This is a genomic window from Microbacterium sp. bgisy207 (genome assembly GCF_057706855.1).
In genome coordinates, this window is sequence record NZ_JBYIPB010000018.1 from 1 (window position 1) to 44,658 (window position 44,658).

The 44,658-nt window shown below is 67.1% G+C and carries 37 protein-coding genes and 1 pseudogene; 20 read left to right on the forward strand and 18 right to left on the reverse strand.

What is annotated here, in order from left to right; genetic code table 11:
• From AC3ENO_RS13995 to AC3ENO_RS14015, 5 genes are all read left to right on the forward strand, one after another.
• Nucleotides 1–370, forward strand: a 370-nt coding sequence (locus AC3ENO_RS13995; protein ID WP_434971214.1) for a helix-turn-helix domain-containing protein, incomplete at its 5' end; no start/stop codon positions are given.
• A 279-nt stretch (nucleotides 371–649) separates the two neighbouring features.
• Nucleotides 650–9,496 carry an isopeptide-forming domain-containing fimbrial protein gene (locus AC3ENO_RS14000; RefSeq protein WP_434971215.1) on the forward strand — a complete coding sequence of 2,949 codons (8,847 nt, stop codon included), beginning with the start codon at nucleotides 650–652 and terminating at the stop codon, nucleotides 9,494–9,496.
• Nucleotides 9,497–9,540: 44 nt separating this feature from the next.
• Entirely contained in the window at nucleotides 9,541–10,059 is a 519-nt protein-coding gene (locus AC3ENO_RS14005) for a hypothetical protein (protein WP_434971216.1), read from the forward strand.
• A 2-nt stretch (nucleotides 10,060–10,061) separates the two neighbouring features.
• Nucleotides 10,062–11,960 (forward strand): zf-HC2 domain-containing protein, encoded by a 1,899-nt coding sequence (locus tag AC3ENO_RS14010; protein WP_434971217.1) that lies wholly within the window; start codon nucleotides 10,062–10,064, stop codon nucleotides 11,958–11,960.
• Nucleotides 11,961–12,094: 134 nt separating this feature from the next.
• Nucleotides 12,095–13,798, forward strand: coding sequence for a helix-turn-helix transcriptional regulator (locus AC3ENO_RS14015; RefSeq protein ID WP_488185787.1), 1,704 nt, complete (start codon nucleotides 12,095–12,097; stop codon nucleotides 13,796–13,798).
• A 25-nt stretch (nucleotides 13,799–13,823) separates the two neighbouring features.
• Here AC3ENO_RS14015 and AC3ENO_RS14020 read toward each other — a convergent pair whose 3' ends face one another.
• From AC3ENO_RS14020 to AC3ENO_RS14030, 3 genes are all read right to left on the reverse strand, one after another.
• Nucleotides 13,824–14,210 (reverse strand): type II toxin-antitoxin system VapC family toxin, encoded by a 387-nt coding sequence (locus tag AC3ENO_RS14020; protein WP_434971219.1) that lies wholly within the window; start codon nucleotides 14,208–14,210, stop codon nucleotides 13,824–13,826.
• Nucleotides 14,207–14,458: a type II toxin-antitoxin system Phd/YefM family antitoxin gene (locus AC3ENO_RS14025; protein ID WP_434971220.1), complete on the reverse strand. Its 252-nt coding sequence runs from the start codon at nucleotides 14,456–14,458 to the stop codon at nucleotides 14,207–14,209. The genes AC3ENO_RS14020 and AC3ENO_RS14025 overlap by 4 nt, the downstream gene beginning before the upstream one ends.
• Nucleotides 14,459–14,552: 94 nt before the next feature.
• The gene (locus AC3ENO_RS14030) at nucleotides 14,553–15,389 is read right to left on the reverse strand and encodes a CPBP family intramembrane glutamic endopeptidase (protein WP_434971221.1); all 837 of its coding nucleotides are present in this window, start codon (nucleotides 15,387–15,389) and stop codon (nucleotides 14,553–14,555) included.
• Nucleotides 15,390–15,562: 173 nt separating this feature from the next.
• Here AC3ENO_RS14030 and AC3ENO_RS14035 point away from each other — a divergent pair, with 173 nt between their 5' ends.
• Complete coding sequence (locus tag AC3ENO_RS14035; protein WP_434971222.1) at nucleotides 15,563–16,426, forward strand: hypothetical protein; 864 nt, start codon at nucleotides 15,563–15,565, stop codon at nucleotides 16,424–16,426.
• A 148-nt stretch (nucleotides 16,427–16,574) separates the two neighbouring features.
• The gene (locus AC3ENO_RS14040; protein ID WP_434971223.1) at nucleotides 16,575–17,186 is read left to right on the forward strand and encodes an arsenate reductase/protein-tyrosine-phosphatase family protein; all 612 of its coding nucleotides are present in this window, start codon (nucleotides 16,575–16,577) and stop codon (nucleotides 17,184–17,186) included.
• 132 nt (nucleotides 17,187–17,318) lie between these two features.
• Here AC3ENO_RS14040 and AC3ENO_RS14045 read toward each other — a convergent pair whose 3' ends face one another.
• Nucleotides 17,319–18,767, reverse strand: coding sequence for an HNH endonuclease signature motif containing protein (locus AC3ENO_RS14045; protein ID WP_434971224.1), 1,449 nt, complete (start codon nucleotides 18,765–18,767; stop codon nucleotides 17,319–17,321).
• 114 nt (nucleotides 18,768–18,881) lie between these two features.
• Between AC3ENO_RS14045 and AC3ENO_RS14050 the strand changes: the two genes are divergently transcribed.
• Nucleotides 18,882–19,478 carry an arsenate reductase/protein-tyrosine-phosphatase family protein gene (locus AC3ENO_RS14050; protein ID WP_434971225.1) on the forward strand — a complete coding sequence of 199 codons (597 nt, stop codon included), beginning with the start codon at nucleotides 18,882–18,884 and terminating at the stop codon, nucleotides 19,476–19,478.
• Nucleotides 19,479–19,507: 29 nt separating this feature from the next.
• Here the strand turns inward: AC3ENO_RS14050 and AC3ENO_RS14055 are convergent, their stop codons facing one another.
• Nucleotides 19,508–22,846, reverse strand: a complete 3,339-nt coding sequence (locus AC3ENO_RS14055; RefSeq protein WP_434971226.1) for an SNF2-related protein — start codon at nucleotides 22,844–22,846, stop codon at nucleotides 19,508–19,510.
• 90 nt (nucleotides 22,847–22,936) lie between these two features.
• Here AC3ENO_RS14055 and AC3ENO_RS14060 point away from each other — a divergent pair, with 90 nt between their 5' ends.
• Nucleotides 22,937–23,209 (forward strand): type II toxin-antitoxin system Phd/YefM family antitoxin, encoded by a 273-nt coding sequence (locus tag AC3ENO_RS14060; RefSeq protein WP_434971227.1) that lies wholly within the window; start codon nucleotides 22,937–22,939, stop codon nucleotides 23,207–23,209.
• A gap of 1 nt (nucleotide 23,210) precedes the next feature.
• Nucleotides 23,211–23,642 carry a type II toxin-antitoxin system VapC family toxin gene (locus AC3ENO_RS14065; RefSeq protein ID WP_434971228.1) on the forward strand — a complete coding sequence of 144 codons (432 nt, stop codon included), beginning with the start codon at nucleotides 23,211–23,213 and terminating at the stop codon, nucleotides 23,640–23,642.
• 19 nt (nucleotides 23,643–23,661) lie between these two features.
• On the opposite strand, the gene AC3ENO_RS14070 is transcribed toward AC3ENO_RS14065, so the two are convergent.
• The 3 genes from AC3ENO_RS14070 to AC3ENO_RS14080 all read right to left on the reverse strand — a co-directional run bounded on the left by AC3ENO_RS14070 (nucleotide 23,662) and on the right by AC3ENO_RS14080 (nucleotide 25,368).
• The gene (locus AC3ENO_RS14070) at nucleotides 23,662–23,928 is read right to left on the reverse strand and encodes a hypothetical protein (RefSeq protein ID WP_434971229.1); all 267 of its coding nucleotides are present in this window, start codon (nucleotides 23,926–23,928) and stop codon (nucleotides 23,662–23,664) included.
• A 140-nt stretch (nucleotides 23,929–24,068) separates the two neighbouring features.
• Nucleotides 24,069–24,755: a nucleotidyl transferase AbiEii/AbiGii toxin family protein gene (locus tag AC3ENO_RS14075; protein ID WP_434971250.1), complete on the reverse strand. Its 687-nt coding sequence runs from the start codon at nucleotides 24,753–24,755 to the stop codon at nucleotides 24,069–24,071.
• Nucleotide 24,756: 1 nt separating this feature from the next.
• Nucleotides 24,757–25,368, reverse strand: a complete 612-nt coding sequence (locus AC3ENO_RS14080) for a hypothetical protein (protein WP_488185788.1) — start codon at nucleotides 25,366–25,368, stop codon at nucleotides 24,757–24,759.
• A gap of 148 nt (nucleotides 25,369–25,516) precedes the next feature.
• On the opposite strand from AC3ENO_RS14080, the gene AC3ENO_RS14085 reads away from it, so the two are divergent.
• The 7 genes from AC3ENO_RS14085 (at nucleotide 25,517) to AC3ENO_RS14115 (ending at nucleotide 31,597) form a co-directional block, all read left to right on the forward strand.
• On the forward strand, nucleotides 25,517–25,771 hold the full coding sequence (locus tag AC3ENO_RS14085) for a type II toxin-antitoxin system VapB family antitoxin (RefSeq protein ID WP_434971231.1): 255 nt from the start codon (nucleotides 25,517–25,519) through the stop codon (nucleotides 25,769–25,771).
• Entirely contained in the window at nucleotides 25,768–26,166 is a 399-nt protein-coding gene (locus tag AC3ENO_RS14090; RefSeq protein WP_434971232.1) for a type II toxin-antitoxin system VapC family toxin, read from the forward strand. Before AC3ENO_RS14085 ends, AC3ENO_RS14090 begins: the two co-directional genes overlap by 4 nt.
• A gap of 276 nt (nucleotides 26,167–26,442) precedes the next feature.
• Entirely contained in the window at nucleotides 26,443–27,486 is a 1,044-nt protein-coding gene (locus AC3ENO_RS14095; protein ID WP_434971233.1) for a fatty acid desaturase family protein, read from the forward strand.
• Nucleotides 27,487–27,510: 24 nt separating this feature from the next.
• Complete coding sequence (locus tag AC3ENO_RS14100) at nucleotides 27,511–27,714, forward strand: ferredoxin (RefSeq protein ID WP_434971234.1); 204 nt, start codon at nucleotides 27,511–27,513, stop codon at nucleotides 27,712–27,714.
• A 206-nt stretch (nucleotides 27,715–27,920) separates the two neighbouring features.
• Nucleotides 27,921–29,291 (forward strand): tyrosine-protein kinase domain-containing protein, encoded by a 1,371-nt coding sequence (locus AC3ENO_RS14105; protein WP_434971235.1) that lies wholly within the window; start codon nucleotides 27,921–27,923, stop codon nucleotides 29,289–29,291.
• A 138-nt stretch (nucleotides 29,292–29,429) separates the two neighbouring features.
• Nucleotides 29,430–30,638: a polysaccharide pyruvyl transferase family protein gene (locus AC3ENO_RS14110; RefSeq protein ID WP_434971236.1), complete on the forward strand. Its 1,209-nt coding sequence runs from the start codon at nucleotides 29,430–29,432 to the stop codon at nucleotides 30,636–30,638.
• 17 nt (nucleotides 30,639–30,655) lie between these two features.
• A complete protein-coding gene (locus AC3ENO_RS14115; protein WP_434971237.1) occupies nucleotides 30,656–31,597 on the forward strand; it encodes a glycosyltransferase in 942 nt (313 codons plus the stop codon).
• 117 nt (nucleotides 31,598–31,714) lie between these two features.
• On the opposite strand, the gene AC3ENO_RS14120 is transcribed toward AC3ENO_RS14115, so the two are convergent.
• The 10 genes and pseudogenes from AC3ENO_RS14120 to AC3ENO_RS14165 all read right to left on the reverse strand — a co-directional run bounded on the left by AC3ENO_RS14120 (nucleotide 31,715) and on the right by AC3ENO_RS14165 (nucleotide 40,988).
• Nucleotides 31,715–32,893: an MATE family efflux transporter gene (locus AC3ENO_RS14120; RefSeq protein WP_434971238.1), complete on the reverse strand. Its 1,179-nt coding sequence runs from the start codon at nucleotides 32,891–32,893 to the stop codon at nucleotides 31,715–31,717.
• Nucleotides 32,894–32,990: 97 nt separating this feature from the next.
• Nucleotides 32,991–34,157, reverse strand: coding sequence for a hypothetical protein (locus tag AC3ENO_RS14125; protein WP_434971239.1), 1,167 nt, complete (start codon nucleotides 34,155–34,157; stop codon nucleotides 32,991–32,993).
• Between the two features lie 86 nt (nucleotides 34,158–34,243).
• Nucleotides 34,244–35,437 carry a glycosyltransferase WbsX family protein gene (locus tag AC3ENO_RS14130; RefSeq protein ID WP_434971240.1) on the reverse strand — a complete coding sequence of 398 codons (1,194 nt, stop codon included), beginning with the start codon at nucleotides 35,435–35,437 and terminating at the stop codon, nucleotides 34,244–34,246.
• Entirely contained in the window at nucleotides 35,434–36,231 is a 798-nt protein-coding gene (locus AC3ENO_RS14135) for a glycosyltransferase (RefSeq protein WP_434971241.1), read from the reverse strand. The genes AC3ENO_RS14130 and AC3ENO_RS14135 overlap by 4 nt, the downstream gene beginning before the upstream one ends.
• Nucleotides 36,232–36,372: 141 nt before the next feature.
• Nucleotides 36,373–36,585: pseudogene (locus AC3ENO_RS14140) on the reverse strand (IS3 family transposase); the annotation flags it as partial.
• Between the two features lie 50 nt (nucleotides 36,586–36,635).
• On the reverse strand, nucleotides 36,636–36,923 hold the full coding sequence (locus AC3ENO_RS14145; RefSeq protein ID WP_434971242.1) for a DUF6262 family protein: 288 nt from the start codon (nucleotides 36,921–36,923) through the stop codon (nucleotides 36,636–36,638).
• On the reverse strand, nucleotides 36,920–38,875 hold the full coding sequence (locus AC3ENO_RS14150) for a tyrosine-type recombinase/integrase (RefSeq protein WP_434971243.1): 1,956 nt from the start codon (nucleotides 38,873–38,875) through the stop codon (nucleotides 36,920–36,922). Before AC3ENO_RS14150 ends, AC3ENO_RS14145 begins: the two co-directional genes overlap by 4 nt.
• Nucleotides 38,838–39,926 (reverse strand): tyrosine-type recombinase/integrase, encoded by a 1,089-nt coding sequence (locus tag AC3ENO_RS14155; RefSeq protein WP_434971244.1) that lies wholly within the window; start codon nucleotides 39,924–39,926, stop codon nucleotides 38,838–38,840. The genes AC3ENO_RS14150 and AC3ENO_RS14155 overlap by 38 nt, the downstream gene beginning before the upstream one ends.
• Nucleotides 39,889–40,686 carry an IS3 family transposase gene (locus AC3ENO_RS14160; RefSeq protein ID WP_434971245.1) on the reverse strand — a complete coding sequence of 266 codons (798 nt, stop codon included), beginning with the start codon at nucleotides 40,684–40,686 and terminating at the stop codon, nucleotides 39,889–39,891. Before AC3ENO_RS14160 ends, AC3ENO_RS14155 begins: the two co-directional genes overlap by 38 nt.
• Nucleotides 40,683–40,988, reverse strand: coding sequence for a transposase (locus AC3ENO_RS14165; protein ID WP_434971246.1), 306 nt, complete (start codon nucleotides 40,986–40,988; stop codon nucleotides 40,683–40,685). Before AC3ENO_RS14165 ends, AC3ENO_RS14160 begins: the two co-directional genes overlap by 4 nt.
• Nucleotides 40,989–41,167: 179 nt before the next feature.
• On the opposite strand from AC3ENO_RS14165, the gene rfbA reads away from it, so the two are divergent.
• Genes rfbA through rfbD form a run of 3 tightly spaced genes read left to right on the forward strand, consistent with a single transcriptional unit; the run spans nucleotide 41,168 to nucleotide 44,459 of the window.
• Nucleotides 41,168–42,037: a glucose-1-phosphate thymidylyltransferase RfbA gene (gene rfbA / locus AC3ENO_RS14170; RefSeq protein WP_434971247.1), complete on the forward strand. Its 870-nt coding sequence runs from the start codon at nucleotides 41,168–41,170 to the stop codon at nucleotides 42,035–42,037.
• Nucleotides 42,037–43,038, forward strand: a complete 1,002-nt coding sequence (rfbB, locus tag AC3ENO_RS14175) for a dTDP-glucose 4,6-dehydratase (protein WP_434971248.1) — start codon at nucleotides 42,037–42,039, stop codon at nucleotides 43,036–43,038. Before rfbA ends, rfbB begins: the two co-directional genes overlap by 1 nt.
• Nucleotides 43,035–44,459, forward strand: coding sequence for a dTDP-4-dehydrorhamnose reductase (rfbD, locus tag AC3ENO_RS14180; RefSeq protein WP_434971249.1), 1,425 nt, complete (start codon nucleotides 43,035–43,037; stop codon nucleotides 44,457–44,459). Before rfbB ends, rfbD begins: the two co-directional genes overlap by 4 nt.
• The last annotated feature ends 199 nt before the right edge of the window (nucleotides 44,460–44,658 follow it).

The following is a 44,658-nucleotide window of genomic DNA, read 5'->3' on the forward strand; positions in this document are numbered from 1 at the left end:
TAGCCAAGGCAGTACGGATGACGCGACCGAGCTGCTGCGCGGCCTGGTCGCGCGGTCAGGGGGCCTCGACGATGTCGAACGCGTGTACGTTCCGGGGGTTGTGGCTCGATTCGCACACGCGACTGTCGAGGGCTGGCCTGAAGGCTTCGGCAACAGGTTATTGCGCGGCTCGCCCGCGCCGGTCCTGACGCCCCGCGAGCGCGCGGTGCTCGAGCTCCTGGCCACCGACCTCACACGCGCACAGATCGCCGAGGCCCTGTTCGTGTCGGAGAACACGGTGAAGTCGCAGCAGCGGACGCTCTTTCGCAAGCTCGGGGCCACCACCCGCGTCCAGGCGCTGCTCACGGCTCACCGCCTCGGTCTGCTCTAGGCCACAGAGGCCGGCTCCACGTGTGAGACGCGGCGGAATCGTGCGCCGGTCCGTGGCAGCACAGTGAGTGTGAAGCATCACAGCACAGGGGTGAAGAACCGGGTGAATTCGGGCGGCAGAACCGTTTTGCGCTAGCCCACACCTCAATACTCGGGCTGAGGAGTAGCCAGCTCGCGGCCCGAGCGGGACTGGCGGTCTCCGCGCCTGCGCCTGCGCGGGCACTGTGTGCTGCCCTCCCTCGCTCCTGACCGGTGCGACCCGACAGAAGACGGTCATCCGATGAACGCCCCTGCGCCCTCCGTATCCGCTGCTCCCGCGACCCGCCGCGCGTCCCGTGAGCGCAGGCGCCGGGGTTGGATGCGCCGGGTCTCCCTCGCACTCACGCCCGCGGTGATCGCGAGCACCGTGGGTCTTGGCATCTGGGGCGCGACGACGGCGGCGTCCGCTGCTGCCCTGCCCGATCCGACGACCTCGATCGGACTGGTGCAGACCGGCGGCGCGTTCGGCGATGCCGACACCAAGCCGTTCATCCTGGCGGGCGAGGATGCGACGTTCGACGTATCGATCACGAACACCTCGACCACCAACGGCTACAACGCGTCGCTGACCGTCCTGCTGCCGAGCGGGATCGATTTCGTCTCTTCGGGGGGGATGGGTAGCCCCGTCGTGTATCCGAGTGGCGCCTCGCTCCCCAACAGCGCGAAGACGCAGGCCGGCGACCCGCTCGCGACAGTGCCGGCGGGCATGCAGCTGTGGGTGTTCCAGGATGTGGCAGACCTGCCGGGCACGGCGACGTATCCCTCGTCCGTGACCGTCCGACCCGACGCCGACCTTTTCCCGGTGGGAGCAGAGCCCGACATCACCCTGGCCGGCTACATCTCCGCCGACGCGGCCCTCCTCCCCGTCTTCGACGGCTCGACAGGGGTCGGCGGCACCGCAGCCGCGGCGGAGACCTCGGGTGGCACCAGCACGACGGACATGCCGGTTCAGGCACTGCGGCTCACCAAGTCCGAGCCGAGCCCCGAGATCGAGCTGTTGCGCGGAGTGCACGACCACCAGACCGTGTACACCCTCACGGTCGAGAACACGCCGCAGGGCGACACGGATGCCGTCACCATCGTCGACTTCCTCCCCGCGGGGCTCGAGTTCCTCGCGTGCGCGAGCGTCGACAACACCGCCGACTCGCCCCTGCTGTACGACGCGGGCGGGAGCCTCGGCGGATCCCTGGAGTACCCGGCTGCCGGCCCCCTCACGGGAACCTCCCCCGCCGACTGCCTGGCGCCGGTGAGCGTCGAGACCGTGGACTCGGGTATCCCCGCGGGGCTCGATGCGGGCGTGTACACGAAGGTGACCTGGAGTCTGCCCGATCTCACCGGAGGCACGGCGCAGGCGACCGACCTCAGCGCCGCGGGTGTGGCCGGCACGTACGTCATCCGCTACGTCGCCGCGGTGCCGCTGTTCGAGAACACGATGGACTTCGTCACGGCGGCCGGCACGGGCACGCCCGACCCTGCAGGGCTCGGGCAGGCGTCGAACCTCAACAACAACGCCGGCGCCTCGACCCGCCAGGGCCAGGGCGCGGGCTTCGGCGACGGCATCCTGTACGAGAACCTCGCGACCGTCGCCGGCACCTATGCGGGCCCTCTCGCTCCGTCCACGCCGGCGGCGGCGAGCGACACGGATCTCGAGCAGATCCAGGCGATGGACCTGCGGGTGCTCAAGAGCGTCACGACTGCCGCGGGCGGCGACTTCGTCACGGGCGGCCTGGCCACCTACTCGCTCGACATCGCGACCAGCGAATACACGAGCGCCGGCGACCCGAGCGATCCGGATCCGATCGAGCTGGTCGACACGTTCGCCAACGGCCTGTGCCCCGTCCTGCCGGGGCCTGCGACCGCGAGTATCACGGGCGACCCGCTCCCGGCCGACTGCCCCTATCCGTCGACGGATGCCGGCGCGACCCTCACCGGCGCAACGGCGACCGCGATCGACTACGACGCCGCCACCGGCACGTTCGAGGTGAGCTACCTCATCGATCCGGCGGCGCTCAGCGCGAACGACGACCATGACGTGAGCTACACGGCGCTCATGCGCAGCACGTACGACACGGATGATCCCTGGGTCGGGCCCACCACCTCGGGCGACAGTCTGGGCAACACGGTCACCATCACGGGCTGGACAGACGCGATCCCGGCCCTGACCGGCGTGACCAACGGCGCCGGCGTCCCCGCCGACGGCACCGAGGACGTGTGGGACGACTCCGAGGCGACGCTGGATTCGGCGTTCTCGGCCATCTCGAAGCAGGTGCTCCCCCGCGACGCCGTGGTCCCGACGCCGGGAGTGGCCCCGACTGCCGCGACCTCGTGCGATGTCGCCCCGGGCGCTCCGTGGGCGCAGAACCAGACGGATGCCGCGGACCCCGCCTTCCACGCCGGGGATGTCGTCTGCTACGAGCTCACTGTCGAGTTCGCGAACGAGATCGACGTTCGAAACCCCCTGGTCACCGACTTCCTTCCCACGGGCGTCACCTACCTCGACTCCGCGATCTACAGCGGACCGGGCGGCACCACCGGCGGTGTCACGATCGACAGTTTCTCGCAGAGCGGTCAGCGACTGGACTGGCGGGTCGGCGCCGTCGGCGCGGGCGGTGACCGCTACGTTCCGCTGAACTCGACGCTTGTTCTGCACGTGCTGGGTCAGGTGACCTCCAACACACCGTCCGACAGCTCGGCACTCGACAAGCCGCAGAACCTCATGAAGTACCAGCAGGAGAACGTGCTGGGTGACCTGTTCTTCCTGCGCGACGCGTCCGAGATCCAGCTCGGTCAGGGTCCGACCCTCCTCAAGGGCGTCCGGGACGTGGACGGTGACGCTACCCTTCCCGCGCAGAGTCAGAACGACGCGGACGGGACCGTGTTCGATTCGAACCGCGACGGCATCCAGGTCGCTGCGGGCGACGTCGTCACCTACCGCGTGGACCTCTCGGGCGGTGACTTCGACGCCGATCTGACGGTGTGGGATGCCCTGCCGAGCGGGATCGACAAGGGCGACGTGTCGGCGATCAGCAATGGCGGCACCGCGCTGGATCCGGGCGACCCGGGTTACCCCACCGATCTCGAGTCCTCCTCCAGCGGCCGCTCGGTCATCGTGTGGACAGGTGTCGCGGTCGCGGCGGCGCCGGGTACGGCGACCCTCACCTACGACGTCACGATTCCCGCCGACGCGCGCGTGAACGTCGACTATGACAACACGGCGTCGATCACGCAGTACGACGTCGAGTTGAACACCGGCGACACCCAGACGCTCTACCCGACCGATTCCCTCGATGACACGACCCGCCCCGTCGACCAGACCGTACCCGGCGCGAACACGCGGGACGACTCGTCGGTCTACACACCCGACCCCGCTGTGGACAAGGAACTCCTCTCGACCGAGGTCGGCCCGAACACCGGTCTGGGTGAACAGAACCTCGACCCGAACAACGGCTCGAGCCAGGCCGTGCAGGGCGAGCTCATCACCTTCGAGTATTCGGTCTCGGTCCCCGCGCACACGACGGTCACGAATGCGGTGCTGCGCGATCGCGGAACGCTCCTGCGGGGCAGCACGACCGTGCCGTACACGGTGCACGGCACGCCGACCTGGGCAGCCACGGCGCTGACGGGCGCGACCGCGGGTGACTTCTCGCTCTCTGCGACGGGCGAACTGAGCTTCCCCGGCTCCTACTCGAACACCTCGGATGACCCGCAGGTGTTCACGGTGACGCTGACTCTCTTCGTCGGCGACGCGGGCAGTACGAACGCGACACTGACCAACCGCGCGTTGTTCACGAGCGATACCTGGGACGGGCAGCACGACGCCTCCGTCACCTACATCGAGCCGAACCCGCAGATCACCAAGTCGGCGTCGCCGGCATCCGATCTGACGACCAGCGACACGATCACGTACACGCTGAGTGTCGCGAACACCTCGAATCGCCCGATCTCCTACGACAACGTGATCGTCGACACCGTGCCGGCAGGCCTGATCGTCGACATCGGCTCGGCCTCCGTCGCGCCCACCGCGTACGACGTCGGCGTGACCACCGGGGCGGGCGGCACCATCACCTGGAACGTCGCCGAGATCCCCCCGACCGCCTCGATCACGTACGAGGCGAGCATCGATCCCTCCACCGGCGGTGGCGAGAGCTACACGAACACTGCCGCCGAGACCGGCTACACCCTTCCGTCGAGCCTCGGCGGCGACGTCACGAGCCGTCGCGGCACCCGCACCTCGACCGATGACGCGACAGTGAGGGCCGTGACCGCCGAGATCGCCAAGGGCGTGCGGACGACGGGCACGACGGATGCGTTCACGAGCGGCGTCTCCGAGCCGCTCGGCGAGACCGTCGAATACCAGGTGGAGGTCACCCTCGAAGCGAACATCAACTACTACGACCCGGTGATCTCCGATGATCTTCCCGCCGGAGTCGTGCTGCAGGACGCGACGATCACGGGCCCGACCGCGAGTCCGTCGACCGGGGTCAGCGGAACGTGGGACTACACGCTGGATGCCGGCACGAACACCGCCACCTGGACCTACGACGACGGCGCCGGGAACGACATCCTGTCCCAGCCGGTCGACCGGGTGCTGACCCTCACCTACGAGGTGCTGCTCGACGGCGGGGCGGTCGCCGCGAACATCGACGACCTGCCCAACACCGCCGTGTTCGCGTGGAACACGACCAACGACGACCCGTCGACCCGCACCACGATCGACGACGACGCGAACGTCGACGTCCTGGATCCGCTGCTGGGGATCGCCAAGACGGTCTCGGATGCCACCCCGAACCCGGGCGAGAGCTTCGACTACACCGTGACGGTGACCAACACCGGCGAGACTCCCGCCTACAACATGGTCGTGAGCGACGTCATCCCCGCGGGTGTCGTCGTCGACCCCGCCACGATCACCGGCGGCGGAGCGCTCACGGGCGCCGACCCGGTGCTCGGCGGCGGCACGATCACGTGGGATCAGACCGACCTGCCGGGTCCGCTGAGCAACGCCGCGCCCGGCAACACCGTGCAGTTCACGTACTCGGCGACGCTGACCGCGAGCGCGAACCTGCACGACGGTGACACCTTCACCAACACCGCGTCCGTCGACCACTACGAGTCGTTCCCCGACGACGGTCGGGAGTACGACCCGACGGATGTCGAGGACACCGCGACCGTCGACCCGGCGCTGCCGGACGTGGCATTGGCCAAGACCGTCACCGCGGGTGATCTCGCCTACGCGGGCACGCCGTTCAGCTGGACGATCACCGCGACCAACAACGGTGACGGCCCCGCCCAGACGGTGGAGCTGGTCGACACGCTGCCGGTGAACTGGGAGTTCCAGACCATCACGAGCGCGACGGTGGCCGGCTCGACAGTCTCGCCGACGACGACGGTCACCGGCAGCGGCGACCCCGGCGACCCCCAGCAGCTCGCGTGGTCGTTCGGGACCGCGGCACCCACCGCTCCCGTGCTGCAGCCGGGCCAGTCGATCATGATCGTCTTCACGACGATCCCGCGCGCCGCGGCACTCGTCGACGCGGGCGTCACACAGGCCGGTCCGCCGATCGTCCGCCCGCCGCACACGAACGCCGTGGCGGGCACGACGACCGACACCTCCGGAGCGACCGAAGACGCCGACGGCGACTACACCGGCCCGGACGCGACCGCGGATGCCTTCATCCACTCCGCCGACCTGCAACTGCAGAAGGACCCGGGTACGGGCCTGATCGCAGGCGGCGCCGCCGGTACGGCGTGGACGATCACGGTGACCAACACCGGTCCCGACGACGCCGTCGGCCCCTTCACCGTCAGCGACACCTGGGGAGATGCCGGCGCACTGCCGGACGGCTTCAGCGTGACCGGGGTTTCGGGCGACGGGTGGGACTGCGCTCTCGTGTCGACGACCGGCTTCGACTGCGCCCGCACGAACAGCGCCGACACCCTGGCTTCGGGAGCGAGCTTCCCGGTCATCACGGTCACGGCGCAGGCTGCGGCATCCTTCGACCCGGCTGACTCGCCCGTCGACAACACGGCGACCGTGACCGGCGCGACCCACGACCCGGACCCGTCGAACAACACCGACGACGCCGAGGTTCCCGTCACCGCGTCCGCCGACCTCGTGATCGACAAGACCGGCTCGAGCTCCGTGAACGCGGGCGGATCGGTGACCTGGACCCTCACCGTCACGAACGACGGACCGTCCGACTCGGTCTCGACGAGCGCGAACCCGATCACCGTGACCGACACGATCCCCGCCGGGATGCTGAACACGACGCTGGGCACGCTCCCCGCCGGCTGGACCGCGTCGGCTCCGGGCCCGTTCGCCGCCGGTGACACGGTGACCCTCACCCTCGCAGACGGGGAGCGGCTGACGGCCGGTCAGGTCACCACCTTCACGCTGACCGGCACGATCGAGTCGTCGTGGCCCGCGGGCACCGGCATCTCGAACACCGGCACCGTGACCCCCGGCGAGACTCCCGATCCGGACCCCGACAACAGCGACACGGATACCGTGACTCCGGGGATCGATACGACGCTCGGGATCAACAAGACCCGGGTCGTCTTCGACGGCTCCGCGTGGGTGCCCGCCACGGCGGCGAATCCGGTGGTGCCGGGCGCCCCCGTGACCTACCTCGTCGACGTGACCAACACCGGCACGGCCGATGCGCGCGCGGTGACGGTCGACGACGAGGTCGCCGACTACTTCACGTACCAGTCGTTCGAGTCGGTCACGGGCACCTGGACGCGCACCTCCTCGGCCTCGGCACCCGGCGACGACCAGACGTTCGCCCTCACCGGCGACCTGGTCGCGGGCGGGTCCGCGTCCTTCCGGGTGACTCTGGTGCTCGACGCGACGGTCGAGACCGGCGCGACGGTCGAGAACACGGTCATCGCGCACGCCGACAACGCGACCAACGACCCCGACGACACCGACTCGACCTCCGATTCGGAGCGTTCGGCGGATCTGTCGATCGCGAAGACCCACACCGGCACCGTGCACGCGGGCGATCCGATCCAGTACACGGTCACGGTCACCAACAACGGCCCCTCGGCATCCTCGGGTCCGATCGTGATCACCGACACGGTGCCCGCCGGCTTCGGCTACGAGACCGGCAGCGCGACGGTGAGCGTCGCGGGCGGCGCGGCCGTGGCGACCGAGCCGGCCGTGTCGGGCCAGACCCTCACCTGGACGGTCGGGGATGCCTCCTCGAGCCTCGCCAACGCCGCGACGATCGTGATCGTCTTCTCGGCGACGACGGATGCCGACCTCACACCCGGCTCGTACACCAACGAGGCGGATGTGGACGGCCCCGACGACGACAACCCGAGCAACGACCACGCCGACGATCCGACGGCCCTCGACACGCTCACGAACCTCGTGATCACCAAGACGCCGGATGCTGGGCCCTACATCGCCGGCACGGACGTGGGCTACACGCTCACGATCGAGAACCAGGGTCCGTCGGTGGCGCGCGACGTCGTGGTCACCGATGCCGCACCGGTCGGGATGACCGTCACCGCCATGTCGGGCAGCCGCTGGACATGCGATGTCACCGTGACGCCGGCGGCGTGCGAGATCGCCGATCTGCCCGTGGGGACGACCACGATCTCGGTGACGGCGGCACTGTCGGCATCCGTGCTGACCGGCACCGACCTGACGAACACGGCGACGGTGGCGACCTCGACACCGGAGACCTCCACCTCCGACAACACGGATGACGCGACGATCCGGGTCGACACTCTCGCCGATCTCGGCATCGTGAAGACCGCTGTCGATGACGCGGGCGACCCGGTCACCGACGCGATCGCGGGCGAGCACGCCCGGTACCTCCTCGAGGTGCACAACTACGGGCCCTCCAACGCCGTCGCTCCCGTGACGATCGTGGACACACTGCCCGAGGGCATCACGTTCGTCGGGCTCGTCGATGGGACCGACTGGTCGGCCGTTGCCGATCCGGTCGATCCGGTCAGTGGTACCCAGACCGTCACGCTCACCCGCCTGCCCTCGGGCACGGGGCTTGCGGCGGGAACGGATGCCCCGGCGGTGACGCTCATCGTGCAGCTCGACCCGTCGATTCCGGTCGACCCGGTCACCGGCACGACGGTGCTGACCAACAGCGCCACGGTGAGCTCGGGAACTCCCGAGCCCGCACCCGACCCGCACGAGAACACCGACACGGCGGATCTGCAGATCGCCCAGGCGGTGAACCTGTCGATCGTGAAGACCCACGACGCGAACGACGTGCGCATCGGCGATGACCTGCCGTTCGACCTCGCGGTCCGCAACGACGGTCCTTCGACCGCGACCGGTGTGACCGTCGTGGACACGATCCCCGCGGGCCTGGAGTACGTGGATGCCGCCGGCAGTGACCCCGCGTGGACCGTCGTGGCGGACCCCGTGGCCGCCGATGGGACGACGACGGTGACCGCGACGCTCACGGGCGATCTGGCGCCGGCGACCGACGCCCCGACCCTCTCGCTCACGGTGACCGTGACGGCGGCGGCCTACGACGAGGTCGTGAACGTCGGTGTCGTCGCGGCCGACCAGCCCGAAACCGACCCGACCGACAACACCAGCGATGACCCCGTGACGGTGCCGCCGCAGTCGACCCTCGTGGTCACCAAGACGGCACTGGGCGGGCTGCAGGTCGGGTCGAAGGGCACCTACGTGATCGCCGTGACCAACAACGGGCCCACCGAGGACCCCGGTCCGATCGTGGTGACCGACGTGCTGCCGCGCGGGCTGAGCATCGTGTCGGCCTCGGGCACCGGCGCGACGTGCGACGCCTCCGGTCAGACGGTGACCTGCACCCTCACCGATCCGCTCGGCGTGGGACAGACGGCGTCGATGACGCTCGTGGTGAGCGTGGCGAACGGCGCCTACCCCGAGGTGACCAACACGGCCACCGTCACCACCCCGACCGAGCAGCTGCCCGGGTCGACGCTCACGGCGTCGACGACCACCCCGGTGGCGGCCGACCCGCTGGCGGGCACGGGAGGAACGCTGCCGTGGTGGCTGATCATGGCGACACTGATCCTTCTGATCGCCGGTGGCGGATTCTTCGCGGCATCGCGTCGGCGAACGGATGCGTGAGCGAAACCGCGTCATGAAACACACCACCCGGCATCTGTAGGAGCGTGAGCACTCCTGCGAGCCACCACGGCCATGGCCCTCCCGACCGCGAATCGTCGGGAGGGCCGTGGGCGATCAGGTTCACGGCCCGCCGCTGGCGCCTGGCCGTGATCCCGGCCCGCACCGGTGTGCCGCGTCTGATCGAGGCCACCCTGCGCGGACCGTGGCTCGAAGTCGAGGACGCATCCCGGCTGCGGCGCTGGCAGAGGGGTACCGCAGAGATCACGTGCGCGTCGCCTCGCCGGGCACCGTGGACACGGGCGCTTCCCGCCCGGATGCTGCTCGTGTCGCCGTGTGCACGGAGCCTCCCGGGCGAGCCGGACGGAGCCACCGATACCCCGCACGTGCGCACCGTCGTGTTCGACTGCGCCGGGCTGACGACCACGGACTTCGCCCAGCTGAGCCGCCTCGTGCAGCTGTTCACAGAAAGTGCACTGTTGCGCGATGCGGCGTTGCCGCCCAATCTGGAAGACAGTCGTATCTGGGAACGGCTCTCCTCCTTGTCCCCTCGAAAGGCGAGTTGACCGTGTCCCGCAGTGGTCTGACGACGCTCAGCGACGATGATCTCGTCGCACTGTCGCGCCGGAATGGCTCAGCGGCCTATGCCGAGCTGTGGCTGCGTCACAGCGCCGCCGCGCTTGCGGTGGCGCGCGCGTTCACGACGTTGGATGCCGACGATGTCGTCTCCGAAGCCTTCACACGGGTGTTCGCCCGCATCAAGGCGGGCGGCGGCCCGACCATGGGGTTTCGTCCCTACCTGCTGACGGCGGTCAAGAACGTTGCGCGGGAGTGGGGCTCCCGCGCGGCGGAGACCTCGAGCACGGATGTCGCGGAGCTGCCCGCCGAGATCGACACCGCCCGCGCGGTGGAGGCCTCGCTGGAAGCAGGGGTGACGGTATCGGCCTTCCGCTCCCTGCCCACCAGGTGGCAGGAGGCGCTGTGGTACAGCGATGTCGAGGGCCTGAAGCCTCGTCAGTTCGCGCCGCTGCTGGGGCTTGCCGCCAACGCCGCGTCGGCTCTGGTCATCCGTGCCCGCCGCGGCTTTCGTGATGCGTGGGTGAACGGGCAACTGCTCGCCGCCGACAGCGACGAGTGCCGCGGGGTGCTGTCGATGCTCGGCGCGCACACCCGCGGAGCCCTGAGCAGCCGGGACGCCCGGACCGCCGAGGCGCATATCGCGACGTGCGCGAGGTGCGCGCTGGCGTGGGAGGAAGCGCAGCAGGTCTCGAGCCGGCTCGCCCTCGCCCTGCTGCCGGTCGTCGTCGGTGTTCCCGCTGCCGCTGCCTACGGTGCCTGGTTGCAGTCCAGCGCTGCCGCCGGCGTAGCCACGATCGCGGCCGGCACGACCGCAGCCGGTGCGACCGCCACGAGGGTGCGGCCGCGCACCTCCCGCCTGTCCCGCTCGGCGCAGGCGGGAGTCGTGGCGGCGGCAGCGATCGCCGCCCTCGCGCTGGGCGCGGGTGTGTGGGCCGCGGTGGGCACGGGGCTCGGCGCACCGACAGCCGCGCATCCGCCTGCCGCGGACGCCGCTCCCCCGCCGTCGGCCGACGACCAGGCAGGGGGCGTCGACATCCCCGATGCCCCCGCGCCGTCGATGGAGCCTCCCGCGCCCGAGGCCGACGATGCGGGCGCTGACGAGAACGGACCGCCCCGACCTGCCCGCCCGGAACGGACACCGGCGCCCGTGACCTCCGCGCACCCGGGTGCGGTCGTGCCTCCCCTCCCCGCACCGAGCCCCAGCGCCTCGCCGACCGCACACCCCACTCCCAGCCCGACCCCGACGCCCAGTCCCACTCCGACGGCCACCCCGACCCCGACGCCCAGTCCCACGCCGACCGACCCGCCGTTGCCGGCGCCCCAGTTCGTCGTCGACGCGAGCGCGGGAACGCACGTGTATCCCGAGCTGTCGGGAACGGATGCCGAACCCGGTGCGACCGTCGAGGTGCTCGATGAGGCGGATGTCGTCCGCGCAACGGTGATCGCCGACGATGCGGGTGCGTGGACGGTGACGGATCTGTCGGGCGGCGCATGCACGACGGATGCGTCGGCCTATCTCCCCGCGGGTGATCATGTGCTCACCGCCCGGCAGACCATCGATGGCCGCACGTCTCCGCTGTCGACCGGCGTGACAGTATCCGTGACCGAACCGCCCGCCTTCGTCTCGCCGGGTGAGGGCGAGGTCGTGTCGCGCTCGGGATTCCTGCTGTCGATCACGGGGACGCCGACCGCATCCGTCCAGCGCATCAAGCTTCCCGATCCCTCGCCCTGCCGACCGACACCGATGGTGCTGGATGCCTCCGGCTCGTATGCGCAGGAGTTCACGCTGCCCGCCTCCGACACGACGGTGACGATCGGCATCCGCTACATCGACCCGGCGACAGGTCGCCACGGCGTCGCGTCGTTCGTGACGTTCACCGCCGGGTAGCGCGCCACCGCACCGCACCGTTCGGTCGCGCCGAGGTGGGCACGCGCCCGGGAGCCGCACGGGATTCTTCGATTCCGCGTCACGATTTCCTCTCCCCGCCATCTGTGGTGGTGACGGGAAGGATTTCGATGTTCATGCCGAACCGACAGACCCACGGTCCCCACTCGACTGGCGCCGCGCCGTCGGCCGATGCCCTGCGCGGCACAGAGGTGCCCCCCGAAATCCCCTCGACAGAGGTGCCCTACGAGATCCCCTCGACGGAGGTGGTCGCCGCGAGCCTCGCTCCCCCGGCAGCGGGGCAGGCCCCGCCGACCACCGCCCCCGAAGTGCTGACGGCACTGATCGACCAGGTGGATGCCGCGTGGGCACGTGACGACGCCGCGACCGCGATCCGGCTGCTGACGGTCGGGCTGTGGCCGCTGTTTCTCGACCGTCCGAGCGAGCTGCGTCGACTGCTCATCCCCGTGCCCGAGGATGCCGCACCACCGGCCCTCCTGTTGGCCAAACGATTCGCTCTCCCCGTGCTCGATAGCCCAGAACGCATCCGCCTGCTCAGCACCCGTCCCTTGGATGCCGCACCCGCCGCGAGCCTCGATACCCACGCCGACCAGGGATGGCGTATCGCGCAGCGCATGCTCGCTCACCGCCTGCGCGGGGAGTTCGACGAGGCACGCGATGTGGCCCAGCGACTGCGTCAGCACATTGAGACCGAGGCCGCGCGGGAACCTGCGCAGCTTCCCCAGTTCCTCGCCGCCGCGTACTCGCAGATGGGCACGACGGAGCTGCTCGCCGGTGACACGGCAGCGGCGCTGTCCCACTACCGCCGGGCACTGGCAGCGGCCGACGGTGACGAAGATCTCGGCATCCGCCGCGACGCACTGGTCAAGCAGGCGTGCGTTCTCGCGATGGAGGGCAGGCTGCGCGAGGCCGAGACGATGCTGACGCGCGCTGACACCCATCGGCTGCCCAACAACGCGTATGCGGAGCGCATCCGGGCCCGCATCCGTCTCGCTCGTGCTCTCGTCGCCGTCGAGCGGATGGACGAGCGCGCGCCCGACCTGCTCGCGAGCCTCGATCGCGACCTGCTCTTCGAGTACTGGCCGCTCGTGCTGCTCGCGGAGGGCCGCTGGCGTCTCGCGTCCGGGAACCCGGCGGGCGTGCTCGATCTCGTCGACGCCGCCACCGAGAGCCGCCCGCTCCCGGAGGGGTCGCTCGGGCTGTGCGTCGCGACGTTCCTGCGCGAGCAGGCGGGCGAGACGCTCGGGATGCCCCCGGCGCAAGCGGTCCGCGACCCGGACTCTCTCCCGTGGCTGTGCGCACTCGGAGCGGTGCGCGCACTGATCACCCGGGCCGACCCGCTCGTGGCGGTGCACGCGGCGCGCTTCCTCGCGCACCGGCGCGGTGTCGGGCCGTCGGTGCGACTGGAGGCGCTGTTGCTGACCTCTCTGGCGCTCCAGCGGGCGGGACTTCCCGCAGACGACCGGGTCGGTGCCGCAGCGGCGGCTCTGGCACGCGACGAGGGGCTGTGGCGGCCGCTTGCCGTGGTGCCGGCATCCGTGCGCGACGAGCTGCCCCTCACCCTCCCGCCGCATGTCGGTCAGGCTGTGGTCCCGACCCCGCCGCCTGCGGTCGTGCTGACCCCGCGCGAGCGGGAGGTGCTGGCGGCGCTGACGGGTACGGAGTCACTCGCGCAGATCGCGCGGCGCCTGCACGTGTCGGTGAACACGGTGAAGTCGCAGGTGCGTTCGCTCTACCGGCGCATGGGGGTCTCCTCGCGTCACGAGGCGATCGCGGAGGCGACCCGGCTCGGCCTCGTCTCGCTCCCCCCGGCGCTCTAGCCGCACACCGCGGGGAGACGGTCTGCTACGCGGGCGCGACGACCGGGATGCCCACACCCCTCGCCGCGTCCGCGAACCTCTCGTCATACGTGACGACGGTGTCGACGCCGAGGCGGAGTGCGCATGCCAGATGGAGAGCATCGAGCGTGCGCAGCGCCGTGCCGAGCAGCAGACCTGCGTCCCGGTAGACCGTGGGGGTGAGTCCGTAGAGAGTGACATGATCGAGCAGGGCGGAGATGTCCAGCTGGGGGATATCGTGGCGCACCGCAACACGGCGCAATTCGGTCTCGAGCAACAGCCCGGCAACGAGTTCCACCGCGCCCTCGTCGACCCAGGAAGCAAGCGCAGCTGACTCGGGCTCCTCGATCATGAGCTTCGCGGCAGCGGAGGTGTCGAGGTATGCGCGGGTCACCGCTCGGATCTCAGCTGGTCGAGGGTCTCGCGAACGTCACCTCGGATGCCGTGACGCGCGAGCAACCGAATGTCGCGCGAGGCTGTCGCACGGCGGACGACGGGCAGTTCGGCAACGTGCTCGCCGCTGGGCACAATAGCGGCGACGGCCACCCCGTCATTGGTGACGACGTACGTCTCGCCGTCTTGCACGCCGCGCAGCACGCTGGCGCTGTTGTTGCGCATCTCGCGGTGGCTGATCGTCGGCATACGCCGAATCTATCATCTGTAGCACGTGTAGCACAGGCGTCTCGAGGCGATTGTGGACGCGTGAGGGGCACCGCGCGTGAGCGAGGAGAGGCGGCTAGGCGCCGACGGTTCCGATGACGAGCATGCCGACGAACACGGCGTTGAAGACGACGTGCGTGAGCACGGCGCCCCAGATGCGGGAGGTCGCAATGACGAGTCCGCCGCAGACGAGACCGACGAGCGCGATCGAGACGAGGGACCACCACGCGTAGACCTCGAACACGAGGTGCAGGCCGACGAACAGCACGGTCGTCGCGGCGATCGCAGCGAACCCGGCCCAGGAGCGCGAGTCCGTCATCCGTCTCACTGCCGTGAAGATCGCCACCAGCAGCACCGCCCGGAAGAAGAACTCCTCGAGCAGGGGCGAGATCACGATCGGCGCGAGCACACCGTCGAACCAGAAGGATGCCGGGAGCCGGCCATCGACCGTGGCGATCGAGGGCCACGCCGCCGTTCCGGTGCCGGCGATCTCCAAGAAGCCCTGCACGAGACGCAGGAGGACACCCAGAACCAGTCCGTACAGCAGGTCGAACGGGTGGAAGCGCAGCAGCGTCCGGGGCCGCGAGCGCACGAAGGCGAGCATGATCGCGGCAAGCATCCCGCCCCAGAGTGCGGCGAGGGAGAGCCCGGAGCCGAGCGTCCCGCCCAGGAGCCGGTCGGCGAGGGTCGACAGCAGGATGCCGGCGCCCAGCAGCAGCACTGCCCAGCCGACGAGTTCCCAGTCCCAGCGGGCGACGGATGACCCGCCCGACCGCCAGGTGTGACGGGCGCTCTCGCGCCGCCCCGAGCCCCGGGAGGAGCGCCGCTCGGACCCCCGGGATGCGCCCCCGGAAGACCCCCGCGACGAGCTGCGATCCCGCGAACGTATCGTCCCCGCGCTAGACTCCGTCATAGGCGCCAGGGTACCTGTCGGGGGACGTCCTCGCCGGTTCGGCGCCGGAACCACACGCTTCCATCCGCTTTGCCGACGCGAGCGGATCCTGTTTCGCCCGCCGCATCAGCCGACACGCGAGGACCGCCGTGGCCTACCGCTCGAGCACGCCGAGACGCCGCTCACGGGGCAGTGTGCCCACCTGGGTGTCGGTCGCGATCGTCGCGGTGCTGATCATCGCGGTCGGCGGGCTCAGCTGGCTCGCGATCACGCGCACGCAGACCCCTCCCCCGACGGAGGCGCCACGCATCACCCCGACGATGGGTGTGACGACCCCGAGTGCGACGCCCACCCCGACGCCGACGCCGACGGTGGAGGCCGCGGCCGGCGCCGCCGAACGGTTCCTGGCGACATCCGAGGGCGTCTTGTGGCGCGCGACCGCGGGGGCATGCGGGTCGGTCGAGCCGCTGCTGGAGCGTTCGACGGATGCCGGTGCGACGTGGTCGGATGTGACGCCGCGGTATCTGGGCATCGGTCAGGTGCTCTCGCTCTCGCCGTACACGGGCGATCAGGCGCAGATGGTCGCCCTGATGGGCGCGGACTGCACCCTGCAGGGCATGCGCACCTTCACCGACGGGCAGTTCTGGGAACCCAACGATGAAATCCTCGCCTCGTCGACGTATGTGGACCCCGCGAATCCCGTCGCGGTCGTGACCCCCGCGGGAACGCTCGACGCCCCCTGCGCGACCCCGACCGGTGTGCGCGCGGGCGGCGACACGACGGCGGTGATCTGCGGGTCGGCTGCCTCCCAGTCGACGGATGCCACGACATGGTCGCCTCTTGATCAGCCGGGCGTGCTCGCGCTGACCGTCGCCGGCGATGGCCAGATCACGACCGCGCGAGCGGATGCCGCATCCTGTGACGGGCTGGTCGTCGCGGAGCCGGATGCCGCATCCTGCGTCCCGGGCCTGCCGACCGATGCCGCTGTCGCGATCACCCTCGACGGTGACGGCGTGCCGTGGGTGTGGGCAGGCGACGCCTTCACCCCGGCCCGCTGAGCGGGACCACTCGAACGGGTGACGCACCTCGACACCGGCCACGAAACCCACCGTTCACATTTCACCCCCTAGTGTTAGTTCTGTCGACACGCGTGGGGACGGGGACGTCGATACCCGAAGTTAGTTGACCAAAGAGATCTGGGAATCAATGGTCGATGTCCTTGTGGTGTGCACCGCGAATATGATCCGGTCGCCCCTGGCTGAGTTGTACCTGCGCGACAGGCTCGCGCACCTGCCCGTCACCGTCCGCAGCGCCGGCACGCATCCGGGCCCTGGCGATGGCATGACCCGGCGAGCCCGCGACGCCGCGCGAGACCTCGGTCTGTCGATGACGGATGCCGAGGCGCACCGACCGCAGCGGCTCACGCGCGAGCTCGTCGAGCAGGCTGACATCATCCTCGGGGCCTCCCGTGTGCACCGCAGCGCGTGTGTGCGGCTCGATCTGAGCGCGTTGGGGCGGTCGTTCACGATGCGCGAGTTCGCGAGGCTTTCGGCCGCGGTGGATGCCGGGTCTCTCGCGAACGCGCTCGCGCGGGCCGGCGACGATACGGATGCGCGTGTCCGCGCCGCGATCGAGCAGGTGCGCGAGATCCGCGGGACGACGAACCCGCCGGGTGACCCTACGGCAGATGACGTGTTCGACCCCGAACTGTCCCGCCGCCGTGCTCACTACGCCCGCGCGGTCGACGAAATGGTCCCCGCGTTGGATGCGCTTGTGGCCTACGCCGATCTGGTCAGTCAGATGGTCCCGTCCCGCTGAGCAAAGCCACCCACGCAGAGAGCTAGCTCCCTGGCACCGACGCGTGCCCGCGGCCTTCGTGCGGCGCACCCGCGGCCTTCGTGCGGCGTACGCGCGGCCTTCGTGCGGCCTTCATGCCGCGTAGTCCGGCCGTCATGCGGCGTAGTCGTAGCGCGCTCGGCCGCCCAGTCTGGGCGCGCGGCAGGGGTCAACGTGTGCGGGCGGGATGAACCAAACCCGCGCCGTGATGCCGGTGCCGTCGATCCGGATATCCCAGCCGTTGTCATGGATGCGATGGTGGCAGCTGTCGCAGAGCAGGACCCCGTTGTCGAGATCGGTGGGCCCGGCGTCTCTGGCCCACCATCGGATGTGATGGACCTTGGTCATTCCTGGTGGGAGTCCGCATCCAGCGCATCCCCCGTCGCGTTCGGCGAGCGCGAGCTTCTGCGCTCTGGTGAAGAGCCGCTTCTCGCGACCCCAATCGAGGATCTCGCCGCGGGAGCCGAGGACGCAGGGGATGATTCCCCCGCCCGCTGCCATCCGCCGGGCGGTGGCGACGGTGACGGGCTGGTCGATTCCATCGATGAGCGCCGCCCCCGCACCGGTGGTGAGCTGGTCAAGGGTCATGCGCACGATGACGGTGGCCCCGTGGACGGGCGCGTCGTTAGTGTCGCATCCGAGGAAGTGGGACGCGATCAGCGCGAGCGCGTCGGCCTGCATCTGCGGCACCGTACGCCGCGGCGCATCCGGGTCGGTGGGAGCGAGCGCTGACTGGCCGCCAGGCCCTGCGCCTTCGCCCGCTGTACCGACCCCCGCGCCCGCTGCACGGGCCCCGGCGCCACTCCCGCGCTGCGCGTCGGTCTGCGCGCGAAACTCCGCCGACACGAGTGCTTCGATGGCGGTCTTCACCGGGGCGGCGGTTTCGGGGTCGAGGGTCGCGCGCAGGTGGAGCATCCCGGCGCGTTCGAACATGTGCACCGATCGGTCGGCGCGGAGTTCGGACTCCTTGGGCTCGAGCCCGTCAGGGTCGAGGTGCGCCTCAGCGCGCGCGATGACCTTCGCGAGCTGGTCGAGGGTGAGTCCAGCGGCCTGCTGCACGAGGGTCTGCTCGGCGGCATCCAGCGTCTCGCGGTCGCACCGGAACGCGACCCGGTCGAGCATCGCGATGATCGCCGACGCAGCGGGCATTCCGATGCTGCCGGAGGCGAGCCCCGCGGCAACATGCGGATGCCGAGCCGGCGCGTCCTCGCCACTGAAGGTCCGCCGGGGCGTCGTGGCCTCCCCGACCGCAACCAGGCGCGCAGCATCCCCGTTCGTGGTTCCCGTGGTGGCAGCGACGAGCGCGATCGGATTGCGATAGCCGTGCTTCTTCGCGAGCCCGTCGGGTCCAAGCTCGGGGCGCGATTGCCGGGCGATCTCGGATGCGACACGGGAATGCACGGCATCCAGGTGTCGACGCAGACGACCAAGGCTCTCGTTCGCCGCCACCAACTGCGCCTGGTCGAGCGACTCCACCGCCAGGCGCTGCCCGCTCGCAGAGACCGGCCACGCGTCGCCGACGCCGGCGATGGCGTCGAGAAGAGTGACCAGCGGATCGTTCATGTATACGACACTATAACCACCCTCCGACATTGAGATAAGTACAAATATACGACTCATGCACTCGGCCAGGATGCTCGCCTGGGGAGGAAACGACACCCCAGGTATCCTCACCTCATGCCGATCGAGATCCTCACCGTCTGCACCGGCAACATCGTCCGCTCCCCGCTCTCGGAGCTGTACCTGCGTCTGCTGCTGGCCGACCTCCCGGTCGAGGTCGCGAGCGCCGGAACCCAGCCGCGCCCCGGCGAGGCGATGACCGAGCAGGCATGCGAGATCGCGACTGAGCTCGGCATCCCGGCGGCGCAGGTCGACGCCCATGCGGCACAGCGGGTCACCGAGCCGGTGCTCGCCGGTCGTGACCTGGTGCTCGCGATGACCCGCGCACACCGCAAGGCCGTCGTCGAACTCGATCCGTCGCTGCTGCGCAAGACCTTCACCATCCTCGAGTTCACTCGCCTGTCCCGTCACGTGACGGATGCCGAGATCCGCGACGCCGCGACGGATGCCGGTGACGATCCCCAGGCCCGCTTCCGTGCCGCCCTGGCCCGCGTGCTGAGCGTGCGCGGCACCGTGGATGCCCCCGGCGATCCGGCAGAGGACGACGTCCTCGATCCCGCGGGCCGCAGCTGGAGCACCTACGAGACCTCGATGAGCCAACTGCTCCCGGCCGTGGAAGAGGTAGCCCGCGTCATCCGTGCCGCGCTCTCCTGACCACGAGACGGCGATTGGCGGCCCGCGGGTTAGTCGACGAGGCTGCGGATGTCGTCAGCAGAGAGCCCGCCGCCGATGGCGTCGCCGTCGGTGTCGAGCACCCGGTCGAACAGCTGGGCTTTGCTGGTCTTGAGCGCCATGACCTTCTCTTCGATCGTGCCTTTGGAAATGAGCCGGTACACGATGACGGGCCGTGTCTGACCGATGCGGTGTGAGCGGTCGATGGCCTGCGCCTCGACGGCCGGGTTCCACCACGGGTCGAGCAGGATGACGTAGTCGGCCTCGACGAGGTTGAGTCCGACGCCTCCGGCTTTGAGTGAGACGAAGAAGGCTGGCGCGTCGCCGGTGCGGAACTGGTCGATGACCGCCGGACGGTTGGTGGTCGACCCGTCGAGGTAGAGCGAGGCGATGCCGGCATCCGTCGCGGCATCCCGCGCGCGAGTGAGGAAGCGGGTGAACTGGCTGAGCACGAGCGCCCGGTGCCCTTCGGCGGATGCTTCGCGCAGCAGACCCACGAGCGCGTCGAGCTTCGCGGATGGGGCGTCGCCCTCGTCGACGAGGTCGGGGGCGAGCGAAAGTTGACGAAGCAGGGTGAGCGAGCGGAAGATCTGGAACCGGTTCGCCTCGACGTCGTCGACCAGCCCGAGCACTTTCTGGCGTTCGCGAGCGAGCCGCCGATCGTAGAGTCGCCGATGGGTGGGGTGCAGGTCGAGCACGAGTTCCTGTTCCTGCTTGGGCGGGAGTTCGGCGACGACGAGCTCCTTTGTGCGGCGCAGCAGGAAGGGACGGATGCGGCGCTGCAGCGTCCGCAGCCGTTCATTGTCGCGCTCCCGCTCGATGGGGGTGCGGAAGTGTTCGGTGAAGGTGCGACGGCCGCCGAGAAGTCCCGGGCACGCGAGCGAGACGAGCGCCCAGAGTTCGAGGAGGTTGTTTTCGAGCGGTGTCCCGGTGATGACGAGCGTGAAGGGTGCGTCGAGCATCCGCGCGCACTTGTAGCCCTGGGATGACGGGTTCTTGATCTGCTGCGCCTCGTCGAGGATGAGTCCCTGCCAGTCGAGCGCGGCGTAGGCGTCGAATTCGAGTCGGAAGAGGGCGTAGCTCGTGACGACGACATGCGCTCCGGCGACCTCGTCGCCAAGCGCCGCGCCGCGCTTGTTTCCCGTCGCGGTGATCGTGGCGACGCGCAGGTCGGGGGCGAAGCGGGCGCATTCGGCAGCCCAGTTGCCGACGACGCTGGTGGGGGCGACGATGAGAAACGGCGGATGCTGCGCGTCGCCCGTCTCGAGCGCATCGACGCGGGCTTTCTCGATCATCGCGATAGTCTGCAGGGTCTTGCCGAGGCCCATGTCGTCGGCGAGGACCCCGCCGAGCTGGTGCGTACGCAGGAAGTGCAGCCACGACAGTCCGGTGCGCTGATAGTCGCGCAGATCCGCGCGAAGGGTGTGGGGCGGCTCGATGGCGGTGAGCTGGTCGTGGTTGTTGAGGCCACGCACCCGCATCCACCATTCGATCTCTTGCCTGGCGACGACGCCGAGTTCGACGAGCTCTTCCCAGAGGTCTGCCTGGTAGCGGCTGACGCGCGCCGAGGTGATGGGGCGATCCGAGAGCGCGCTCGCTTCGGCGATGATATCGCGCAGCCGCTGCAGTTCGGGGGTGTCGAGGGGAAAGTAGGTGCCGCTGGGCAGCACGAGGATCGGCTCGTTGTCGCTGAGCGCGCGGAACAGTGTCGCAAAGTCGACCTCTTCGCCCTCGATGCTCACCTGCACGCTGAGGTCGAACCAGTCGTTGGTGCCGGGCTGGGCGGTGACCGAGACATCCGGCGCCTGCGCTGCGGCTCGGAAGCTCGGGGCCTCGACGTCTTCGATGACGTGCAGCCCGTCGAGCGTGCGGAGTCCCGGCAGCACTTCGGCGACGAAGAGCACGGCGGCAGCGCCGCGTAGAGTCTGGTCGGGCGGGGCGGCGGAGCGGGAGGCATCCGTGCCCGCGGCCTGCACGACGGTCTCGGCGTGCGCGCCGGCCGCGCGTCGCACGGCCTCGAGGATGCCGGACTCGCGAATCGGATCGGGGCGGATGCTGCCGCCCAGCCTGTCCCAGCGCCAGGTGAGGTGCGCCTGGCCGTCGCCGTGGTCGACGCGAAGTTCGAGCACGGCACGCGGCGGCGCGGGTACGGCGTAGCTGCCGTCGGGCGAGGTGACCGGTGCGATCGCGTGCAGCCGCGGGAGGTAGTCGCTCTCGAACCGATCCCGGCCGTCGGTGTCGATCGAGATGGGCTTCGCGGCGGTCAGCAGCTCGCGCATCGGCTCCGACAGCGGCGGGTCGATCGGATGCAGCACGATGCGTTCGCCCGCAGTTCCGGCCCCGGCGACGCGAGCGATGGCGATCGGTGGCGCACCGACGAACAGCAGCTCGCCGCCCGAGGTGTCGGCATCCGTACCGCCCGCACCCGACTCGCCTCCCGAACCCGACTCACCCTCCGCACCACCAGCACCTGACTCGCCGTCGGCACCGCCCGCACCCACCAGCTCGCCGCGCACCGAGAGGCGCTTGCGGTTCTCGGCGACCGTGATGCGCGGGGTCATGGGCTCACCGTCGAGGCGGACCGGATGCTGCGCCTTGCCCGGCGACACGAGCGCAACGCCGGCGGCCTGCAGATCGGTCAGCAGCGACCACAGGGTCCGTGAGGGAAGCCGGTCGAGGTGCATCCACTCCTGATCGCGGTAGTTGTAGCCCCACGAGTAGGAGTCGGCGTCGAGCATGTCGAGTTCGCGCAGCAGCGCGAGCGCACCGGGATCTGCTCGCAGCCCGTCGAGGTGCCCCCAGCGCGCCTGGCCCTTGATCCAGGCACCCCGCGTGCCGCGCATCCCGGGCCGGGCGACCAGGCTCGGGCTGGGGGGCGTTCTGTTCCAGCGCGTCGTCGGCGGCGTCTGGACCGTGATGAAGACGCAGAGCTCGACGGCGTTCTCGTCGGATGCCGGCAGCAAACCGTCGAGGGCGCGCTGCCACGGCGGCACGGTCTGACGGGGCCCGGATCCCCCGCGCCCGCCCGCCGCAGGCCCGAAGGCCCCCGTGCTCGTGCCGGGGTCGGCATCCGAAAGCGCCAGCAGCACGGCGCAGACATGCGTGCACCCGGGAGCGTGCTCACAGCTGCAGTAGGCGCTCAGCGTTCCGCGAGCCGGCTCGATCTCGAGCGAGACCACCAGCACGTCATCCCCGTGCGACGTAAGATCGCGCACGACCGCGTCGACCGAGGTCTCGGCGCTGCCTGCATCCAGCTCGACGAGCGTGACCCGACCGGCCGCATTCAGACTCCAGGCGCGATCGTAGTTTGCTCCCCCGACCGCGCGAGCAACCTCATGCCAGTAGTCCATGCGTCCATCGTCGCAGACTCCACCGACATCGCTGCATCGCCGCCGTGGGGATGCCCGGCGACCCACCAACCGACCGCCCAACGTTCTACAATGAAGCACGTGGACGAGGTGGGGATTCGAGCACTCAAGCAGAATGCGTCGGCCGTGGTCGCGGCAGCGGCGGCGGGCGAGACGCTGTGGATCACCGATCGCGGTCGTCCGGTAGCTCAGCTTTCACCGATCCCAGAGTCGGGGCTGCAGCGTCTGATCAACGCGGGCAGGGCGCGCGTTCCGAGCCGCTCCCTCAGCGCCCTGCAGCCGCCGGCTCCCGGCGAACCCCTGTCCGCAGACCTGGCGGACACGCGCGACGACGAGCGCTTCTGAGATGGCGTGCTACCTCGACACCTCGGCAGTGGTCAAGCTCGTGGTCGCTGAGACCGAGTCGGCGGCGTTGCTGACATGGCTTCAGGCACCGGATCGCGTGCCCGTGACAAGTGACCTCTGCCGCACCGAACTGCTGCGCGCAGTGCGCGGTGGCGCGCCCGAGCGCATCGTGCGGGCGCGGGAGGTGCTGGACTCGCTCACGGTGCTGCAGCTGAGCACCGCGATCTTCGAGCGCGCGGCAACCCTCCAGCCGGCTGCTCTTCGATCATTGGATGCCGTGCATCTCGCGTCCGCTTTGGAGCTCGGCGATGATCTTCGCGCGGTCGTCACCTATGACTACCGGCAAGCCGACGCCGCCGCCGCTCTCGCGATCTATGTCGCACAGCCCGGTCGCGACACCCCGAGATTGCCGCCGCCACCGACATCCTGTTGATGGGAGCGACGAACGCCGATTACTCGTCGTGCGGAGCGTCACCCGCGGGAGCAAGACGCGGTGCGAGACCCGCCGCGAGTGCGTAGATACGGTCATCCAACCGAGACACCCGGTCGTCAAGCCGCGAGAGGCGGTCGCCGAGGCGAGAAATCTCCGTCGCGAACTCGGCTTTCAACTCGACGCGGGTGCGTCGCGCAGACGCCGCTACGGTTGTCGCGAGGCCCACGATGCCAACTGCGAGCGCGACGATCACGGCAAGTGTGTCCATCCCCACGCCGACCTCCATGTTCTCCAGTGTGCGCCAGAGAAGGGCGCATATCCGCGGATGAGTTCGAGTTCGGCGCGCAGGTCTCTGGATCAGGAACGTCCATCGGTTCCGCAGCCAGGATGCCTGCGGCGATCGCGGCCTTCGCGGGCGTCGGGCGCTCAGTCGAGGGCCGGCCTGCCACGCTGCGGGGCGGACTCCACTTCTCTCGCGATGGCAGCCACCCATTCCCTGCGCCAGCGACGAATGCGTTCGCGTTGTGCCTTGTTCGCACCAGAGCGGGCGCCCAGCAGATCGAAAGCCGCGTCGACGTGGCTCACGAGCTCCAACTTTGGGCTGGCCGACGCACGCGCGAGTATGCGACACGCCAACGACGCGTCGACGCCTGTCTCGAGAAGGCGCAGGATCTCCCTTGCATCCTTGAATCCCTTTTCGGTGTCGGGCCTATCCAGCAGTGCGGCCATCTTCGAGACCGTGTGAGCGTCGATCGTGAGCAGTCGCCATTTGCCTTGGCCGAGGTCTTCCGTGTGGTCAGCGAGAACCTCAACCCGTAGACGGAGCTTTCCGCCGAGCTCGGACTGGTGTGGAATGTACACATCGACGTGGACACCCTCGACTTCACCGCGCCACTTTGTTCCTTGCAGATGGCTGGACTCCGACAGCTCCGACAAGGCGCCTCTGACCTTCTCCCGCACCTCATGTGAGCCGATGATCAGGTCGATGTCACGGCTGATGTCACCGCCGACGCGAGCGAACGTCGCCCACCCTCCGATAAGGATCGACGGCTCGAGTTCGTGGCCCAGGTAGTCGAGGACGAACCTCAGATGTCCCTCGTCATCGAGAGGCACCTCAGCCAACGCGTTCCTCCGCCCGCGCCCAATCGTCAATCGCGAACCATTCACGCCACAGGGCACGACGGAACTCGCTGGCCTGCCATCCCGGCTGGGCGAAGAGATCCGCGTAGGTCTGTGCAGGACTGGTGAACCCGTCGTTCCACCTCGCAAGCGTGTGCTGGTCGACCGTGATCACGAGCGCATCGTCGCCGGGAGGAAGTCCATCGAGATCCGTATTGAAGGGCACGTAGACCATTGCGATTCCGTGATTCGCGATGAGATTGCGACCACCGAGGTGATGAGCCGCTGCACGAGTACCCCCAATCGCATATTCAGGCGTACGCGCGACGAGGTCTTGGGCCGCGGCGAACCCGGTTCCGCGTGTGCCCGCGAGTGTTCGAGCTGCCGCGAGCAGCATGAGAACCCGTTCCGGATCCGACACACTGAAGCCTCCACCGGGGTGTTTCGTCACTGCACCGATCGCAGCCGGACGAGACAGTGCCTTGTAGGTGATCTTTTCCCCGACGCCGGCTTCCCACGCGAGATCACCGGCGTTCTTCCATTGCCTCCGCCCGGCGAGGGCAGCATCAACCAAGGTCCGCCAGACGGCATCCGTTTCGCGCATCACTTTCCTTCCCCGCTGATTCTACTCACTGGTGGAATCAAGAATCTACCTACTAGTGGAATCAAGAATCGACCGAGAAGGAGAAGCGCGGATCGCCTGGCTCGGTATTCCTAACTATCTTCCTTTCTTCCTCACTTGGTAGAATCCGCCTATGGCGCTGAACATTAAGGACCCCGAAGCGGATCGCCTCGTGCGGGCTCTCGCCGCCGCAACAGGGGAGAGCATTACGGTTGCCGCGCGACGGGCGTTCGCAGAGCGCCTCGATCGAGTCAGGGCACAGAGCACGACACCTGACGTGCAGGCCGACCTCGAGGCGATCATCTCCCGAGGGCGCGATCGGACGACGCTGGATGCGCGCTCTGCCGACGAGATCATCGGCTACGACGAGGCAGGGCTTCCACGATGACGATCGCCCTCGACACCTCGGCGTTGATGGCGATCGTCCTCGGCGAAGAGGATGCGTCACATTTCGCCCGCGTAATCGCCGCGAATGCCGGCGATCTGCACGTGAGCGCAGCGACATTCGTGGAGGCGACGATCGTGGCCGAATCGCGTCAGGGGCCGGCGGCTACGCAGGACCTCGAAGCACTCATTTCTCGTGCTCGCGTCACGGTCGCGCCCTTCGACGCCACACAGTCCGCGATCGCCACGGCAGCGTGGCGACGATTCGGCAAGGGTCGCCACGCCGCCTCGCTGAACATGGGCGACTGCTACTCCTATGCTCTCGCGCGGAGCCTGAACGCCGCACTGCTGTTCAAGGGTGAGGATTTCGCGCAGACCGACATCGCCGCCGCGATCTGAGCCACTTGTCCCCCTCCCCAACGAAGAGCGCCGACGCGATCTTCCGCACGGCTCATGCGAGCGCGAATCCGCGAGTTGGCGATCGCGAATCCGCGAGTTGGCGATCGCGAATCCTCGACTAAGCCGCGTTCGGCCGCGCTGATGACCGCCAGCCCGGCGTCGCCCATCCACGTGCCCTAACGAGCACACGCGCTTCGCACAAGACCCTCGGGGCGATGCCGAGCGACCTCGTAGTGTCACGACCAGCGGCCCAGCGAGATCGGATGGGAGACGGCAGTGGGTGGTGATCGCTATGTGGAGGCGTTTCGTCAGCTCTCGATGAAGGCACGCGATGCCGGGCTGATGCGTCGCAGGTACGGCTTCTACTGGACGATGCTGCTCGTGTGCACGACGGCCACCGTCGCAATCCTGGTCGGCGTCGTCCTGCTCGGCGCAACCTGGTTTCAGCTGATCCTGGCCGCGCTGCTCGGGATCGTGATGGCGCAGTTGGGGTTCCTGGGCCACGAGGCCGCGCACCAGCAGATCTTCATCTCCCGGGGCCGGAACGAATGGGTATCCCGCGTGCTGGCCGGACTGTTCACCGGCCTCAGCTACGGCTGGTGGGTCGACAAGCACAGCCGTCATCACGCCAACCCCAATAAGGAGCGGGCGGACCCGGATGCCGAGCCCGGCGTCCTGTCATTCACCCCGGGAGGCACCGACCAGCGCACCGGACTCGCGGCCACGCTCGGCCGTTATCAGGGCTACTACTTCCTGCCGCTTCTCCTTTTCGAGGGCCTCACCCTGCACGCGGACTCGTTCCGGACGATCCTCACCGGCAAGAACGTGAGGTTCCGCTGGACGGAGATCCTTTTCGTCGGCATCCGCGTGTTCGGCTACCTGGCGCTGCTGTTCGTCGTGCTCCCGCCGCTGATGGCCATCTCGTTCGTGCTGGTGCAGGTCGCCGTGTTCGGCCTTCTGCTCGGCGGGGCGTTCTCACCGAATCACATCGGGATGCCGACCGTTCCGCACGACGCCGATATCGACTTCCTGCGACGCCAGGTGTACATGTCGCGCAACGTCCGGGGAGGACCTCACGTGCATGTCCTCATGGGGGGTCTCGAGTACCAGATCGAGCATCACCTCTTCCCTCGGGCGCCGCGCCCGAACCTCCCCGCCCTCCAGAAGCTGGTGCGAGCGCACTGCGCCGAGCACGGGATCCCTTACGCCGAGACGACGCTTGGCGAGGCGTGCCGAACGATCATCGCCTACCTCAACCAGGTCGGGCTCAAGAATCGCGACCCGTACACCTGCCCCCTCGTCCGGCAGTACCGCGGCTGAGCCGCGCCACACCCAGGAGAGCCCATGAAGGTCACGATCAACCCGACCACGTGCATCGCCTCCGGCACCTGTGGGCGTCTGGCGCCGAGGGTGTCCGCGAACCGCGACGAGGACGGCGGATTCGTCAGCGTTCTCAACGAGAATCCCCCGGAGACCGAATGGGCCGCCGCGCGGGAGGCCGAAGAGCTGTGCCCGTCCGCGACGATCCGACTCCAGGACGAGGACTGAGCTCTCGACGGCTGCCCTACGCGGGGTACGGGGACGGCGCAGCACGCCTTGACAGCGCCTCGATCGCCTCCCGAGCAAGTCGAGTCGAAACGCCCCCACCACCCACCCGTTGAGCGAGCCCCTCTCCTCCCCGATACCGACTGGATACCAGCACGAAATACCGGGTGTGTGAGGATAGTCGGCAGGAACCCCAACCGAGAGGCACCATGGAGCTCCGCGACTACCTGCACATCCTGCGCAAGAACTGGCTCATCATTCTTGCGCTGACACTGGTCGGTGTCGGTGCCGCCGCCGCATATTCCCTCACACGCACGCCGCTGTATGAGTCGACGAGCACCGTAGCAGTGTCGACCCAGACGTCCGGGGCGATCCAGGAGCTGCAGCAGGGCTCCTCGTTTACGCAGGCGCGCGTTGCGACGTACGTCGTCGTCGCAGAGTCACCTCTCGTCCTCGACCCCGTCATCAACGAGCTCGGCCTGGACATGACAGCCGAAGAACTGGCCGAGATCACGACGGTCTCTGCGCCGCTCAACACCACGGCTATCAACATCTCCGTGCAGGATGCCGACCCTCAGCTTGCGGCAGACGTCGCTAACGCCACCGCAGCAAGCCTCGGCGACGCTGTCGAAGATATCGAGACAACAGCGGGGCTCACCGCAAGTCCGGTGAAGACCACGGTAATTCGTCCGGCCCTGCCCGCGATGGTTCCAGTAAGCCCGAATGTTCCTCTGAACCTCGCGCTCGGCGGCCTGATCGGTCTGGCGCTTGGTGTGGCGATCGCGATCCTGCGCACGGTGCTCGACACGAAGGTCCGCACCGCGCGCGATATCGCACAGCTCTCGGATCGCCCACTGATCGGTGTGATCCCCTTCGACCCGAAGGCGGCAGAGCGGCCGATCATCCTCGAGGCCGACCCGACGAACCAACGCGCGGAGTCCTTCCGAGCCTTGCGCACAAACCTGCAGTTCATCGAGATGGATGGCGGCACGAGCTTCGTGATGACCTCGAGCATCCCGAGCGAGGGCAAGTCGACAACGGCGGTGAACCTTGCGATCGCCCTGGCGGATGCCGGCAAGCGCGTCGCCCTCATCGACACCGACCTGCGCAAGCCCAAGGTCGCCGACTACCTCGGCATCGAAGGTGCGGTGGGGCTCACGGACGTTCTCATCGGACGGGCAAACATCACCGACGTCATGCTCCCGTGGGGTCGTCGCCCGCTCTACGTGCTCCCCGCCGGCAAGGTGCCGCCGAACCCGTCCGAGCTGCTGGGGTCGTCGCAGATGAAGGCGCTCCTCGACGACTTCGCGAAGACCTTCGACGTGGTGATCTGCGATGCACCGCCGCTGCTTCCCGTGACGGATGCTGCAGTGCTGTCGCGCCTCACCGCCGGCGCAATCGTCGTCACCGCCGCCGGCCGCACGACCACCCACCAGCTCGACGGCGCTCTCGAGGCGCTCGAGACCGTGGGTGCGAAGGTCGCGGGCCTCGTAATGACGATGGCGCCGACGAAAGGACCGGACTCTTACATGTACGGATACGGATACGGATACGGATATGGATACGGAAGGAATCAATGAGTCACAACTTGAGTGATCGCATGTCATCGTGCGCTTGGCCAAACGGCCAAATCACGCGGTTCCGAGCTCAGAAAGCTACAGGATGACTCCTGCCCCAGGATTACCACCAACCGTCACACCGCAGGATCTGGAGGCCTCATGACATCCGGCCCATCGATTGTGATCGTCAACCAGCACACGAACAATTTCGGTGATGACGCAGCTGGCCGAGCCCTGATCGAGGGACTAGCCGCACTCAACCCGAGCAAGATAGACGTGTTCTATATTTGGCACGCGAATAGCAAGACGCTTCCGAAGTACTTGGCGATCCAAGCCAACCACGCGCCTGACGTGACTTCGGGGATCAGCGATACCCGCCGCCACCTCGCGTGGCAGGTCTTCCGTCGTTTCGCTCGACTCGCCCCCTCACGCGAGGTTGACCTACTGCTCGAGAAGACGCGCTCCGCTGAGGCGGTGCTTGTCTCTCCCGCGGGGTCGAACCTCGGTATCTACAAAGACTGGATGTACCTGTTCGTACTACTGATCCTGGTGCTAGATGGTACCCGGCCGATATTCGTCCAGAATACGGTCGGGCCCAGCAACTCCCGCCTGTTCAATGCTCTCGCAAGGTATGTCCTGAAGCGATCGCTCGTCTTCGTCCGAGAGCAGAGGTCCCAAGAATATCTCGCGTCGAAAGGCATCACGTCCGTGCTCGGGGTGGACACTGCGTTCCTCCTCCCCGAAGCGCACAACTTCACGACCAACGAGGAAAAGTACGTAGCCGTAGTTCCAACGCAACTGAGCAACTGGCACAGAGACTTCCAGGCCGACAAGCGCGCCAGCTATCTCGACGAGATCATAACCGGGATCGCTCGGTTCTCCAATGAGCAAGGTATCCCAGTGAAGATACTCCCGCATCTTTATGGCCGTCATTCGGAGGAGCCCTTCTTGCTTAGGTTCCATTCGGGTTTGACGGAGGCAGGCTGCAACTCCGAGATCGCCTCTATTGAGTCGCTAGGTGACTACCGGGGAGTCATTGCTCGTTCTCTGGCCGTAGTGTCCATGCGTTATCACGGCCTCGTGCTGGCCGGCCTCGAGAAGGTCCCCTGTATCAGTCTCGCCTACGAAAACAAGATGAGCGAAGCGGCAAGTTACCTAGGCCTACTTCCTCTCGCCCTCTCCGTGAACGTGGCGTCATCCGATGGGATCACCAGAGCCTTGGAAGACGCCGTGACGAACCGCGATCATTGGAGGAAAATTCTCGATGGGCGGGTGCCCACTTTGCGACGGATTGCCTCGCTCCCGCTGCTTCCAATCTTCGCCGACGTGCTGCGCGAATCTCACGAGTCCGAGGAAGTGCCGAGTTGACGCAAGGCGTGATCTGCATGGCTGTGTACCGGCCAGACCCCTCGCTGCTTAGACGTCAACTTCAATCCCTCCAGTCACAGACCCTCCAGGACTGGACTTGCATCGTTGGGATCGACGGTCGCGATCCAACCGTCTTCAGGCTGCTCCAAGAGTTCGTTCGGGAGGATAAGCGGTTCAAGCTCATTGAGTTTGAGCATAACGTCGGCTTCTACCGAAATTTCGAGCGGATCGTGGCGATGGCAGTGGGCGCGAGCTGGGTGGCCTTGGCCGATCAGGACGATTACTGGTATCCCGACAAGCTCTCGACGCTTGTTTCCCGGCTAGGTCGCGGAGGCGTGCTGGCGGTATCGGCACAAGCGCGTGTGATTGACGAATCTGGGCGCGAGCTGGCGAGCACGACTCGACGATCAACCGGGCTACGGGGAACGATGATTGACAATCAATTGACGGGAAGCCTGGCTGTAGTCGCCGGTGAAGTGATATCCGCCAGCGTTCCGTTTCCGCCTCCGACCGATGCCGCCTATCACGATCACTGGCTCGCGGTGCTAGCCCTGGTGCTGGGATCAATTGAGATGCTGGATGAGCGCATGCAGGACTACGTGCAGCACGACTCCAACGTGCTCGGAGAACATGGGCGACGAAGCCTGCTCGGCCGACTTCTGGGCAACGTTCGGCGCCGCGTCGGTCCAAGGCATCTCGCTACCCACCGTTGGAACTGGCGCGTAACGATGGCGACATGGGCACGCCATCGGCTCGGAGTAAGCAACGAACAACTAGACCTTTTCAGCAAAGGTCATATCACACCCCAGTTGCTATCCAACACCTTCGCCGCCGTCGCGCGACGAGAAGCACCCGTCGGGCGATCCGCCGCGCTTCTCATCGGCGCGGCGTTCTGGCGAGAAGCCGACCGCGCGATCCCCCCTTTGGAATCGGCAGGTGCCGAGCTCAGCGAGCAGTGACTTGTCGATGCCGCTGGCGGCGTCGAGTACGAAGTCGTCCAGCGCGGTCCCTGTGGGAGGTTCTCCAACCGGAACTTCCCGGCGAAGCGGCATGCGTCGGTCGCGGTGACCTCGGCTTCACGGGGCCGAACCGCGTAGCACCCGAGCCGCTACGAGCACCAAAGTCGCCCACGTCACCAATACTCGAGCGAAGACCGCGAACGCCACCAGCACCACGCTCCCCGACGCCGCGGCAGCGACAAGGACAATGGCGTAGGGGACAGCGAGCGCGAATTGCACAAGTGCGGGAGCAAACTCGAAATGAGTTGCTTGCAGTAGGCCGATGTACGCCTGGGAAGACCAGTTGATGACAGTCGACGCACCAAGCGCGAGCGCCACAGCCCGCAGGTCTCCAGCAAAGGCGTCGATCCCGAGAATGTCAAAGAGTGCGTCTGGGAGTAGCACAGTCAAACAAGCTACCGGCACCGCAAAAGCTAGGGTGACTGCCGGAAGCCGCCAAGCATACCAAGAACGAATGCGCCGAATCTCTGTCTGCATGTTCCTAACTAGCCAGGGGAATACCACCGCCATCACCGAGCTCGGCAAAATGTAGGTCTTCATCAGCAACTCAGATAAGGCAACGTAGGAAATCCAAACATTATCGGGGACGCCGCCTATGGTCAGAGCGAGGCGGTCCGCGTAGAGGAGCGCGGGTCCAAGAAGACTCGACAGAGCAATCCACAAGTAGGCCTTGTCCACCCGAAAGTGCTCGCGTCTCCCCAGACCCTCGCGTTGGGTGGCGGGACGGTACCGGGAGACACTGGCTGCCAGCAGCAAGAACAGCGTCACCCTCCCAACAATGATCGCCAAAACCGCGAGCGCAAGGCCGACCCGAGTCGGGATCAGGATGACAATAGCAGTTGGTACGGCGTACACAACAACTGCATTGAGCGTCTTCAGACCTGCGACAACACCGAAAGCTCCTTGCGCTTCAAGCGCCCCCACTAACGGGAACTGCAGCGTCGCTAGAACCGGGAGCACCAGGAGCAGCCAGAAGAACGCGTCGGCTCCGACGAGCGTGAGACCCGCCGCGAGCACAGCCGTTGTAGCCGTGCCTGCAATCACACTCGCAGAGCGCAGAGTTCGGGAAACAACCAATGGAGAGATTCCGGACGCCGCCAGCTTTGACGCAGTTCGTGTGAGTCCGAAATCCGTCAGTGTTAGCAGCCCGAGAACCGTCCAAATGCCAAGGACGGAAATCGCAAGTTGTGGCGCCGATGCCCTCGCCAGCCAGACCGTCGCTAGGGCACCGATCATGGCTGGCAGTGCACTACCAAGCAAAGAGACACCTAGGTTCGATGGCCGTCTCAATTCATTGCCTCCTGCCGGCGAAACCTGCCGCGCTGGATCGTCGTTACAACCACCGAATCCGTAGCCTACCGCGGAGAAGGACTAAAACGAGCTGGAGCGACAGCGCCGAATACGCAATCATGTTCTCGAAGAAGGAGAAGAAGACAACCGTTGCGAGAATCGCTACACCCTCCTCGTACACGTCCGTCCCTGCAAGGAGGCGCATCACCAGAATACAGACGACCGCGACCCACATGAGAAGTAGCACTCCCCCCAAGAGACCTGCGTAACCTACCGCGCTACCGAAAAGCGTCGATGCCGTCAGATTTGGCGCAATTAGAAACGCCGACTTATCGAATCGTGGCACGCTGAACAACTCCGCGAATCGCTGACCGACCGCGTCCGGGACGAATCCGTGCACCAAGAGTCCCGCGAGGTCGCAACTCTGACCACACAGACCTCCGCCCGCGTATGCGAATGCCTGATTTAGGTTCGCAACAGGCGAGACGAAATACATATATAGCCAAAGAGACGAGGGAGGCAACCCTGTCTCTGAGAAGCGCTGTGTAGCACCGGATAAGTTGAGGATCGCGCTCGACGAACCCTGCTGAGACGTGGCCTGCTCAATCTGAAAGCTGAGCCGCACATCCCCGAAGCCTCCGAAGAACAGCATGAATGCGATAGCGAAAGCCAAGGCGAAAACCATGCTCGCTGCGTTTAGTTTGTACCGCCGCAGAAGCAAGAATGCACAGGCGAAGACGAGGAAGGATAGAGCACTACGATTGCCTATGGAAGTTACAAGTAGAGTGAGCCAAATCCAGCCTATCCATACCCACTTTCCACCTCGTGTGATGGCGGCACGAAAGAGCCTGACTGCGTAGTATCCTGTAAGACAAAGCGCGAATATATGCAAGCCCTCAATGCCAAACCCATATATATCGTAGGCGCCTCCGCTCATTACCAAAAGTAAGGGTACGCCACCGCTCGCCGCGTATGCGACGAAATAGTAAGCCGTGATCGCGAATACTGTGACTGCACGCACGGGGGCCGCAGGGTCCGCAGACCTTGTCGTTGGCACTGCCGTCGCCAGTACAAGAAACAGCAACCCCACGAAGGACAAGAAAAGCGCGGTGTCGCCCCGGAGAGGTCCAAACAGGCGGGTCCAACCGAGTCCGTAGAGCGAGGTCGCGACTACGACCCATGCCACCATAGCTGTGAACGGGGACCGCATGATCTCTCCGAGTGGCGGCAGGTGCCGCCTCGGAGTCCGACGTCGGCTCCTCAAGCGGCCTATCTCTGGGGCGGCGACGCGGAGGCTCAAGGGCGCCACACTCTGGCGACTGCGTCCTTCGCCCGCCGCGTTACCGCCAATGTCGACCCGGCGGCCGCGATGACGATACTTCTCAGCTGCGGCGCGCTCCAGACGCGACCATATGACTCTTGAGTGCCCAGCGGGTCCGATACGCTCTCACCAGACACTCCCGCCAACTCGAGCAGATAGGAGACCCCTCGCGCGCTGTCTGGCTCGAGGTGTGCCCCCTCAGCCCATTCGTTCCATGCGTTGACGAAAACCAATCCCCTCCCTCCACGGGCTTCCTCGACGCGTCGGGATGCGCGGTACCACTCCCCGAACGTAGTGGAGTTCGATCCAACGTAGATGGTGGATCGCGACTTGCGCCGAGGCGTATTATCCCACGCAGGCATGACACCCCGGTGCCTCGTGAATGACATAGGGTCTCGCCTGCGCATGAACCTCTTCGCAGTGCGAACATAGCTCATCAGTCGCCCTCGGAATTCCGGGCTAACGCCCTTGAGCGGCTTGATAAGGGCAGAGCCAAGCGTGTTCGCACCGACAGGTGGGAACTCGACGACTGCATCAAACCCGTAGTCGCCCGGTCGAATGCCATGCCGTGTCTCCGCCGCTATTAGATAGAGGTCGTCAATACCACTGCTCCGAGCGAGGGCGCGCAGCGCATTCGCAGTTCGGACAGGATTCGGGATGAGGTCGACACGATGCACGACCAGAATCGGTCGACCGTCCATCTTCATGTAGTGAGGAGCCAGGAAGTGTGGCTCCAAATCACGATAAAGCGCCTCCTCGAACCCCTCCACATATGACTGCTCCATGAGCACTTCTCGGCTCTTCCCATCCCAGCGGCGGGTCCAGCTTTCATTCGCCCACGAAAGACAGTAGGGAAGAGCGGTGTCGTCGCGCCTCCAATCCTCTAGCGGTCGCTCAAGAAGTCGACGGCCACCGAACCAATAAAAGTAAATACAGAATCCGTCGATGCCGTGGTCGCGAGCGAGCTTGGACTGCTGCGCACGCGTGGATTGATCGTCAAGCGAATAAAAACCCAATTCTCCCGGTTCAACGGGTTGAACGTGCCCCTCGAACTGTGGCCGCGACGCGAGAACGTTGGTCCATTCGGTGAATCCTTCCCCCCACCACTCGTCATTCTCGGGAATCCTGTGGTACTGCGGCAGATAAAACGCTATCGTCCGGACCTTCATCCTGCTTCGACTCTCCGCCAGGTTCTCCTAGCCATCATTGACATCCATTTCGACTTCCAAGGCGAGATCGGCGCGAGAAGGAAGGGATAGGTGAAATAGAACTGGCGCATCGACCGCAGTTCCCACCCCCAGGCTCTCATGTTGGCGCTGGCCGTCGCCCGGGCCCAACCATGGGTCCATCGCGCGGCTGGGGCGATCACAACTGGGTAGCCGCACCGCCAAGCGCGAAGACCCAGATCGTGATCCTCGTAATAGAGAAAGTACCGCTCGTCCCAGCCACCGAGCTCTCGGAGTAGTTCGGTACGGCCGCCTACTGCGGCTCCCATAACCCACGCACAATAGGTCGGCTCCGCGAGTTGCTGAGGGGCGACATACCCTGCGGAACGAGCGCCTCGCGGCGACAAACGATTGAGAATCTTCGATGATAGATAGGGTAGACCTCGCGCGTTGGGCTGCAGACTTCCGTCGGGGTTCACAAGCTGTGGCGCGACGAGCCCTCCAGTGGAGGATGCAACACGAGTGAGCTCTCCCCATGCACTCTGATCAATCCTGACGTCGGGGTTCGCAAAGGCGACGAATCTCGTGGTCACATGAGGCAGAGCGCAGTTGTTTCCTGCGCTGAACCCTCGGTTGTCCTCGTTCGCAATCACCAGGTCGGCGCGCACCCGTGCGAGGTCGACTGTTCCATCGGTGGACCCGTTGTCAACCACGATCCATCGAAAATTGCGTGATCTCGGATCTGCTGGCCAATTGGCCAGTAGGTCATCCCTACTGTCAAAGGTGACTGTTATCACCGTCCAGTCTGCCGCAACGTCCAAACGAGCTCTCCCTTCGATCTGCGCCCGTGATGCTAGCGCGTCCCGATGACCTTGGTGTTACGGTGACGACTGGTCTCCGCGGAGGGGCGTGAGGAACGAACTGGTGACAGGTTTGGTTTAGGCCGCGAGTGTGAGCGGCTCGGTTAGCTTGGCTTCAAACTCGATGGGCGTCAAGCCGCCGAGGGTGTCCTGTGCTCGCTGGCGGTGGTACTTCCGTTCGATCCAGACGACGATGGCGAGGCGCAGCTCCTGCCTGGTGGCCCAGCGCTGCTGGTTGAGCACGTTCGTTTGAAGAAGTGACCAGAAGCTCTCCATCGCCGCGTTGTCCCCGGCTTATCCGGCTAATCGGCCTCGGGTCTGGGTTTGGCCGGGTAACGCGATCAGTCTCGGGTGAGACGTCGGAGTTGCGCGTCGTGGTGGCGGACGGTGTCGGCGAGAGTCTGGACGGCTTGGCGGAGGGTGGTTAGTTCGTCGGTGATCGCGGTGATGCTGCCGTCAGCGGCGGCTTCCTGGTGGTGTTCGATGATGGTGCGGAGTTCGGGATTGCGGTAGATCGTGGACCTGGAGATCCCGGCGTGTTCGGCGACCTTGGCGATTGTGATGGGATGCCCGTTTCGGGCGAGGTCGGCGCAGGCGCGTTCGATCTGGTTCAGCGTGGGACTGGTCATCCGGTCTGTGTCTCCGTGTCGGCGATGAGCGCGTCGAGGCGGGCGATGAGCTTGTGGTGGCGGTCTGCCTCGTCGATCCATCCTCGCTGTTCCGCGTCGCGGGCGAGAGCGTCGGCGTCGACGCGTTGCGCGGCGAGAATCGGCAGCGATGAGGGTTCTGACCGGTAGGACGGGCAGTGCTCGCAGATGTTCGCGTAGCTGCATGCTCCCTGCGCTGGGGCGCGGAGGCAGAACCCGCCGGCCATCCGCGACTTCAGCAGCGGGGTGTCTTTCCAGTCGCGCCCGCCAGTGATGACCGTCAGCGGCAACTGGGTGCGCCCGGCCGTGTCTCCGGCAGCAGCGGCGGTGGTGTTCTGTTTCGCGAGGTCGAGGGCTCGTTCGTATTCGGTTCGGACCGTCGCGTCGAACAACCGCCCGTAGCGGAGGCTCATCTCCGCGGACTGGTGGCCGAGGAGGGCCATGAGGGCTTGCAGGGAGACGCCAGCATTGACCAGCGCGGTCGCGTAGGTGTGTCGCAGCTGGTGGGAGGTGACGTGCCCGAGGCCCGCGGTCTCGGCGGCGTGATCGAGCTCGCGACGGACGCCTTGCTGTGTGAGCCGGCGGCCGAGGTAGGTGAACAGGAACTGCGCGGGCCGCCGGTAGCGCGGATGCGGGAGTGGTCTGCCGTGGGAGCGGATCTGGGCGACCCGGTCGATCACTGCGAGCGTCTCGGGATCGAGCGGGACCATGCGTTCGGTAGCGACCTTGCCGAGCGGGACCTTGAGCCATGCCCCGTTCCCGTCGAGCTCGTGAACGCAGTCCAACTCGAGATCAAGCAGTTCCCCGATCCGCAGCCCGCAGGCCCGCTGCAATCGCAGCGCCAGTGCGGCCAGCTCGTTATCGGGATGCTCCGTCAAAGCGGCGGTGAGGCGCCGGTCGGCGTCGATCGGAAGGTAGCGGGGCAGCACTTGCGGGAGCTTCGGGATGTCGTCGCGGAACAGCACCTTCCGCGGTGGCGCGGCGTCCCAGCCCCATTCGGTGATGTCGCGCAGGAACGTCGCGACCGCGACGACCCGCCGGTTGCGGTCCCCGATGCTGATCGGGGCCCCGTCCTTGTCGCTGACCGTGTCGACCAGCGACGCGAGGAACGGCTCGATGTGACGGCGCCGATCCAGATCCCGCACGGAAGTCAACGCGGGGTCGGTGTCGGTGAGGAAGACCCCGAAGTGCTTCAGCCGGGTCGCCGTCGCCGATACCGTCTTTCGGTCGCAGGTCGCGCGTTTGCGTTCCAGGTAGCCGACCAGCTCCGCTCGCAACGGCGCGGAGACCTCGGCGAGCCGCTCCTCGTAAGGGACCGGGCCGCCGGTGCGGGGCGGGGAGTCGAGGACACCGAGGTGGAACAGCACCATGTGCGCCATGCTGATCGCCGAGAAGTAGTGGCGATGCGAGATCCCCGTCGCCAGCTCCCGTTCCCGGCAGGCCGCGGCGAACTCGTGCAGGTCGAAGGTGGTGAGTTGCCGCATCGGCTTCCCGGTCTGGATCAGCAGCCGGATCGGGGCCTGGGAGCCGGTCGCGAGCCGGGTGCGAGCGGTGAACCCGAGCTGCTCGGCCTCGTGAAGGAACCCGTCGATCTCGGCCCGCAGCGGGCTGGTCTGGATCTCCCGCCAGAGCGGTGACAGCTTCCGTGACAGCAGATAGTCGTAGCCTGGCCGCAACCCGCCGTGCAGCATCAGGAACGTGATCACCGGACGCGTCGCCGACCCCGCCGACAACCGCTCCGCAAGCGGCGTCGCGGCCCAGTCCTGCGGGTCCGACCAGGTCTCGAAGAACCGTCGCGCCGCCCGCTCGTAGGGGAGATTTCCTCGGCCCGTCGCCGTCAGATGACGCAGATACGCGTCCCGGAGATCGGAGCCTCGCAGCGACGCGATCGGGGCGTCACCGCTGCTGAGCGCGGATGCGTTCGCGTGCCGCATCGAACTGGGCCTTCACATGAGCAGGAGCGAGGTGGACGTAACGGGCGGTGGTATCGACGTGCGCGTGACCGAGGAGCGCCTGCATCACCGCGAGATCGACACCGGCCTCGGCGAGGACGGTGCCGAACGTGTGACGCAGCGCGTGCGGGTGCCCGCCGGTCACCCCGGTCAGACCCCGGTGATAGCGGAACACCGTCCGCAACCCCGCCGCCGTCAACGGGCCGCCCCGATGCGGGCCCTTCCCGACCAGGAACAGGATCTCGGAGCCCGATTCGGGCCGCTCGGCGAGGAGGTAGACATCGATCACTGACGCGACATCCGCATCCAGCGGGACACGACGCTGCTTCGCGCCCTTCCCGGTGACAGTGATCCAGCGGCCGCCGATATCGACGTCCTTCACGTGCAGGCCGAGGACCTCCATCGACCGCAGCCCGCACCACAGCATCAGCCCCGCGATCGCCCGATCCCGCCAAGTCCTCAGACTCCCCACCAGCGTCGCCGCGTCCTGCGGCGACAGCGCGACCGGCAGCCGTCGCGGCTCCCGCAACCGCAACGCGGACCGTGCTGCGGGGCGGCGGACCATGTGAGCGAGCATCCCCGACCGCTCCCCGCTGGTCCGCCAACGCGCTTCCCTGCCCCGCGGGACCGGGTTGCGTCTGGCAGGGTCCCGCAGTCCCGCATACGTGAACAGCCCTGAGATCGCCGCGAGCCGGCGGTTGATCGTCGTCGCCGCGTAACGATCCAGGGGGCGGCCGTCCATCCCCACGACGTTCGGTCCCGGCCTGCCGGGCAGCGTCGCCTCGCGACATGCGCGGAGGAACCCGAGGAGGTCATCGGTCGTGACCTCCTCCAGCAGGCGGTCCTGCCCGGTCAGCCAGCGGCAGAATGCGAGCAGGTCATACCCGTACGACCTCACCGTCGCCGGCGAGTAGTTCCGATCCAGCAGATGCGCGAGGTACTCCTCCACCAACCCGAACCGCGGTGCGTGCTCACCGGCGAGCACCCACTCGCCGTCACGCTGCTCGAGCCGCAGGACCTCCTTGTCCGTCATGCGACACATGTTGCACCCGCGACCCAGAAGACCCACGCACCTCATCGCGCTCGGCGTGTCGCCGCAAGGGATCCAGGATGGAATAGCCGGTTAAGAGGGAGGCGCCGACGCGGCCCATCGATCCGACCATGTCGTGGCGGCGCAGCTCGCGGGCCATGGCCCGGCTGCGGAACTGGCTGCCGCTGTCGGCGTGCAGGATGCATCCGGCGACCTCGCCGCGGCGGGCGACAGCGTTTCGGACGGCGTCGACGGCGAGCTTCGCGGTCATCCGGTCCGAGATCGAGTACCCGACGATGCGGTTGGAGAACACGTCTTTGATGGCACAGCAGTACAGCTTGCCCTCGGTAGTGCGATGCTCGGTGATGTCCGTGAGCCAGACCCGGTTCGGCGCGTCGGCGCGGAACACCCGCTGCACGTGGTCGTCGAACACAGGAGGGCCGGCTTTCTTGCCCTTCCCGCGCCGGCGGCGTTGCGCGGACGAGAGGATCCCGGCCTGTGAGCACAGCTTCCACGCCGTTCGACGGCTCATCCGCCACCCCGCTCGGCGGGCTTCGTCGGCGAGGTATCGGTATCCGAAGGTCGGGTCGTCGTGGTGGGCGTCGTGGAGCGCGTTGATCCGATGCGCGCGGAGCACGTCAGCGTCGCGGACCGGGTCGCCTCTCCACCGGTAGTAGGGCTGGCGGGCGAGCTTGAGAACCCGGCACGACACCGTCACGGGGATCCCCGCGTCGGCGAGCTCAGATACGAGCGGGTACGTCATTTTGGGGAGCCACCGAGCTTCAGGTTCGCCTGCGACAGATACGCCGCCGCCCGCCGAAGGACCTCGTTCTCCTGCTCGAGCAACCGGATCCGCTTCTTCAGCTCCCGCGCCTCCGCGGCGTCCGCCGCGGTCTGACCAGGACGATTGCCCTCCTCGACATCGGCTTGGCGGAGCCAGTTCTGCAGGGTCGCTTCGCTGATCCCGAAGTCGGCGGCGATCCGTTTGATGGTGACGCCGCTCTCACGGCTACGAGCGACCGCGACGACATCCTCGCGGAACTCTCTGGGATAGGGACCGGGCATGACGACATCCTCCCCGCCAGCGCCTCCCGGCACTAACGATCAGCTGTCACCGATCCGTTCCTCACGCCCCCGATCCCCTGCGCAGGCATCTATCGCCTCCGCTTGTTTACATGCCAGCAACCAGTAGCAGGTAGAAACTTGGGTGGCGCTCCCCCGTCCCCAACCGAGAAGAGGAAGACGTGAAGGGCATCATTCTTGCTGGCGGCTCCGGCACCCGGCTGCATCCGATCACTTTGGGTGTGTCCAAGCAGCTCGTTCCGGTCTATGACAAGCCGATGGTCTACTACCCGCTGTCCACACTGATGCTGGCAGGAGTCCGCGACATCCTCATCATCACGACTCCACACGATGCAGAGCATTTCGCACGCCTACTCGGTAACGGCTCGCAGTTCGGCGTCAACCTGACCTTCGCAATCCAAGCGTCGCCTGACGGGCTCGCTCAGGCGTTTACGATCGGTGCCGACTTCATCGGCGACGACAAGGTCGCTCTCGTTCTGGGCGACAATCTTCTCTACGGGCCAGGTCTAGGATCGCAGCTGACTCGCTACGCGGACGTCGACGGCGCGGCTGTGTTCGCGTACTGGGTGGCTGAGCCTCAGGCTTACGGCGTGGTTGAGTTCGACGCAACCGGGCGCGCCATCTCGATCGAGGAAAAGCCGGTTGAGCCGAAAAGCAACTACGCCATTCCAGGGTTGTACTTCTACGACAATGATGTGGTCGCGATCGCGCGGGACTTGAAGCCGTCGGCCCGGGGTGAGTACGAGATCACGGATGTGAACCTCGTGTACCTGGAACGCGGCGCATTGCAGGTCGAGGTCCTTCCGCGCGGCACGGCGTGGCTCGACACCGGCACGTTCGACCAGATGCTTGACGCTGCCGAGTACGTCCGCACCATCGAACGGCGCACGGGTATGAAGATCGGCGCGCCTGAAGAGATCGGCTGGCGCCAGGGCTTCTTGACGGATGCCGAGCTCGAGGCCCGCGCTCACGCGCTGAAGAAGTCCGGATACGGCAGCTACCTGCTCGACCTGCTGCAGAGGGGCAAGTAATGGCACGCACGCTTCTGGTGACTGGTGGTGCGGGGTTTATCGGGTCGAATTTTGTGCATCATGTGGTGGAGCACACCGATGACTCCGTGGTGGTGCTGGACAAGTTGACGTACGCGGGCAACCGCGCATCGCTGGAGGGGCTGCCTGCCGACCGCGTGCGGCTGGTCGTCGGCGACATCGCTGACGCCGCCGTCGTGGACCCGCTGGTGGCGGATGCTGATGCCGTCGTGCATTACGCGGCGGAGTCTCATAACGACAACAGCCTGCATGATCCGCGTCCGTTCTTGGATACGAACATCGTCGGGACGTACACGCTGTTGGAGGCGGCCCGGAAGTACGGGACGCGGTTTCATCACATTTCCACCGATGAGGTGTACGGCGATCTGGAGCTTGATGACCCGGACCGGTTCACCGAGAGCACCCCGTATAACCCGTCGTCGCCGTATTCGTCGACGAAGGCCGGGAGTGATCTGCTGGTGCGGGCGTGGGTGCGCAGTTTCGGGGTGCAGGCGACGATCTCGAACTGTTCGAACAACTATGGGCCGTTCCAGCATGTGGAGAAGTTCATCCCTCGGCAGATCACGAACGTGATCCGCGGGATCCGTCCCAAGCTCTACGGCGCCGGCGAGAACGTGCGGGACTGGATCCACGCCGACGACCACTCCTCGGCGGTGCTGACCATCCTCGAGAAGGGTGAGATCGGGCAGACGTACCTGATCGGCGCCGACGGGGAGAAGAACAATAAGACGGTGGTCGAGTTGATCCTCACCCTGATGGGGCAGCCGCAGGATGCGTACGATCACGTCACCGACCGGGCAGGTCACGACCTGCGGTACGCGATCGATTCCACCAAGCTGCGCACCGAGCTGGGGTGGACCCCCAGGTTCCAGGACTTCGAGGCGGGTCTTGCCGCGACCATCGACTGGTACCGCGCGAACGAGGCATGGTGGGCGCCGTCCAAAGACGGTGTCGAGGCGTTCTACGCCGCGAAGGGGCAGTGACCGTGACGGAGTACGGCAAGGCGTTGTCGGTGACCGAGACGCCGATCCCGGGGCTGGTGGTGTTCGACCTTCCCGTCCATGGCGACGCGCGGGGCTGGTTCAAGGAGAACTGGCAGCGCGAGAAGATGACCGGCCTGGGTCTTCCCGATTTCGGCCCGGTGCAGAACAACATCTCGTTCAACGACGCCGTTGGCACCACCCGCGGCATCCACGCCGAACCGTGGGACAAGTGGGTCTCGGTCGCGACCGGGCGGATCTTCGGCGCCTGGGTCGACCTGCGCGAGGGCCCCACATTCGGCGCCGTCTACACGACCGAACTCGACCCGTCCAAAGCGATCTTCGTCCCCCGCGGGGTCGGGAACTCGTACCAAACCCTCGCACCTGACACCGCCTACACCTACCTGGTCAACGACCACTGGTCCCCCACCGCCGAGTACTCGTTCCTGAACCTCGCCGACGAGACCGCCGCGATCGACTGGCCCATCCCTCTCGAGCAGGTGCAGATCAGCGAGAAAGACAAGAACCACCCCCGCCTCGCAGACGTCACCCCCATCGGGCCGAAACGGATCCTCGTCACCGGCGCGAACGGGCAACTCGGCCGCGCCCTGCGCGACCAGTTCGGCGACGCAGACCACATCGAGTACGCCACCCGCGAGAACCTCGACCTCACCAGCCCCGACCTGGCCACCGCACGCCGGTGGCGGGACTACGGCACCATCATCAACGCCGCCGCATACACCGCCGTCGACACCGCCGAAACCCCCACCGGCCGTCGCGACGCGTGGGCCGCGAACGTCACCGCCGTGACCGCCCTCGCGCGCATCGCCACCGACAACGGCATCACCCTCGTCCACATCTCCAGCGACTACGTTTTCGACGGCACCTCCGACACCCCCTACACCGAGACCGACCCCATCGCCCCACTCGGCGTCTACGGCCAAACCAAAGCCGCCGGCGACGCCATCGTCGCCACCGTCCCCCGCCACTACATCATCCGCACCAGCTGGGTCATCGGCGACGGCCACAACTTCGTCCGCACCATGGCCACCCTCGCCGAACGCGGCATCAACCCCACCGTCGTCGCCGACCAAACCGGACGCCCCACCTTCACCACCACCATCGCCGCCGGCATCCAACACCTCCTCGACACCCGCGCCCCCCACGGCACCTACAACATCACCGGAACCGGCCAACCCACCACCTGGTACGACATCGCCCGCGCCGTCTACCAACACACCGGCCACGACCCCGCACGCATCACCCCCGTCACCACCGATCAGTACTACGCGAACGCCGCCGGGCCCGTCGCGCCTCGCCCCGCGCACAGCACCCTCAACCTCACCAAACTCGAAACCACCGGATTCACCACACCCAACTGGCACGAGTCGCTCAAGCTCTACCTGACCCGTGAACGGACGTGACTCAAGTGAGAAACATCCCCGTGGTACCGTCGGCTCCGCAACGCCAGCGCAAGCACAAACCTCAACGTAGGAGCCGAGATGGGTCGGGTATCAGACGCGTCACTGTCTGCGTCTCTAGCCGCTGAAGAGGAGCGCGCGACCTCGAGCGCCCACCGGGTGACCACCCCCACTGGGTCGGTACTGACGATCAAGAACGGCT

Excerpts from the sequence above, each read along its gene's own strand:
- AC3ENO_RS14000 (WP_434971215.1), top strand. The coding sequence starts at position 650 with ATGAACGCCCCTGCGCCCTCCGTATCCGCTGCTCCCGCGACCCGCCGC.
- AC3ENO_RS14015 (WP_488185787.1), top strand. The coding sequence starts at position 12,095 with ATGCCGAACCGACAGACCCACGGTCCCCACTCGACTGGCGCCGCGCCG.
- AC3ENO_RS14025 (WP_434971220.1), bottom strand. The coding sequence starts at position 14,458 with ATGCCGACGATCAGCCACCGCGAGATGCGCAACAACAGCGCCAGCGTG.
- AC3ENO_RS14030 (WP_434971221.1), bottom strand. The coding sequence starts at position 15,389 with ATGACGGAGTCTAGCGCGGGGACGATACGTTCGCGGGATCGCAGCTCG.
- AC3ENO_RS14040 (WP_434971223.1), top strand. The coding sequence starts at position 16,575 with ATGGTCGATGTCCTTGTGGTGTGCACCGCGAATATGATCCGGTCGCCC.
- AC3ENO_RS14045 (WP_434971224.1), bottom strand. The coding sequence starts at position 18,767 with ATGAACGATCCGCTGGTCACTCTTCTCGACGCCATCGCCGGCGTCGGC.
- AC3ENO_RS14050 (WP_434971225.1), top strand. The coding sequence starts at position 18,882 with ATGCCGATCGAGATCCTCACCGTCTGCACCGGCAACATCGTCCGCTCC.
- AC3ENO_RS14055 (WP_434971226.1), bottom strand. The coding sequence starts at position 22,846 with ATGGACTACTGGCATGAGGTTGCTCGCGCGGTCGGGGGAGCAAACTAC.
- AC3ENO_RS14060 (WP_434971227.1), top strand. The coding sequence starts at position 22,937 with ATGAAGCACGTGGACGAGGTGGGGATTCGAGCACTCAAGCAGAATGCG.
- AC3ENO_RS14065 (WP_434971228.1), top strand. The coding sequence starts at position 23,211 with ATGGCGTGCTACCTCGACACCTCGGCAGTGGTCAAGCTCGTGGTCGCT.
- AC3ENO_RS14070 (WP_434971229.1), bottom strand. The coding sequence starts at position 23,928 with ATGGAGGTCGGCGTGGGGATGGACACACTTGCCGTGATCGTCGCGCTC.
- AC3ENO_RS14085 (WP_434971231.1), top strand. The coding sequence starts at position 25,517 with ATGGCGCTGAACATTAAGGACCCCGAAGCGGATCGCCTCGTGCGGGCT.
- AC3ENO_RS14090 (WP_434971232.1), top strand. The coding sequence starts at position 25,768 with ATGACGATCGCCCTCGACACCTCGGCGTTGATGGCGATCGTCCTCGGC.
- AC3ENO_RS14100 (WP_434971234.1), top strand. The coding sequence starts at position 27,511 with ATGAAGGTCACGATCAACCCGACCACGTGCATCGCCTCCGGCACCTGT.
- AC3ENO_RS14105 (WP_434971235.1), top strand. The coding sequence starts at position 27,921 with ATGGAGCTCCGCGACTACCTGCACATCCTGCGCAAGAACTGGCTCATC.
- AC3ENO_RS14110 (WP_434971236.1), top strand. The coding sequence starts at position 29,430 with ATGACATCCGGCCCATCGATTGTGATCGTCAACCAGCACACGAACAAT.
- AC3ENO_RS14115 (WP_434971237.1), top strand. The coding sequence starts at position 30,656 with ATGGCTGTGTACCGGCCAGACCCCTCGCTGCTTAGACGTCAACTTCAA.
- AC3ENO_RS14120 (WP_434971238.1), bottom strand. The coding sequence starts at position 32,893 with ATGATCGGTGCCCTAGCGACGGTCTGGCTGGCGAGGGCATCGGCGCCA.
- AC3ENO_RS14125 (WP_434971239.1), bottom strand. The coding sequence starts at position 34,157 with ATGCGGTCCCCGTTCACAGCTATGGTGGCATGGGTCGTAGTCGCGACC.
- AC3ENO_RS14130 (WP_434971240.1), bottom strand. The coding sequence starts at position 35,437 with ATGAAGGTCCGGACGATAGCGTTTTATCTGCCGCAGTACCACAGGATT.
- AC3ENO_RS14145 (WP_434971242.1), bottom strand. The coding sequence starts at position 36,923 with ATGACCAGTCCCACGCTGAACCAGATCGAACGCGCCTGCGCCGACCTC.
- AC3ENO_RS14150 (WP_434971243.1), bottom strand. The coding sequence starts at position 38,875 with ATGCGGCACGCGAACGCATCCGCGCTCAGCAGCGGTGACGCCCCGATC.
- AC3ENO_RS14155 (WP_434971244.1), bottom strand. The coding sequence starts at position 39,926 with ATGACGGACAAGGAGGTCCTGCGGCTCGAGCAGCGTGACGGCGAGTGG.
- AC3ENO_RS14160 (WP_434971245.1), bottom strand. The coding sequence starts at position 40,686 with ATGACGTACCCGCTCGTATCTGAGCTCGCCGACGCGGGGATCCCCGTG.
- AC3ENO_RS14165 (WP_434971246.1), bottom strand. The coding sequence starts at position 40,988 with ATGCCCGGTCCCTATCCCAGAGAGTTCCGCGAGGATGTCGTCGCGGTC.
- rfbB (WP_434971248.1), top strand. The coding sequence starts at position 42,037 with ATGGCACGCACGCTTCTGGTGACTGGTGGTGCGGGGTTTATCGGGTCG.